This is a genomic window from Myxococcus sp. CA040A (assembly GCF_013336725.1).
Lineage (GTDB): Bacteria > Myxococcota > Myxococcia > Myxococcales > Myxococcaceae > Myxococcus > Myxococcus llanfairpwllgwyngyllgogerychwyrndrobwllllantysiliogogogochensis.
Genome location: NZ_JABUMR010000003.1, coordinates 689,574 through 746,099, shown reverse-complemented (window position 1 = coordinate 746,099; position 56,526 = coordinate 689,574). Strand labels below are relative to the sequence as shown.

Genomic DNA, 56,526 nt, shown 5'->3' with positions numbered 1-56,526 from the left:
TCGACCTGGACTCGCGTTCGCTCACCGTGAGCGAATTGCGCGACGGACACTGGGTCGAGCTGGAGACGTATGTCGAGAATGATGTCATTCGCGCCGCCCCGTTCGACGACATCGAACTGAAGCTCGGTGAACTGTGGCCGCTCGTGGAGACACCCGACACCGAGTAGCCACATCCACGCGGCTTGCCAGCGGTGGTCCACCCTTCGAGGACCTGGAGCTGCGCTGGGGCTGGCTCTGGCGCGCCCTTCAGCGCACCGACTGAACCAGCCTCCAGCGCGCATCCGAACTTCAGCGCACCGCCGGACGGAACCACGTCGGCTCGGCGCGCACGGACGTGCCACCGGTGAACATGCCGCTGGTGAAGAAGGCGTTCTCGAAGAAGATGTACGGGTGGACGAGCTCCGGGCGACCAGCCGCGTCCAGCTTCGCCGACTGCGCCTCCGGAATCTCCACGTCCAGCGCACGCAGGTTCGCCTCGAGCTGCTCCAGCTTCGTCGCCCCGATGATGGTGGACGCCACCCCCGGCCGCCGCGTCACCCACGCCAGCGCCACCTGCGCGGGCGGCTTGTCCAGCTCCCGCGCCACCTCCATCAGCGTGTCCACGATGCGCCAGTTCTTCTCCGTGAAGAGCTTCTCCATTCCCGGGTTGCCTCGGCCCTGCACCGCCGGCAGCCGCCCCTCTCCCTTCGCCACCAGGCCCTCTCGCACGTACTTGCCCGACAACAACCCCGACGCCAGCGGGCTCCACGGCGTGATGCTCGCCCCCAGCTCCAGCGCGGCCGGGATGTGCTCCCGCTCGATGTTGCGCTCCACCAGCGAGTACTCCAGTTGCAACGCGACGACGCGCTCCCAGCCCTCGCGCTCCGCCAGCGTCTGCGCCCGCGCGAAGTACCAGGCCGGCACGTCCGACAGGCCGATGTAGCGAATCTTCCCCGCCCTCACGAGGTCCGTCAGCGTGCTCATCACCTCCTCCATCGGAGTGATGCCGTCCCACGCATGCATCCAGTACAGGTCCAGGTAGTCCGTCTTCAGCCGGCGCAGGGACCCCTCCACCGCGCGGTGGATGTTCTTGCGGCCGTTGCCTCCCGCGTTCGGGTCTCCCGGCGATGTGTTCACCGTGAACTTCGTCGCGATGACGGCGCCGTCACGCCCGCCCTGCTTCGCGAAGTAGTCCCCGATGATTTCCTCGCTCGTCCCGTTCGTGTACCCGTCCGCCGTGTCGAGGAAGTTGCCCCCCGCCTCCAGGTAGCGGGCCAGCAGGCGGTGCGCCGTGTCCTTGGGGCTCCCCCAGCCCCACTCCGTGCCGAACGTCATGGTCCCCAGGGCCAACGGGCTCACCCTCAGCCCCGAGCGCCCCAGCAGGTGGTAGCGAGAAAGCGAGTCGATGCGGTTCGTCGTCGTCATGTGTGCCTCCGTGAATGACCTCAAACTGCCGCCCGAGGGCCATTCGGAGAAGAGGCACGGCGCGAAAGCACTGTTTAGAATGGCTTCACAATGGCACTGACCCCACTGAACGAGCTGGCCGTGTTCGTCTCCGTCGCGCGGCACAAGAGCTTCACCCGGGCCGCGAAGGAGCTGGGCGTCTCCACCTCCGCGGTGAGTCAGTCCGTGCGGCTGCTGGAGGAGCGCGTCCAACAGGCGTTGTTCTTTCGCACCACTCGCAACGTGTCGCTCACCGACGCCGGCCAGCGCCTGCTGGAGCGCGCCGCCCCGGGACTGGAGTCCGCCCTCAACGCGCTCGAGCACCTGTCCGCCGACACCACGCAGCTCACCGGCACCCTGCGACTCACGGTGCCCAGCATCGCCCTCGCCAGCATCATCGAGCCGGTGCTGCCCCGCTTCCTCCGGGACAATCCGCATGTCCACGCGGAGGTGCGCTTGTCCGACAGGTTCGTGGACATCGTCGAGGAGGGGCTCGACGCGGGACTGCGGCTGATTGAAGCCGTGGAGAAGGACATGGTGCAGGTGCGTCTCACGCCCGCCTTCCGCTTCATGGTCCTCGCCTCCCCCTCCTACCTGAAGCGCCACGGCACCCCGATGCACCCCGAGGACCTGGCGAAACATGACTGCATCACCTACCGCGCGCCCACGACGAGCCTGCCCTATCACTGGGAGCTGGAGCGGGGTCGCAAGGAGCTGCGCATCCAGGTGAAGGGCCGGCTGGCCACGGACCACTCCGAGGTCATGTACCGCATGGCGGTAGCGGGCGTGGGACTGACCTACCTGGCGGAGCTGCAGGTCGCCCCCGCCCTGCGCGCGGGCACCCTCGTGCCCGTACTGGAGGACTGGGCGCCTTCCGTCCCGGGCATCTTCCTGTACTACCCCCACCGGTCCCGCGCGTCGGCGCCGCTGCGCGCCTTCATCGCCCTGGCGCGCAAGCTGCTCCCCACGAATTGACACGAGGGCATCGCCACGTCACGCCGCCGGCGCGGGCTCCTCCAGGAACGCCAGCGCCGTTCGCGCGAAGTCCTCACGCTGCTCCCCGAAGATGGGGCCATGTCCCCCGCCCGGGACGACCCACAGCCGGGACGCGGGAAGGGCGCGATACAGCTCCACCGACAGCTCCAGCGGATAGAGCGGGTCCTGGTCCCCCTGGACGAGCAGCGTCCGCGCGCGCACCGTGCCGAGCAACGGCGGCGTGAAGTTCATGTCGTCGAAGCTGTCCGCGAAGCCTCGGCCGTGTCGCCAGAGCGCGCGAATCTGCGCGTCTCCGTGGACGTGTTTGGAGCGCATGTCCGCCCACTCGGCCTCGGTGCGCGATTCCTCCGTGAAGGTGGCCATGATGCGGCGCGCCTGCGCGGGGTAGTACGGCGTGCTGGAGACGAGCACCATCCGCTCCACGCGGCCCGGTGCACGCGTCGCGACGTGCAGCAGCGTGTTGCCACCCAGGCTCATGCCGATGGCGCGAAACCGCTCGATGCCCAGCGAGTCCAGCAGTGCGAGCACGTCCACCCCGCACTGGCGCGTGGTGAAGTCCCCTGACGGGTTGTCGGTCCGGCCGTGGCCCCGCAGGTCCGGAATGATGAGCCGGTACTCGCGGGCGAGCATGTCCAGGTCGAACACATGGACCCAGTCCGCGCCCGTCCCCGTGAAGCCGTGGAGCAGGACGAGGGGAGGGCCCTCGCCCATCAGCGTGCAGTGCATTCGCAGGCCATCGAGCGTGACTGTCCGCAGATCTTTCGTCGCGTTCATCCCGTGACTCCCGTGAGGGACTGGAGGTGTTCCAGTCACGCGGGGAAGTACGGGAGACTTTTGCAACTTGATAGCTGCGTTCTTTTCCGCAAAACTGCTTCGCGGCATCACGGCATGGGAGCTCACGCCGGGCCGGACGTCGCAGCGCTAGTCGAGTGCTCCATCGATGATCTTCTTCGCCACGCCGAACGAGAAGCCCGCGCGAGCCAGCGACGCGAGGTCGCGCTTGCGATTCTCCTCACGCGTGGACAGGTCCTTGCGAAAGGGCCCCAGTCGCTTCTTCCGAGCCCAGATGCGCGCGGCGTCCTCGTCGGAGACCTCCGCGGTGGCCAGCACCAGCTTGCGCTGCACCAGGTCCGAGGCCACGCCCTTCATCCGCAGCTTCTGGGCAATCATCCGCGTGCTGCGCCCCGAAGCGCGCAGTGACTGCGCCTTCATCCCCGCATAGGCGTCGTCGTTGACGAGGTTGTTGCGGACGAGCTTCTGCGTGAGCGCGTCAATCCACCCGAGCGCCTCGGCGCGGTCTCCGCCATGCTCCTTCACCGAGCGGTCCACCCGGCGCACCAGCACGCGCTTCAACTGGCTCACCGTGGAGGCGTAGCGCTTGAGATAGTGCAGCGCCACGTTCTCCAGATAGCGGGCGGACACCTTCCGGGGTCGCTTCTGTTTCCTGGGGGGCCTGCTGTCCTGTCCGGTCCGGTCGTCGTCCACGTGGCCCCCTATCTACCAGGGGCGTCTGACCCGGACGCGAAACAAGAGCCGTCAGGTCCCGGAACACCCAAGCGGGCAGTCAAGCGGCGCCACCGCCTCCTCACTCGCCCTCATCGCGCGGCGGCGGCATTCGCGGCGCAGCTCGCGGGCACGGCCGTCCCAGGCGCCAGGGCCTCGCAGAGCAGACTTCCCGAGGCCTCCGGCAGCGTCACGCCCAGCCACGTCGCCAGCGTGGGCGCCAGGTCGAGCGGAGTGACGGGCCGCCCATGCCGCGCGGCGGGGAGGCCCTGGCCGAAGAGGATGAGCGGCACGTGGATGTCGTACTCGTACGGCGTGCCGTGCGTGCTCGCATGGTCTTCCCCTGGGTCCAGCAGCACATGCGGGTCCGCGATGATGACGAGTTCCCCGGACCGCGCCGGCACGTACTCCCCGCGCACCCTTCGAGCGAAGCCCCGCTCACGGCTCGTGCTCACGTCCGAGGCGGAGACGACGTCGGAGATGCCGGGCAGCGCCTGGACCGCGGTGCGGCTCACCTCGACGGCATCTTCCAACCTCACCTTGCGCGCCTTCAGCCGCGACTGACGCAGATACAGGTGCGGCGTGCTGAAGGCCTCCACCCAGTCCTCGGGTCCGAACGCCCGGTCCAGCGCCGCGTCCACCGCGTGCGTCACGAGCGCACCCGACATGCGCTGCTCGGCTCGCGCGGGCGCGGGCGCCATCCCATGGTCCGCGCTCATGGCCACCAGCACCCGCGACAATCCGAGCTCCCGCTCCAGCGTCGCCAGGAACGCGGCCAGCGCCCTGTCCATTCGGAGAATCATGTCCGCCGTCTCGTGACTCTCCGGACCGAAGGCGTGGCTCACCACATCAACACTCGACATGCCGATGGCCAGCAGGTCCCTCGCACCAGGACGCTTCCCCAACGCTTCGGCACGCAGGCCCGCCAGGGCGAACTCGAACAGCTTCTCCGCGCCCAGCGGTGTGTAGAGGAAGGCGTCTTCCGTGGAGAGGGGATGCGGAAACGTCCGCCCCAGGCCCTCGGGTGGCCGCTCTCGCGCATCGTCATCGGGCCCCAGCGCGCCATACGCTCCGGGCTCCGCGCCTCGTGCCCAGACTCCACCCTTCTGGGAGACCTGCGCCTGATTCCAGGTGGAGACCCAGGATGGCAGTTGCTCCGCGTGGTGACGGCTCGTCGTGAAGCCCTTCGTGCCCCACCAGTACGCCTGTCCCCGGTGGCCTCCGAGCATGATGGCGGCGCGGTCCTTCAACGAGACGGACAGCACGCGCGACGAGGCCCCATGCGTCGCGAGCAACCGGTCTCCCAACGTCGGCACCAGCAGTCGCCGGGGTGACACGCCCTTTCCCTTCGGGTCATCCAGCGGTGGGCTCGCGGCGTCCTTTACACAGCTCACCTCCGCGCCGGACTCCCGCTCGTACCACTCGTTGGAGATGATTCCGTGCGCGCCGGGCAGGGCCCCCGTCGCGAGCGTGGCGTGTCCTGGACACGTCTTCGTCGTCGCATAGGGATAGCGCGCGGAGTCGAAGACGGTGCCGCCCTCCAGCAGCCTGCGGAAACCTCCCGGCCCCATCCGATGGCGCCACCGCTCCAGGTCGTCGTAGCGCAATCCGTCGAACACCAGGAACACCACCAACGACGGACGCGCCTCTTCCACGGCGGACGCCTGGGCCCGCGAGGAGCCTCGGACTGGAGCCACCGTGCGCGACCCCACCTTGCCCGAGGACACCTCCTGCTCACGTGCCTCGCTCGGGCGCGAGCCCAGCACCACCCATAGACAGCCCAGCGACACGAGCGTCCGACTCCATGAACCCGTCATGACTCCACCTCCGACACCGCGCACCTCGCGATGTGGAGGGCATCCTGCGAGCGCTCCGCGCCATCAATCCAATGGATAGACTGGATGGGGTCGATAGAATGGTTTGATGGACCTGGACCCTCGCTATCTCGAGACCTTCCTGACGGTGAGCCGCGAGCGGGGCTTCAGTCGCGCGGCGACGGTGCTGCACCGGACGCAGCCGGCGGTGAGCTACCAGATTCATCAACTGGAGCAGCAGTTGGGCACCGTGCTCTTCGACCGCACGACGCGGCGACTCACGCTGACCGACGCGGGCACGAAGCTGCATGCGCTCTGTGAACGCTTCTTCGACGAGTTCGGTCGACTCGCGCGCACGTTCAAGGAGGGCGACACCCAGCCAGCACCGCTGCGCATCGCCTCGGTGAGCGGCTTCGGACGCTATGTGCTCTATCCCCTCCTCTCCCGTGAGCGGGCCTCCGCGCCGTACTCCCTGCGCTTCCCCACGGCGGACCAGGTCTTCTCATCCCTGGAGGACGGCGTCTGTGACGTGGGCTTCGTCTACCTGCCCCACGTATCGAGCCGCCTGCTGACCGCGCCCGTGTGGCGCGAAGAGCTGGTGCTCGTCGGTCCGCCCCAGGCACGGGGGCGCGCGTTCCCGTCGCTCGCGGCCTTCGAGGACCTGGCCTTCATCACGTATGACGAGTGTGAGTACGTCTTCGGTAAGTGGTTCGAAGGCCACTACGGACGACAGCCCCGCTCCGTGCGGGGCACGTACCACTTCGAGGAGCTGGAGGAGGTGCTGGGCACGGTGGCCGCCGGCCACGGCTGGTCCATCCTCCCCGACCACTGCGTCGCCCAGGCCGCCCGTCAGGGCACCGTCGTCGTGCCCCAGGCCCCGAGCCGCCAGCAGGTCGTCAACCTCATCTACTCCGTGCAGCGGGCGAGCGCCCCGGAGAACCCCGCGGCGCTCCGCCTCATCGAGTCCCTGCGCACCGCCAGCGAGCAGCGTGGACTCACCGCGCCCAAGACACGCCGGACAAAGGCCCGGCGCAAGGCGCGGTAGGCGCCTCGGAGGAACGGAGCGGGCTCCCGCGAGCGCGCCACAGGGCAATCATCCTTTTGGGCACCCCGTGCTCCCTGGCTACGATTGGGCGCAGGAGCCCTCCATGACCACCGCCACCCCTCTTCACTCCGAGCCAGGGTCCGTCGCTCCAGTGCCAGCGGCGCCCGTCCCCGCCCCTCCGGCGCCCGAGTCGTGGAGCCCCGCGAAGCGCATCGCATTCCGCTTCGTCTGCGCCTTCGTCCTCATCTACTGCTTCGCCTTCCCGCTGGACGCGCTCCCCTTCATCGACAGGCCCCTGTCCACGGCCATCTCGGGCTTCTGGCAGGTCGTCGTGCCCTGGGTCGCCCGGCATGTGGTCGGCTACGAGCAGGAGCTCTCCATCGCCACGTCCGGCAGCGGAGACAAGGCCATCGACTACGCGCAGACGGCTCTCTGCCTGGTGCTCGCCTTCATCGCGGCGAGCGTGTGGTCCGTCATCGACCGGCGTCGCACCCGGTACGTGAAGGCCCACGACTTCCTGCGCGTCTACGTCCGCTACATGCTAGCCCTCGCCATGCTGTCCTATGGCTTCGCCAAGGTCTTCAAGTCCCAGTTCCCCTTCCCCACCGTGGACCGACTCACGCAGCCCCTGGGCGAGTTCTCTCCCATGGGGCTGCTGTGGACCTTCATGGGCTTCTCCCCGGGCTACAACCTCTTCACCGGGGGAGCGGAGGTGCTGGGAGGCCTGCTGCTCCTCTTCCGACGCACCACCACGCTCGGCTCACTGGTGGTCGTCGGCGTCATGTCCAACGTGGTGGCGCTGAACTTCTTCTACGACGTCCCCGTCAAGCTCTACTCCACGCTGCTCCTGCTGTACGCCGTCTTCCTGCTGCTGCCCGACCTCCGACGCCTGGCCGACGTCTTCGTCTTCAACCGCGCCACCCAGCCCGCCGTGCTCGACACGCCCTTCGCATTCTCCTCCCGCGTCACCTGGGCGCTGCGAGGCGTGAAGCTCCTCTTCATCGGCTGGCTGCTCTACTCCAACGCCAGCCGGAACCTGGAGGGCCACGCGAAGTGGGGAGATGGCGCGCCGCTGCCGCCGCTCTACGGCCTCTATGAGGTCGAGTCCTTCACGAGGGATGGACAGGTGCTGCCCCCGCTCCTGGGCGACACCTCGCGCTGGCGCAGCCTGGCCATCGGCCGCTTCCGGATGACCCTCCGGAAGATGGACGACTCCACACAGCGCTACCAAGTGTCGGGCAGCCCGGAGACCCGGACGCTCGTCCTCGCCGAAGGCCGGGGCGAGGACGCGAAGAAGACGACCTTCACCCTGGAGCAGCCAGACCCGGAGCACCTGGTCATCCAGGGCACCTTCGAGGGCGCTGCCCTCCACGTCCGCGTGCGCAAGGTGGACACCTCCCAGCTCCAGCTCCTCAACCGAGGCTTCAACTGGGTCCAGGAAGTTCCGTTCAATCGCTGAAGCGGCTACTCGGAAACCACCGTATCCGGGTGGCAGACACCCGCGAGGGCCGCGGCGGTCGTCGGCAGCGGCTCCACGTAGCGTCCCTCGCCGAACCCCAGCGCCCAGAAGCGCGGTCGCACCTCTTCGCGCGCCAGCAACCGCAGCAGCAGGAACTTCGCCTCGTCCTGCCCGTCGAAGGCCATCGGGAAGGTGTTGTGGTGCATGGCCACGGACGTGGAGGAGTTCAGCACCTTGTGCGCATCCAGGGCCTCGCGCGGCCCCATGTGCACCTTGTGGATGATGCGCGGACGGAACGCGCCAATCGGCAGCACCGACAGCCGCATGGGCCCGAAGCGCGCGGCCATCATCGAGAAGTGCGGACCAAAGCCCGTGTCCCCCGCGAAGAGCACCGGCCCTCCCGTGGTGGAGACGACGTAGCCCGCCCACAGCGTCTCGGACAGGTCCGTGAGGCCCCGGTTGGAGCGGTGCTGCGCGGGCACCGCCGTCACCTTCACCTCCGGCGTCACGTCCGTGGACTGCCACCAGTCCAGCTCCTCCACGTTCCGGAAGCCCTCGCCCTTCAGCAGCACCTTGTTGCCCAGGCCGACGATGAAGCGCGGATGGTGCGCCTCCTCCAGCCGGCGCAGCGTGGGCAAATCCATGTGGTCATAGTGGTTGTGACTCACCACCACCACGTGGATGGGCGGCAGGTCCTCGAAGCGGATGCCCGGCGGATGCACGCGCTTGGGCCCCACCCAGGGCACCGGGCTGGGCCGGTCCGAGTAGATGGGGTCCGTCAGCACATTCACCCCGTCCGCCTGGAGGAGCACGGTGGCGTGGTTGATGAGCGTCACCCGCAGCCGGCCCGGCCCCACCCGCGCCGGAGGAGGCCTGCCCGGGGTCAGCTCCTCGTACTCCCGCCACTCTCCGCGAGGCTCCTTCAGCGCCGCCTCCACCAGCTCCGTCGTCTTCAGCTCCGGCGCGTCCCCGAGGTTGTGGAACTTCTCGCCATCGAAGTGCGCGAGCGGCGGCCCCTGGTGACTCGGGCCCGCGAAGAGACAGCCACCGAGGAGCGGCGCGCACAGCAACAGGAACAGAACCGTCGAGGTGGGGGACTGGCGGTCCAGGGGCATGGGCACGACACTCCATCGAAGCGACCGAGCCCTCCGGCCAGGGCGCGCTGGGGACCCATCGTAACGGCCGGCGTGACGACGCGCAGGCCTCTTCAAGGGGAAGTGGCGACCTGGGGCTTCTCCAGCACGGGCGCGGTCTTGAGCGTGTGCTCGCGCAGCCACGTCACCGTGTCGTGCAGCGTCTCGTCCAGGGGACGGAACGACGCGCCCAGCTCCCGCCGCGCCTTCGTCGAATCCACGCTCAGCTTCGCGTGCATGACGCGCACACCCTCCACCGTCAGCGACGTCTGGCCCCCCGTCAGGCGGGCCCACGTCTGCCCCAACGCGCCCAGCACCACCGCCAGCCCATGCGGCAGCGTCCGGCGCGGCCCCTTCACCCCCGTCACCCGCTCGAGCGCCTGGGAGAGCGTCGCCAGGTCCACGAACTCACCGCCCACCAGATACCGCTCGCCCGCACGGCCCTTCTGCGCCGCCACCACCGTGGCCTCGGCCACGTCGCGCGCGTCCACCAGCGACGAGCCGCCGTCGAGCAGCGCCGGCATCTTCCCCGCGAGGAAATCCAGCACGAACTGGCCCGCGCCCGTGGGGCCCGCGTCCCACGGCCCGAACATCCACCCCGGCAGGATGTAGACCACCTCCAGGCCCGAGCGCGCGCTGAAGGCATTCAGCTCCCGCTCCGACTCCACCTTGCTCTTGAAGTACAGGTTCGAGGAGGCAACGGGTGCGGGCGGCGTCTGCTCGTCTCCGGCCGAGCCGTCCGGCTTCGTCCCCACCGTCCCCGAGGAGCTGATGTCCAGGAAGCGCTTCACCCCGCGCCGGTGGGCCTCCTCGGCAAGCTCCACCGTGGCCTTCACGTTGATGGCATACAGCTTCGGCCAGTGGTCGCCGGGCGCGTAGTATTCACGGAAGTAGGCCGCCGTGTGGATGACCACGTCACAGCCCTCCAACGCGGCCGCGAAGCCCTTCACGTCCAGCATGTCCCCTTCCACCACCTCCACGCCCGCAAGGCCCCCCAGCACCTTGCGCGCCTTCGACGGCGAGCGGGCCAGCGCCCGCACCGTGTGTCCTCCCGCCACCAACGCCCGCACCACGTTGTTACCCAACAGGCCCGTGCTACCCGTCACGAATGCGCGCATCCCGCGTCTCCCAGTCTATATGAGCACTGTTCAGATAAGAGGCAATCTCAGCAGTGTCAAGATGAACGACATCCCAGGAAGAGGGCAGGGGCGATGACGACTCGGGTCGGGAAGAAACCGGCGGCGCCGCGAAAGCGCGCCTACCACCACGGAGATTTGCGCCAGGCCCTGGTGGACGCGACGCTGAAGCTCATCGCGACGGAGGACGTGGGTGCGGTGTCCCTGCGTGAGGTCGCCCGGCGGGCCGGCGTCACGGCGGCGGCGCCCTATCACCACTTCCGGGACAAGGATGCGCTCCTGGCGGCGGTGGCGGAAGAGGGCTACCGGGCGCTCAACCAGCGGATGGACGAGGCGCTGTCCAGCATCCGAGCCCCCCGGACGGACAACCAGCTGCGGGCGCTCGCCCGGTGCTACGTGCGCTTCGCCGTGGAGCACCCCGCGCACTACCGCGTCATGTTCCGGCAGGAGTGGGGGGACGAGGAGAAGTACGCGAGCCTCCACGCGGAGGGCATGCGCGCCTACGGGCGGCTCCAGGAGCTGGCGAAGGAGGCCACGGGCGGCGAGGTGGACATGGACACACTCGCGTTCACCGTCTGGGCCTGGGTGCACGGCCTCGCCTCGCTGTGGAACGAGGGGCCCCTGCGCAAGAAGACCCGGAGCGACTCCATTGAACCCCTGCTGGAGCGCTCCGTGGAGCTGTTCGTCGGGTGGGTGGTCGCGAAGTAGGGCCCGTCACGCCACGACGGCGTGGAGGATTCTCTCGAACATCCATGGGCTTCGCCCCAGCAGCCGGACGATGGGGCGTCGCAACCCGGGCCTTCGCGCCAGCATGAGCAGCGCGCGCGTGGCCCAGGCGTACTTGCGAAACACCTGCTGGAAGCGCTGCTCGTAGGGACGCAGCACCTGGCGCGTCGCCCCCTTCGTCAGCGCGTCCGGCAGCAGCGTCCCCAGCGACTCCGCGCACGCGAAGGCCAGGGACAGGCCCTCGCCCGTCAGCGCGTCCACGTAGCCCGCCGCGTCGCCCACCAGCGCGAAGCGGTCCGCCACGCGCACCCGCGCCACCCTCGCCAGCGGCCCCGCGCCGCGCACCTGCGAGTCAGGCGCCGCGACGAGCAGTCGCTCCTGGAGTCGAGGGAAGCGCGCGAGCAACGTGTCGAAGCCCACGCGCCCCTCCACGCCACCGTCTTCCCACAGGAAGGCCAGCCCCACGCGTCGCGCTCCGGCGGGCGTCACATACGCCTCCACGCCGTCCGCGAAGTGAACCTCCACGTAGGGCGTCCACGGCGCCAGTTGGAAGTGCCTGCGCAACCCGAAGCGCCGAGGCCCCTCCGTGGCCACCTCCAGCCCCTCCGCGCGCCGCAGCGGCGAGCCCAGCCCGTCCGCCGCCACCAGCATCCGCGCCTCCACGGGTCCGTCCGCCGTCTCCAGCGTCACCCCGTCCGCGACGCGCCGATGCGACAGCACCTGCGTGCGCTCGCGCAGCTCCACGCCCACGTCCCGGGCCCGCGCCACCAGCGCCGACGCGAGCGCCACCCGCCGCACCCCCAACCCGCCCGGCCCCGGCAGGAGCCCCTCCGCCATGCTGCCATCCTCCTGCACGTAGCGGATGCCCACGAAGGGCGAGCACTCCGCGCGGTCCAGGTGCGCCAGCGCCCCCAGGCGCTCCAGCGCCGCGAGCCCCGAGGGCATCAGCCCCTCGCCGCACGCCTTGTCCGCGGGCAGCGTCGCGCGCTCCAGGACGACGGTGTTCAGCCCACGCGCCGTGGTGTGGATGGCCACCGCCAGTCCCGCCGGCCCTCCTCCCACCACGGCCACGTCATACCGTCTCACGTCTCGTGCTCCGCCCGCGCCATGGCCAGCGCGCTGCGCGCCATCTCCACCGCCATGCCCACCATGCCCACCTTCTTCGGCGGTGACAGCTCTCCGGACAGATAGCGGCGCAGCGCCTCGCCCCGGCGCAGCTTCCCGCTCGACGTCCGGGGCAGCGTCCCCGCCTCCAAGAGCTTCACCGTGTGCGGCCGCACCCCCGTCGCCTCCACCACCGCCGCGCGGATGCGCTCCTCCACGTCTGCTTCCGCCGCGTCGCCACCGCGTTCCGCGAGGATGAGCAGCGCCTCGTCCTGGCCTCCCTCGGGCGTGAAGCCCAGGGCCACCGCGCACCCCGTGCGCACGCCCTCCACGGACTGGAGCGGCTCCTCGAACGCCTGCGGCGCGTGGTTGGCGCCCCGGATGATGACCACGTCCTTCGCGCGGCCCGTCAGGTACAGCTCGCCGTCCGCGATGAAGCCCAGGTCCCCGGTGTCCAGCCAGCCATCCAGCGTCAGCGCGCGCCGCGTGGCGAGCGCGTCACCGAAGTAGCTCGTCATCAGCGACGGGCCTCGCGTGAAGACCCGGCCCACGCGCCGGTCCGGCTGCACCGCGCCCTGCTCGTCGCGCACCTCCACCTCGAAGCCCGCCACCGGCGCGCCCACGCTCACCAGCAGCCGCGCGCCCGCCTCCGCCCGCCCCTCGCTCGCCAGCACCGTCGGGTCCACGCCCAGCGAGCGAGGCCCCCGGCCCTCCGGAGGGAAGGTCACCGCGAGCGACGCCTCCGACAGCCCATACACCGGACGCAGCGCCCGCGCGGAGAAGCCCCAGCGCTCGAAGCGCTCGACGAACCGCTGCAGCGTCTCCGCCGACACCGGCTCCGCGCCGTTGAGCGCGTGCTTCCATGACGACAGGTCCACGCCCTCCATCTCCGCGTCCTTCACCCGCTTCAAGCACAGGCCATAGGCGAAGTTCGGCGCGGGCGAGATGAAGCCCCGGTGCCGCGACAGCGCGCGCAGCCACAGCGCGGGCCTCGCCAGGAAGACCTCCGGAGGAATCAGCACCAGGTGCCCGGGATAGTGCAGCGCGGACAGCAGACAGCCGATGAGTCCCATGTCGTGGTACAGCGGCAGCCAACTGACGCCCACGCGCGGCGTCTCGGGTGACGACAGGGGCATCGCCACCTCCAGCGCCATCACCTGCGACAGCAGCGCCCCGTGCGTCAGCGCCACCGGCTTCGGGTCCACCGTGGAGCCGGAGGAGAACTGGATGAGGCCCAGCGCCTCGGAGGCCACCGCCACCTCGCGCACCTCGTCCCCTCGCGACACGTCGTCCACCGTGTGACAGCCCAGGCGCGGGCGGGACTTCTCCACGCTCGGCCCCAGGAGCAGCCGCACGCGAGAGTCCGTCAGGACGAGGCTCGCCTCCGTCACCTGGAGCATCCGCGCCGTGGCCCGGTGGTACTCATCCAGACGCCCCAGCCGGACGGGCGGATACAGCGGCACCGGCACCGCGCCCGCGAGCAGCGTGCCGAAGAAGGCATCCATGAAGCCCGGCGAGGTGGGCAGGAGCAACGCCACCCGCTCCCCCTCGCGCACCCCCAGCCGCGCCAGGCCCGCCGCCGTGCGCCGCGCGCGGCGGTACACCTCCGCCCAGGACAGCGACTCCTCGCGCTCGGCCGCGTCGACGAACGTCAACTGGAAGGGCGTCCGGCTGGCCGCCGAGAGCATCGCGTTCACCGTGGGGAACCGCACCTTCGGCAACGTCGGACCTCTCACGAGCGGACCTCCGTCGGCGTGCGCGCCGTCGTGGCGACGCGGCGCTCCACCAGCTTCGCCAGGTCCGCCACCGTGCGCACCCCCTGCGCGTCCTCCTCCGACAAGCGGATGCGGAAGCGGTTCTCCAAGCCCACCGCCAGCACCGTCAGCCCCAGGCTGTCGAGTTGCAAGTCCCGAACGAGGTCGTGCTGGGGCTCCACCACGCCCTTCCACTCCAGCTCATCGGCGGCGATGCGACGAATCTCCGCCAGGACTTCCAGTTCGAGCTCAGCCACGGGGCACCTCGGGAAGGAAACGGGGGCGGTGGGAGAAGGCGCGCGCGTACGCGTCCCCCAGCGCCGCTTCCTCCGCGCGGATGCGCACGGAGAGCAGCACCAGGTTTCCCACCGAAAAGAACACGGCCGTCCACCACGCGCCGTGGATGAGCGGCACACATGCCAGCTCCAGCACCACCGCGACGTAGTTGGGGTGACGCAGGAAGCGATACGGCCCGCCCACCACCGGCGGCAGGTCCGGCACGACGATGATGCGAGAGTTCCAGCGCGGGCCCAGCGTGGAGATGGCCCAGTAGCGCAGCCCCTGCGCCACCACCGCGCCGCCCAGCGCCGCCCCGCTCCAGCCCCCCAGGAAGGGCCGGTGCAGAAGGAACACCTCCGCCACGCACGCCGCGAGGAAGAGCGAGTGGAACACCACCATGAAGCGGTAGTGGCGCTGTCCCGTCTCCACCCCACCCCGCGCGAAGGCCCACGCGGCGTTGCGCTTGGAGAGCACCAGCTCCACCAGCCGCTCCACCCCGAGCAGGCCCATGTACCCCAGGAAGACGGCCTGTGTGGCGGTCACCATCGCAAGAGCACCATCTCCGCGCAGAAGCCCGGGCCCATGGCCATCATCAGTCCGTACTCTCCGGGCTTCGCCGTCACCTTCTCCAGCGTCTCCCCCAGCACGAACAACACCGACGCCGAGGACAGATTCCCCACTTCGCGCAAAGACGCCCACGAGCGCGCCAGCGCGTCCTTGTCCAGCTCCAGCGCCTCCTCGAAGGACTCCAGCACCTTGGGCCCGCCGGTGTGCGCCACCCAGTGACGGATGTCACCGCGCTTCAAACCCTGGGACGCGAGGAAGCCGTCCACGTTGCCCTGGATGTGGTCCTTCACCAGTTGGGGCACCTTCGCGGACAGGACCACCTTGAAGCCGGAGTCGACGACGTCCCAGCCCATGATGCGCTCGGAGTCCGGATAGAACACCGAGCGCGACGCCACCACCCGGGGTCCCTTCGCGCCTGGCGCCTGGGCGCCCCTCAGCACCGCGCAGGCCGCGCCGTCACCGAAGAGGCCGGAGGCGATGATGTTGGGGATGGACAGGTCCTCGCGCTGCAGCGTCAGCGAGCACAGCTCCGCGGAGACGACGAGCGCGGTGTGCGTGGGGAAGGCGCGCAGGTAGTCCGCCGCCCGCGCCATGCCCGCCGCGCCCGCGACACAGCCGAGCCCGAAGATGGGCGTGCGCTTGAAGTCCTCGCGGAAGCGCAGCCGGTTGGCCAGCCGGGCCTCGATGCTGGGCGTGGCGATGCCCGTCACCGTGACGAAGAAGACGTGGTCCACGTCGGCCGGCGTCAACCCCGCGTCGTCCAGCGCCTGTCGCACCACGACTTCGCTGAGCGCCGTGGCCTCGCGAATCCAGGCGTCATTGCGCTGCTGGAACGTCACGAGCGCCGGATACGCGTCGATGGGCAACGCCAGGTAGCGGCCTCCCACCTGCACGGCGCGGTGCAGGTCCTCCAGCCGCTCCAGGTTGAAGTGCCGTTTGGCCCACAGCTCCCGGAAGGCCGCGATGAGCTGCTCCTGCGAGGCGTAATGAGGCGGGAGTGCGCGCCCCACCGAGCGGATGAAGGGCGCGCTGCTGTCCTGGCCGGATGCGCTGTACATGAAGGTCTCGGGTCCGTGCGGCGGTCAGGAGGACACGCTTAGCTGGAACTCGGGACAGACGCGATATGCCTCGCACCCACTTGAACGAGTCCTGACGCCCCGCCCGCCTCGTAATGTCGCGCGGTCGACGGCGAATTCCTCCCCGGGGAAGGGGAGGCTGGACTCCCTGTCACACCCCGGACAGCGCCTCCCCGCCCGCAACCTTGGACATGCCTTGGGCAAGGGCTAGCGTGGGCGAGGATGCGTCCACTGCATGTCGTTCTCTGTTCGCTGCTGCTCGGAGCCACCGCGTGTGGCCACTCCGCCCGCATTCCCTCGCTGCCCGCGAGCCATGGGCACCTGTCGCGCGCCATGGCGCACTATCTGGACCCGCGGACCGAGGACTCCAGGCTCTTCGGCCTCGTGAGCAACCCGTTCGACAGCTCCGCGCCGACCACCGAGGTGGAGCCCGGGCAGGCGCGGAGCGTCTTCGCGGAGGCCGTCCGGGCGCTGTCGGGCACCCTCACGGAGGAACAGCTCCTCCAGGCCTCCGCGGACATCAGCGCGGCGTGCAACGCGGGCCTGACGGAAGCGTGCGATTACCTCCACGAGCAGTTCCAGCATCCCTGGCGCTACGCGGGCAAGGAGCCAGAGATTCCCCGGGACGACTCCCTCAAGGGGGCCGTGGCCATCGTCGTCATCGAGGGCCGCCTGGGCACGGACGGTCGGGTCCGACAGCTCCGGGTGCTGGAGTCCGCGCCCCATGGGCTCACGGAGGCCCTGCTCCGCTCGATTCAGACGATGCGGTTCGAGCCGGCGAAGCTGGCGGGCCACCCTTTCGAGATTCCGTACACCTTCCAACTCAACACCGTGGGCCGCGACATGGACCTCACCCCACGTCAGGAGCTGGACTGGGCGCGGGCCCGGGCGCGCGATTTTCCGGCCAGCCCGTCAGCGTGGGCACACCTGGCGCGAGTGCTCGCCAGGGACATGCCCGAAGACCCCTGGTATGCGAATTCGCTGCGCTATCTGAACGTCACCGCACCCAAGTACTGGTGGGGCGCGGCGGAGCTGGCATGGCTGCACGCCCAGGCCGGCCACTACGCGGAGGCCGAACCGCTGGCACGAGTGGCACGGAAGACCGGGTCCAAGAATCCCTATGTGCTGGAGACAGCGGCCCTGGTGGCGTTCCACCAAGGCCGCTGCGAGGACGCGCTGCGCGAGCAGCAGCAGGCCATCGCGAAGCTCCCGGCCGAATGGCCCAAGGAGGAGCAGGAGCGCTTCCAGCGTGCGCTGACCGAGTACCAGGGCCCGTGCCCAGCAGGTGCGCCCGCGCCGACACCTCCGCGGGCACCTGCTCCCCAGGATTCAGCGCCCCAGCAGCACACCTCCGCCCAGGGCTCCTGACTCGGTTCGGGGCCGCGCGGCCTCAGCCTCACGGGGCGAGGCTCACGCCCCTGCGATGACGTTTCGTCCAAAGGCTCCAGCTCGATGCGATGCCGCGACGCGCGCGCTCCCGGCGACGCGGCCTTCGTCCGGGGGCCCGGCTCGACGAGAGGTCGCGACGCGCACGACCCCAGCGGTAACGTCTCCGGCCGAATCGGGTTCAGCGCAGGCCAGGAGCCGCCACGCCGCGCTCACCGCACGGAGTCACGGCGCACCACGACTGCCCGCCGAAGCGCCTGCCCCGGACGTGCACTGAGCGCAAGCAACGCCAGCACCAGCGCCATCCAGCCAGGTCCGCTCGGCGCCGCGCTACAGCCCCCTTCGTCCTCGGGGTCCTCGGGCTCAGGCGTCACGTCGACACACGGCGCACCCGCGGGGTCCGCCGTGAGGCAGAGCGTCCCGTAGCGGCCCACGCCCTCGTGGCGACCATCCACCACCGCGATGATGACCTCGCTCGCATCCGACGCGTCCACCTTCGCGGACAGCGCGCCAGTCCCCTCCGCGCGTGACACGCGGAGCACCGCTGTATCCGTCACTGCCGCCACCAACAGATGCAGCTTCGCGGGGTCCTCGCCGGCCTTGAGCACATACGTGGCCAGCACCTCCGCGGAGCCACCTGGCACCGTGAAGTAGCGCGTCGACGCGGTCGTCACCCGGACATCCGCCTCCTCGGTGGGCAGCGTCCTGGCCGACGGCGCGAGCCCGTCATACCCGCCCCCTCGCGCATAGCCCTGCTCGACGCGCGCCCGCGCGCCGGTGGAGAGGTTCCACTGCGAGAACTCGGCGAAGGCCGTGTCAAAGTCCGCGCCCCACTCGCGACGCAGCACCGTGTCCAACAAGATGGCCCAGGGCGCCGTCGGCGCGACGAGGCTCTCCTGCCACATCGCCAGGATGACCCTGTCACCGAAGCGCTCACCCAGGTACTGAAAGAACACCCCCGCGCCATAGCTGAACGACGCGGCCGGCCCCGTCGGGTCCAACACGAGGCTGCGGTCCGTCCGGGACAGATACGACGACGTGAACTGCTCCAGGTCATCGAGCGTCGCGTCGAAGCGCTCGCTGGCCCACACCGCCGTGCCCTCCGACGCCACGCTGCCCAGCCCCGGCCGATAGGCCGCCTGCACCGCGTGGAAGAACTCGTGGCTGGCCAGGATGCTCACCGCCTCCTCGAAGGAGGGGTAGTCGTACCCCGCGAAGTCGTTCTCCTGGAGCATGTGCCCCGCGCACTTCTGGTCCACGCTCTCGCAGCCATCCAGCCGGAACGCGCCATCCGCCCGGCCCGCGAAGTCCACGAGGTACACGTCGAACAGCCCATCACCGCCGTTGTCCGCCCCCACCGACGCATCGTCGCGCGGCAGGAGGAACCCCAGCCCGACATAGAAATCCGCGACGCGCGCATAGGCCCGCCCGACGACGTCCACCGCGTCGGGCACGCCATTGCCATCCGCGTCCCCCGGCGGCACCGCGTTGAGCCCGACGCGCGAGAAGTGGACCCGGAAGCGCCCCCCCGGGGACACCGCCGACTCCACCTGCTCGTCCACGCCGAAGCTCGGCGGCACCGCCTGGGGTGAGGTGGGGCGCGCTCCAGCCTGCTGCCCCGCTCGCGACCCGGCGAACGTCTCCGGAAGCTCATGCGGCTCCCGCGATGCCTGCACGGGGCCACAACCCAGGGGAAGAAGCAGGAGCCACGCCCCGAGCCTCATGGCAGGAACGCCCACTTGATGCGGATGGAGCCAGAGCCGCTCGGCTGCGGCACCGAGTGCGTCTCGTTGCAGACCTGCTGCGCCGCAGGCTCGTAGTACCCCGTCACCTCCAGCTTCACGTGACGGCCGTCCGCCAGCCGGACGATGAAGATGCGACCCGTCATCTCCACGCAGCTCTGGTACGTCCAGAAGCCACCCAGGAGCGTCGCGGGCCCGCCCAGACCGGAGTCGTCGGGGATGAGCGTGCAGGTGGAATCAAACCACGCCTCCGTCTTGAACTCCCCGGCCGCGCTCTTCGACGTCACCGAGGCGAACGTCGTGCCCTCGGGCGTGTTCGCCACCGAGACGCAGGACGGCCCGGACGTGCCGCTGTTGACGCGCATCGTGTAGCGACGCACCGCCAGGTCCCACTCCGTCGACGCGAGCGCCGCCTGGTCACTCACCTGCACCTGCGTCAGCCCCGTCGGCGTGAAGCGCAGGTACGTATAGGACATCGTCGGCGTCAGGCCACCCGCGCGCGAGTCCACGAAGGTGTGGAACTCACCAGCCGTCGTCCCCTCCTCGCGAACCTCACCCGTGGAGACCGCCGTCAGCAGCGTCAGCCGGTCGATGGTCTGCTCGGTGCAGGTCACCTGGCTCGCTTCACAGACCTCCGGCTCGGGCTCCACCTTCGGGTCGTCCTCACCGCAGCCCGCCAGCAACGCCAGCGACATCCCCACGGCCACGAGGACCCACAACCCCTGCTGTCCGGCGCGCCTCGGCAGCGCCTGCTCGTTATCGCTCATCATTCCCTGATTCCTCTCCCTGTGCGGACTGCGTGACGTGACTCCCAGAGCACGCGACTCCAGGTTTTCTTGTCGAGGGCCCCGCCGCGCTCTCCGACGCTCAGGCACCACTTCCACGCTTCCGCGAAGCACTGCCCACTCGACAGGACGACAGCCTATTTGATAACGATTCTCATTTTCAATATTAAAGATTGAACACCGAAACCCCGACGGAGAGAGCCATGCCGGAGATGCCCGCGGTCCTCGCGAACACGTTGATGCCCTGGTTCGCGAAGCCCTCGCACATCGCCCGGGTGGAGACGCTGGCGCCCCGGTTGCGTCGGGTGCGCTTCGAGGGAGAGTCCCTGCGCGGCGTCGTCCATGAGCCCGGGCAGGAGGTGGAGTTCCGCGTCAGCGAGACGGCGTTCCGCCACTACACGCCGTCGATGATGGACCCGGTGGCGGGGGCGATGGAGGTCGTCTTCTTCCTGCATGGGCAGGGGCCCGGCAGCGCGTGGGCCTCAGCGCTCCAGCCGGGAGACACGGCGGACATCCTCGGGCCTGGAGGCCGGCTCGGCGTGGACGAGGAGGCCCCCGCGCACGTGTTCCTGGGCGACGAAACGTGTCTGGGGTTGTTCCAGGCGATGATTCGCGCCCTGCCCTCACCGCTGCGGCTGCTGGGCGCCATCGAGGTGGAGCCGGGAGCGGAGGACTGGCTGGAGCGGGTGGGCGTGCCCCTGACGGCCGTCGCGCGCGAGCACGGACAGCCGCGAGGCGAGGCGCTGCGAGCGTGGCTTGGGCGCAACGTGCTGCCGGGCGCGACGTGTTACCTGGCCGGGCACGCGGGCTCCATCGTCACGCTGCGCCAGGAGCTGCTGGAGCGGCACGGCGTCTCGCGCCGCTCGGTGCGCAGCAAGGCCTACTGGGCGGACGGCAAGCGCGGGCTGTGAGGCACGCGGCTCACTCGAAGCGGTAGCCCTTGGGCACCACGACGATGCCGCTCTCGGTGACGGTGAAGCCGCGCGCCCTGTCGGCCTCCAGGTCGTAGCCCACCTTCGCGTTGGGAGGCACGCGCACGCCCTTGTCGATGATGGCGTTCTTCACCTGCGCGTGCCGGCCGATGTCCACCTCGTCGAAGATGACCGAGCGCTGCACGCTCGCGTAGCTGTTCACCCGCGCGCGGCGGAAGAGGATGCTCTCGCGCACCACGCCGCCGGAGATGATGCAGCCACCGGCCACCATGGAGTTGAGCGCGCGCCCCACCCTGTCCCCGGCCTCGTGGACGAACTTGGCGGGCGGGCTGTACTCGCTGGCGGAGCGCAGCGGCCACTCGGCGTTGAAGATGTCGAACTCCGGGTTCACCGACACCAGGTCCATGGACGCCTCGTGGTACGCGTCCAGCGTTCCCACGTCGCGCCAGTAGGTGTTGGGCGCCGTCTGGCCGGGGATGGGGTTCTTGGCGAAGTCGTAGGCCTGGATGTGATAGCCGTCACGCAGCGCGCGCGGCAGCACGTCCTTGCCGAAGTCGTGCTGTGAGCCCTCCGTCTTCGCGTCCACTTCCAGCAGCTCCGCGAGCACCTTGCTGCGGAAGATGTAGTTGCCCATGCTGGCCAGCGCGGTGTCCGGCCGGCCGGGGATGGCCTTGGGGTCCTTGGGCTTCTCCTGGAACTCCGTCACCCGGCCCCGCTCGTCCACCTGCATGACGCCGAAGCGGTGCGCGTCCGCCAGGGGCGTGGGGTACGCGGCGATGGTGATGTCCGCGCGCTGGGACTCGTGCTGCTCCAGCATGTGCGCCACGTTCATCTTGTAGATGTGGTCGCCGGAGAAGATGGCCATGTGCTCGGGGCGGTGGTTCTCCACCAGATGCATGTTCTGGTAGATGGCGTCCGCGGTGCCCCGGTACCAGACGGGCCCCAGTTCCTCGTACAGGTACATCTGCGCGGGCACGAGGGTGATGAAGTAGTCCGACAGCAGCACCGAGCCGAAGCGCCAGCCGCGCTGGATGTGCTCCGTCAGCGACTGCGCCTTGAACTGCGTCAGGACGTAGATGGAGTAGATGCCGGAGTTGATGAAGTTGTTGAGCGCGAAATCGATGATGCGGTACTTCGAACCGAAGGGCACCGCTGGCTTCGAGCGCCTCAGCGTGAGCGGCGACAACCGAGTTCCCTGGCCTCCGGCCAGCACCATGCCGAGGATGCGCGTACCCATGCTGAGATGTCTCCCTGAGTGGCCCCCAGTATAGGGCTCCACGAAGGGTTGTCCGTTTTCACGGCGCGCGCCCCACCAGAAGTCCTCGTGCGTCAACGCGCGGGGCCACGAGGGCAGGTCCGACTCAGGTGGCGTCCTTCCAGGGACGGACGGAGAAGCCGTTCAGCAGCGAGCCGCCGGCCATCAGCGCGATGCCGAGGAACGACAGCCAGGGTCGCACCGGGAGTTGTTGCCGCGCACCCAGGATGACGGCGAGGCCCACGAGGCTGAGCACGAAGGGGACATAGCCCTTGCGCGGCGCCCGCCGCAGCAGGAGCCCCAGGTGGACGCCCGAGAGCCCCAGCAGCACGGGGAAGAGCCACTCCACGGCGGGCGCGCTCGCCAGCCCGACGCTTCCGAACAGGCTGAGGTACGCGGCCCAGCACATGGCGCACTTGGGGAAGAACGCCATCAGGACACTCAAGAACACGGTGAGGACCGAGCGCGCCGTCGCACCGGACAGCGGGTGCTCCGCCTCCTCCCGCGGCCTGGACATGCGTCACCTCCAGCCCGTGAAGCGTTGCGGGAAAGACTGTCGAAGCAAGCGCTGGAGCACCTGCGTTCGACAGGGGTTGTCCTCCCTGCCTAGCCTGCGCCCCTGGCGGCGCGTGCCGAGGCACGGCGGACACATTCGCACTCACGGAGCATGACCATGCGGGGACAGTGGCTCAAGCAGCGGTGCGGAGGGCTGACCGTGATTGTCGGACTGGCGACGCAATCCCTTGCGGCAACTCCTTCCCAGACAACACCCGCGCGCGTGGGGCCCGTGCTGGTCAACGTGGAGGCTCGCGCCGGGCAGGACTTGTCGGGTGCCTGGCACTGGTCCGTGGACCCATACCGAGACGGCCTCGCGGGCTTCCATGGCGCGGAGGCCGGCCCCGGGCACCGTCGCCATGACGACGTCGATGTCGATGCCGTCACGCGCGCGAATCCCCAGGCGCTCTACGAATACGACCTGCGCCGCTCGCCCGTGGTCCATCTGCCCGCCTCGTGGATCTCCCACGACGAGACGATGCGCTACTACGACGGCCTCGTCTGGTACCAGCGGACCTTCACCGCGACCAAGGCCCCGGGCCAGCGAGCGTTCCTGCGCTTCGGCGCCGCGGACTACGTGGCGCGTGTGTATTTGAATGGCAAGCCCGTGGGGATTCACGAGGGCGGCTTCACGCCCTTCGCGTTCGAGGTGACCTCCTTGCTGCGCACGGGGGAGAACCAGGTGACGGTCGGCGTCGACTCCGTGCGCTCCGCCGACACCGTGCCGCCCACCGTCACCGACTGGGAGACCTATGGCGGCCTCACCCGGCCCGTGCGCCTGGTGCTGACGCCGGCCACGTACATCGACGATGCGTGGGTGCGCCTGGGCGACGACGGCCGCCTCCGCGCGACGGTGCGGCTCCAGGGCACGCGGCCCGGGGACACCGAGGTGCAGGTGCGCATCCCCGCGCTGTCCCTGACGTTGAAGGGACGCACCGGCGCGGATGGGAGCTGGACGGGCGATGCGGCGGAGCCCTCCGCCCTGAAGCGCTGGAGCCCAGAACAGCCTGCGCTCTACGAGGTGACGGTGGAGGCCGGCGAGGACCGGTTGGTGGACCGCATCGGCTTCCGGACGCTGGCAGTGAAGGGCCACGACATCCTGCTCAACGGCAAGCCTGTCTTCCTGCGCGGCATCAGCCTGCATGAAGAGGAGCTGGGCAAGAACCCCACCCGCGCCATGACTCCCGGGGCGGCGCGCGCGCTGCTCGGAGAGGTGAAGCACGGCCTCCACGGCAACTTCGTGCGGCTGGCCCACTATCCGCACTCGGAGGTCATGACACGCATGGCGGACGAACTGGGGCTGCTCGTCTGGAGCGAGATTCCCGTCTACTGGCGCGTCAACTTCGCCCGGGGCGAGACGCTGGAGACCGCGCGGCGGATGCTCGCGGAGAACATCCTGAGGGACCGCAACCGCGCCTCCATCGCGTTCTGGAGCGTGGCCAACGAGACGCCCGTGAGCGATGCGCGCAACGCCTTCCTCGCGCGACTGGCGGCAGATGCGCGAGCGCTCGACGACACGCGGCTGGTGACGGCGGCGCTGCTCATCGACCGTGTCCAGGAGAAGGGCCAGTCGGTGATGGTGGTGAAGGACCCGCTGGTGAGCCACCTCGACGTGGCGGCGGTGAACACCTACAACGGCTGGTATTCCGACGACGCGCTGGCGGACCTGCCAGGCATCGGCTGGCGCAACGACACGGGCAAGCCGCTCGTCTTCTCCGAGTTCGGCGCCGACGCCCAGGCGGGATTCCACGAGCCCGGGCTGAAGCGGAAGTTCTCCGAGGAGTTCCAGGCCGAGTACCACCGGCAGACGCTCGCGATGAGCGAGAAGGTGCCCTCGCTGCGCGGCCTGTCGCCCTGGGTGCTGAAGGATTTCCGCTCGCCCCGGCGCCAGCATCCCGTCTACCAGCAGGGGTGGAATCGCAAGGGACTGCTCTCGGAGACGGGGCAGCGCAAGCAGGCCTTCGACGTCCTCGCCGAGCACTACCGCAAGCTGGAGGCACGACAGGCCCACACCGAACAGGCGCGCGCGCCCTGACGGCGTGCACATGGATCGCATCGTCGTCCCTGCCCAGGGCCTCGCGCCCACGCTGAACGTCACCCAGGACAGGGCCTCCTTCAGACTCGGAGGCCACTGCTGGCGCGAGGAGGCACCGCGCTACTGGGGCCGCAGTCGTTGGATGAGCTGCTTCGCGCTGAACGGCGTCGTCGAGGTATCGACGTCCGCGTCCCCCGTGAGGGAGACCTCGCCCGTGGGGTGGTACGTCAGCTCCCACGCGGCGCCGTGGAAGGGCCCGATTCCCGCGCCCCAGAGTCGACTTCCTGCCGGAGAGTAGAGCCCGAGCACTCCATCCGTGCCGCCGAACTGGACCTCGGGCGGCGGACACGTGGCGTCGCACGCACCCAGCACCGCGATGCCGAGCGGGCCTGTAGAGACATCCTTCAGCCAGGCCCCCACCAGTGACATCCAGCGCTCCTCTCCGGTGAGCGAGTAAGCCGCGATGTTGCCGCGTCCCCAGATGCCTCCCGGATAGTCCTGTCCCTTGAAGCGCATGGTCCCCGAGAAGCTGCCCACCGCGACGATGTCGTCACCGAGCGCCGCGACGGCATAGAAGCCACCGGTGGCCTCCGGGTACTCGCGGAACCAGCGGTGCGGACCGTTCCGGGCGAACTTGGACACGAAGGCCACCCGCTCCGGCGAACGGTTGAAGACATAGCGCCACCCCACGACGACGACGCCATCGTCCGAGGAGGTCTTCAGGTCCATGACCTCCACGCGGTCACCCCTTCCACCAATGGCGCGGTCGAAGACGTAATCGCCATTCGCGTCGAACTTCGCGATGTAGCCCTGCCACCCCGGGTTCTCCAGCAGCCACCGGACGCCACCGCCCACGTTGCAGTTCAGGCCCACCTGACCTCCGAGCCACACCGCGCCGTGCGAGTCGACCGCCACCGCGCGGATGCCCAGCTCGTCACACAAGGCGTGCCGCCACAGCAGCGTCCCCGCTGGAGAGAACTTCGCCACGAACGAGCGCTTGCCCAGCGCGCCATCTCCCAGGTCCATCGTCTCCGGCGCATGGCCCGCCAGCAGGATGTTGTCGGAGGCATCCACCACCAGGTCCGGGAACGAATAGAAGTCCGACTCGGCGGGCTGGAGCTGCGCCACGGGCCACGCGAAGACCTTGCGCCAGACCTCCTGTCCGAGTGGATTCAGCTTGAGCAACTCCAGCGTGCGCTGGGAGCCGTTTCGCCAGTAGCTCGCCAGGGTGAGCACGTTGCCCGCGCTGTCCCGCGCGATGCGCGAGGAGCGCGTGTTGCCGCGATAGATCATGCCCGTGTCCAGCACCTGCCACGCCCGCACGCTCGGCGGTCCCACGGCCTCCTGGGATGCCATGGGGCGCCCCACGTCGTCTCCCCAGGTGTCCGGCGTCATGCCCTCCTCGGGTTGCCCGCAGCCCGAGAGCACCACCCAGCCCAGCAGCACCACGCCGAGCGTGACTGTCTTCGTTCGCAAACTCCGCATCACCTGACTCCTTTTCCATGCACGGGGGCACGCCCCAGGCGCTCGCTCAGCGAAGGGGGCTTCACGGAGTTGTGAGGCACACGCTGGGAAACAACCCCCGGGCCCGGGGCGCACACGACGGGTTGTTCAATCCAAGGCGTGGCGCGGGCCGGGAGCACCTCCAGGCACGCCGGCCAGGGAGCCACATCCCGCGGGCCTCGCCCGTGCAGGCAACTCCGTCGGCCTCGCCCCGAGGATGAGGTTCAGAGCGCGAGCACCGCGGGTTCGGGGCGCCGCGCATCGCCATCGCGGGCGGCGGCGGTCCTGAATCCGACAGGTGCCGGGGTGGCTCAGGCTTGAAGCGAAGCGCCACGCCGGGCGACGAGCACGCGCAGGTGGGCCCGCCCCAACCGGAGTCGACTCCTCACCGTCTCGAAGGGAATCTCCAGCGCATCCGCCAGCTCGGGCACGCTCATCCCCTGAAGATGGTGAAGCATGAGCAGGCCGCCGACCAGGTGCCCCTCCTGGTCCAGAGGGTGGAGGCCATCGGCGCCGACGTGAAGGACATCAAGACGGAGCTGCGCGTGGTCCGCGAGCACGACGCGGAGCTGCACCTGGTGGACCAGCGCCTGCGGGCGATGGAGTCCTGGCAGGGCGAGGCCCGGCCCCAGCTCACCAACAACATCCACGTGCTGATGGGCGAGCGCGGTGCACGACAACACCGCAACCTCTCGCCGGCAGCTGCCGCTGAGGTGCATGAGTCGTGAGCCCATGTTCGGAGGCACTGAATGAGGAACAGTTGACCATCTATGGAAGAGACGACATCGCAAGCCATTGAGTCACCTCGTCAGTGCCACGAATTGTCGAATTCTGTAACCGCCCGAAAGCTGCTTAGAGCCCTGCTGCAGCATCAGCGGCGGAATCACTTTGTCTTTCGTAGCGTCTATCGACCTGAGAGAGTGGAGCGCCGCTTGGTGACGTACCTCGGCATCAAGTCTGCCGCCAAGGTGACTCCGCCTCCGGTCAAGCTCGGGCCATACCTGGGGGAGATTGCGCGGTTCTGCGAGGCCAACAAAATCCCGCCGTTGAACTCGCTCGTTGTGAATGCAACGACAAGAGTGCCCGGCGCCGCTTATGAGGGGACCGATAAGGGGGCGTGCTGGGAGCGCGATGTCTTTGCCGCGCTAATCTGTCGCTATCCTGCCGCTCCGAAGTTGCTGGCCTACGCCAAGTAGGCCGCATGCGCCAAGGGCGCGGGTTCGGCGCACCTTCACCTCAATCCATCGCCACGTCTCCTGGAGGGTAACCCTCACCTCCAGGAGTGTTGTCCATGCTTCGACCCACGCAGCGCACCGCCTTCATCTCCAACGTCCTCGTTCAGATGCACGCATCCTACAGGTGGGGCGCGAAGGGCGAGCGCGATGTCGTCACCCACCACCGAATCCATGACTGCTCCGGCCTCGTGACGTGGGCGCTGCGTGACGTGTGCGGCCCGGACTGGCGGGGCTCGCATACCACCACCGACTGTGGGCTGACTGCGTGCGTGTGAGCCTCGGCGAGGAGCCGATGCCGGGCGACCTGGTGCTCTACCACTCCAAGACCGACCCGTCCGATGCAGAGCACGTCATGGTGTACCTGGGTGGTGGGCGCGGCGGGCGGTGGCCGAAAGACGCTCACGCGGGAGGACGCACGGCTCGCCGATGCCCGCGTGAAGGTGTTCCAGGGGCCTCACACCTCCCCCCTGGGCCTCGCCCCCACGCGGGTCATCGTCCAGCGGAGAGACCCGGACCGGACGCGCGCTCCGTTCAGCGGGCGTGGTTCTGCTTCAGGCCATACGTCCTCCCGCCAAAGGCCAACGTGTAGTTGGAAGGACTGGCGATGGGGAGCTGGTACGTGAGCTTCACGGTGGCGGTGCTGCCGTTGGGGATGCCCTGCCAGGTGGGGACGGTGAGCTGCACCCGGTGGAAGTCTCCCTTCAGCCCGCCCAGGTTGGAGCCCGAGTGGTCACTGCGAACCAGGCTGAGCGTCCAGCCGGACTGCTGGGCCAGCGTCGCGGGCGTCGAGGTGCCGTAGTCGAACTGGAGCAGCGCGCCACCGGGGATGGCCTGACCGGAGTTGTTGGTGAGCCGCAGCGTGGGAGAGATGGGGTAGTTCGAATCCCCCAGCGCGTAGTCCACGAGCTCCACGGTGACATCCAGCGTGTCGGTGGGCATGCCCTGATTCGCGCGGACGTTGCGGTACGGCGTCGCCGTCTTGAACTTCTCGTACAGCAGCCGCGTCAGCGTGTGGCCCATGAAGTACTCGCCCTGCCCGTTGGCGCGACTGGGGTCGAAGGCGTAGTCACCCGCCAGCTCCCAGAACATGAGTCCGCCGATGCCCCGGTCCACCACATACTGGGCCTTCACCCCGAGCGACTCCTCGTCCTCGGTGGACAGGAACACCTTCTTCGTCGCGTTCCACAGCCAGGGCGACGCGAGCGCCGCGCTGTAGTTGCGTGCATACGTTCCCGTGATTCGGTCCGTGGGGTCATTCACCGGGTCCAGGCCGTACGCCATCAGGTACGAGCCCTGGCGCCCCTCCTGGAGATTCCTGGCGTGCCACAGCGGGTTGCTGCCAGAGGCGACCTCCGCGCCCAGGGAGTTCTTGTCGTGCCAGAGGTTGTCGATGCCCAACGCGCCGTTGCCGCAAGGCACCGTGGAGCCGACGCTGGAGCCGGTGCCCGGCGGGCACTTCGTCTGGTCCGGCAGCGGCGCCTTGCCCCACAGACCGTTGGTGCCACCGGTGACGTTCTGCCAGCCGCGCGTGTAGTAGGGCACGCCCAGGTTGATGCGGCCCGCCTGCAGGGCGCCCCGGAAGTAGTGATAGGCCCAGTCGGTGTTCAGGTAGCCGATGCCGCCGTACGTGCCGTACACGTTCCAGTGCAGCAGCTCTCCGTCCTTGCCGTCGTCGTACAGCGCGGCGTTCGGTCCGACGAACTCGTTCCAAGCCCCGTGCAGGTCGTAGGTCATCAAGTTGGCGAAATCCAGGTACGGCGTCACCTGGTAGGTGTCCGTACCGCGCAGAATCCAGCCCGAGGCCGTGGTGGCCGCCGTCAGCAGGTAGTACTTCCCGTCCGCCGCGCTGGCCGCGTCCAGCTTCTCGCGCAGCGTCTTCATCAGCGCGACATAGCCACGCACCAGCCCGGCGCGCCGAGGCGTGGCGATGGCGAAGTCATCCGGGTTGCCCGCGTTGGGCATCGACGTGGCGTACTCGAAGTCGATGTCCGCGCCGTCGAAGCCATACGTGCGAAGGAAGGTGACCACCGAGTCCGCGAAGGTGTTGATGGCCACGGTGTTCACCGTGTTGTTGGCCGTCGTCGTCAGCGTGTAGAAGCCACCGCTTGCCACCCGGTTGCCGTTGTCATCCAGATAGCCCCCCGACTCCGCCCAGCCGCCGATGGACACCAGCGTCTTCACGTTCGGGTACTGCTTCTTGTACTTGTTGAGCAGGTTGAAGTGGCCCTTGTAGGAGTACGCGGGGTCCATCTCCGCTCCGGGCACGCCAGGCCACTGCATCCCCGTGGAGGGATTGTTCGCGGTGTTCGCGCCCACGGACACGCGGTTCTGCGCGTCGACGTGCGCGAAGGCGTAGTTGATGTGCGTGAGGTTGCCCCACGGAATCTGGGGGACCAGGTACGCGGGCTGGCCATTCTTTCCGTGTCGCCAGCCGGTGAAGTAGCCGATGAGTCGGCGCGGATGGTCCGCGCCCATCTTCTCGCGGCCGGCCGAGTCGTAGACCTGGCAATACGGCACGCTCACACCGGGCGTCGGATACAGGCCGTCCGGTCGGCAACCTCCGGGCTCACCCCCTCCGTTGGAGGTCGTCACCGGGAGGGCCGCGCTCGCCCCGGAGAGATTCCCGGCGGCGTCTTTCGCCTTCACGGTGAAGGTGTACGCGGTGCTGGCGCTCAACCCCCCCACCACCACCGAGGTCTCCGTCGCGGCGACAGTCGCCCCTCCCGCGACGAACACGTCGTAGCCGGTGACCCCTACGTTGTCCGTGGAGGCGTCCCAGGCCAGTGACACCGTGGAAGCGCTGACGGCCGTGGAGCGAAGGCCCGAGGGGATGGACGGAGGCTGCGTGTCCACCTCGCCCGTACCGCACACGCCCACCAGCTTGTACCAACCGCTGGCTGTGCCGAAGACAGGGTCCGCCGTCCAGATGCTGACCAGCGCCTCATAAAGGCTGTTCTGGTACACGACGCGGTCGCCGGCCTTGTAGATGGTGCTCGCGTTCCAGGCGGGATACCCGGCGCAGTCCACCGCCAGCTCTGCTTTGGCGGCACCCTCGGGTGGCTCGGCGGGTGGCTCCGCGGACAGGCAGGCCATGGATGTGGCGACCAGGAGCATCCCGTGAAGGAATCTCATTCCGTTCTCCTTGCTTGATTGTGCACGACGGCGCGCCAGGACAGCGCGCCGGACATCGGGGCGGTCCGCCCCGGACTTGAGAGCGCGAGCACGGCGGGTTCGGGTCACCGCTCTTCGCGCTTCGCGGGCGGCGTCGGTCCTGAATCCGACAGGTGCCGGGGTGACTCAGGCTTGAAGCGAAGCGCCACGCCGGGCCACGAGCACGCGCAGGTGGGCCCGCCCCAACCGGAGTCGACTTCTCACCGTCTCGAAGGGAATCGCCAGCGCGTCCGCCAGCTCGGGCACGCTCATTCCCTGAAGGTGGTGAAGGACGAAGGCGCGGCGCTGCTCGTCGGGGAGCTGCGCGAGGAGCCCCTCCACCTGTCGACGCAGCAGGCAGTCCTCCCTCGCCAGCTCGTCGCAGGACTCGAAGTCCCGGGCACTCGCTTCATCGCGCTGACGTCGTTCGATGCGGGCCCTGCGTGAGGCCGCGAAGCTCACCCGTCGCACCACCTGGTCCGCCCAGGACGCGAAGGCGCCGTCGCCCCGGTAGCCGCGCAGGCCGCGCAGGATGGCGACGAGCGCCTCCTGCGTCACGTCGTCCACCTCCGTGTCGCGGCGGACCAGGTACCGCACCCGCGTCCGGACCCGGGGCAACAGCTCCGTCAGGAGCGCGCCGACCGCGTCACGATTCCCCCGACTCGCTTCCCGGACGCGAGGTTCATCCACACCGAGCTTGGCAGTCGCCATGGCCTCTCCCAGCCTCATCCGCGCAGGGGCGTCGGGCCCGGCGCTGCCCGGCCCACCGGGCGCTCCCGGTGGGCGGTGTCACCTGTCGGAGACGCGGCACCCTCACCCCGCGAAGCGGAGAAGCAGGAGGGTGCCGCCCCCGTCAGTTCAGCTCGACCTCGCGACTGCTCCGGCCATCACTCGCCCGAGCGCGCAGCAGCACCCGGCCCGGGGCACTCACGGGCTCCGAATAGACGGCCCAGCTCCGGCCGCCATCCACCGAGTACTCGATGACGAGGCCCGGGAAGCGCACGTTGGCGTGCACCTTCCCGCCCGTGCGCTGTGCCCCGGGCAAGGGGATGCGGTAGTTCACCCCCACGCTGTCGGGCAGCTCACCACGCACGTCCACCGGGCGATAGGCGCCCAGCCGAGGCAGCACGGACTGTCCCAGACTGTTGGCGAAGCGAGCCCACAGCGCGGGCATCTGGTCAGGCGCGGGCAGCTCCGGGTTCCAGGCGCGCTCCGCCACGCCCAGTATCTTGGGGAACGCCAGATACTCCATCACCTGCGGCGTCTTGACGTTCTCCCCAAAGAGCAGCCCGTGCATGCCGAGGATGTTCTTGCGCCCCGCCTCGGTGAGCCGCTCCTTCGTCGCCCATGCACTCGGGTCGATGGGGTTGCCCATCCGGTCCGCCGTGCCATTCACATACACATCGAACGGTCGGTACTCGAAGGTCTTCTTCTCGTCGACGAAGTTGGCCCAGTAATAGCCGGGCTCGTCCGGGTCCTTGTTGTACGCCAGGTCCATGTAGAGGTTCGTCGCGTGCGACAGAATCACGCGGTAGCCCTGGTTCGCATACCGGTACGCGTCGTCCTCGCGCCCCCAGCCCCACACGTTGCTCCATGGCATGGGGATGAAGCCCGGCAGGTCCAACCCGTGGTGGATGATGTCGTCCCAACCCGTGGCCGCCGCGCCCGTCGCGGTGATGAGCCCGCCCCAGCGCGTGAAGAACCGGTTGAAGAGCTGCACGTCCGTGAGGCCACGCGTCTCCGGGTTCTGCTGGCACACCGGCGAGCCCTGCCACCACACGTTCGCCGCGAGCGACGGCAGCTCGTCGCCCCCCGCGTGGATGGCCAAGAGCCGCGCCCCGGGCACCGCGTCGTGGCGAGCCTTCAGCTCCTGGGCCACCTTGGCCAGGAAGGCATAGGTCGACTCCAGGCAGGGATTGACGAAGTTGTCCGTGTAGCCCTGCACGCTGGTGTGCACCGAGGTGTCGGCCGGGTCCACCAGGCGGTACTCCGCCGCGCGCACCGGGTCCGTGCCCTGGTACTTCCGGAAGCGGTACTCCATCGCCTTCACCGCCGCCCGCGCGTGCCCCGGCATGTCGATTTCCGGAATCACGTCGATGTGCCGCTCGGCCGCGTACGCCAGCAGCTCCTCGTAGTCCTTCACGGTGTAGTAACCATGGCCCGCGCCCACGAAGTTGAGCGTCGCCTGCTCGAAGCCCTGGTAGCGCGGCGCGACTCCACCGTTGGCCTCGGTGGGCGACTCCGGCTTGAAGGCCACACCGTCTCCCTGCGCCAGGTCGCTGCCACTGCCCAGACCGATTTGCAGCATCTGGCCTTCCTGGAGGTCATAGCCGCGCCGCGCGCCGTAGGCGGTCAGCTCGGGGATGCCGGGCACCTCGATGCGCCAGCCCTCGTCATCAGCGAGGCGCAGGTGAAGCGCGTTCACCTTGTAGTGCGCCAGCACGTCGAGCAGCTTCTTCACCGTCTCCTTCGTCTGGAAGTGTCGTGCTACGTCCAGGCTCATGCCCCGGTAGGCGAAGCCCGGCACGTCGGTGATGCGCACGCGAGGCAGCGACAGCACGGCGGGCCTGCTCGTGGGATTCACCGAAGCCGCGTAGGCCTCCACCGGCACCAACTGACGCAGCGTCTGGATGCCGTAGAACACCCCCGCCGCATCCGAGCCCACCACCGACACGCCCTCTGCCTCGACCTCCAGCACGTACCCTTCCGCGTCCTTGTCGCCATCGCCGTCGACATCGAGCGCCGAATCGATGCTCAAGCGGATGCGCTCCGAACCCGCGCCTCCCTGGGCCTCGCGCGTGGTGATGGACGCCGAGAGCACGTCTCCGAGCGCCGCGGCGAGATAGGCCGCCTCGCCTCCGAGCCCCGGCGCGTGGAGGATGCCCACCGCGCCACCCAGCACCACCTCGCCCTCCCGGACGTCCACCTGACGCGGGGTCGGCAGCAGTCGCGCCTTCATGTCCAACGACTGGAAGGAGGGGTTCTCCGCGTAGCGCAGCGCCGGCGTCTGAACGGGCAGCACGTCTCCCTCGAAGCGCGTCGTCTGCTTCGGGTCCGCCGCATCCAGGCGCACCGTGGCGGGCACCGCGAGCGAGAGGTCCGCCCCGAACGGGCCGCCATCGAAGACGATGTGGAACCCGGCGGGCGCGTCGGACTTCAGGACGGCCCAGTCGGAGGCCAGCACCGACAGCTTCCGCTTCTCGCCAGGGCGAAGGGGTACGAAGCCCGGCAACGGCTCCAGCACATAGTAGTCGCCGCTCTTCGCCACTCCGGCCCTGGAGAGTCGGATGCCCTGCGCCGCGAGCGCCTGGATTCCCGTCTCGTCACCCTCCCCTTCGTCGAGGATGCGGCGCACGAAGCTGAAGTAGAGCTTCCAGCCCCGCGAGCCCAGCTCCCGCTCACCCCGGTTCTCCAAGGTGAATTCGGAGCGGAAGAACTTCCAACTGCCCACCGAGTTGTCCACCGGCTGCCACTCGACGGCCAGCTCCGTCGGGCGACGGCACGCGGACAGCAACAACGTCACCATCGTGAGGCACAACACGAGCCGCTTCATCGGGTCTCCCTTCGCCACGTCGAGCGTGGCCCTGAAACGAAACTGTGGATGGGGTGTCGCGCGGGAGGTCAGAGCCACCACTCCACGCGCGCGCCCAGGTAGTGGCCCACGGTGGAGCCGCCCACCGTCTGGAGGTACGGCGAGATGAGCCGGTCGACCGACGCCTGGTTGTAGACAGCCAGCGTGTAGAACAGCCGCAGGTGCGGCCGGGCCCAGACATCGCGCTTGCCGGTGGGAACCAGCGTGGGCACCAGCGACAGCTTCAGCGCCGTCCCGTACCGCTGATGTCCCTCGCGGAAGCCCTGGAAGCTCGCCTCGTTGACCAGGTGGAACTGGTCATGGAGGTACAGCGTGCTCTGCGCGCCCAGCGCGTACTCGACATAGCGGTCCGTCACCGCGCCGCTCGCGCCCCGGCCCGCGTGCAGGGTGCCGTAGGCGTTGACGCTCAAGAGCGGGTTCACGTTGTAGAGCAGGTGGTTCACCACCTCCACGCCATACGCGCCCGAGTACCGGCCATTCGCCGCGGGCAGCCCATACGTGTTCCACGTCGGAAGCCCCGCGAGGCTGCCATTGGCGATGCGGCTGCCGATGCGCACCGAGGTGTCATTGAAGCTGCCGTTGCCAAGCTCCACGTGCCCCTTGACGCCTCCCACCACGCCCACGTCCGGCGGCAGGATTCGCGCGTCGGCGGGAGCGAGCGAGGCCGCCTCGGGCAGCGCGTGAATCTCCGTCAGCAGATGGATGGCGTGCTTGCTCTGGAAGGTGTGCGTGTACTGGCCCACGATGACGGTGCGCTGACGGCGGCGGTCCGGCTCGCCATCGCCATCCGTGTCCACCGCGTACTCCGCGAGCGTGGCGGAGGTCTGGAGCAGCACCGCCACGTCGATGGGCCCGTACTGAACTCCCAGCCCCTGCGCGGACAGGTTGTTGAAGTACCAGTAGTCCGCCAGATACACGTTCGTGCCGCGATAGAAGCGCACGCCGCCCCAGAACTTCAGGCCGGGGACCAGGATGTTTCCCGCCGCGACGTAGGCCTCTCCCAACTCCAGCGCCAGCGTGGAACTGAAGCGATTGCTCGTCAGGCCGATGAACAGGCCGTTGTTGGCCCACATCGCGGGCGTCAGCACCGCGTAGGCGTAGGGCGCATCCACGCTGCCCTCGGCCGGCTTGAGCAGGTGCAGCTTGAGGGAAGGCTCCAGATAGTCGCCCTCCTCCAGCCGTCCTCCCACGGAGCGGCCCGTGAGGTTGAACGTCTTGCCCTGGATGAACTCGCCGCTGGTGGGCGCCCAGCCCACGCCGACGCGGCCGTACATGGAGAAGTCGAGCCGGTCCGCCAGGGATTGCGCGCTCGAGGGAAGTGCGAACAGCAGGCAGAGCGCGGCCAACAGCGGACGCGAGGAACGACCGAGGAACAACGGGACTGAGGGGCCACCGGGAATCATGTGTGAACCTCCGGGCAAGGCACGGCCAGCACCCCTCCCGAGAGAGGGGTTCATTCGGTTGGAAGAGAGAATGGGGAGTCGGGTGCTAGAGCATCGCGCGCAGCTCGTCCGCGACACGCTCCGCGGTGGGACCGAGGATGACCTGCACGCTGCCGCTGACGGGCTTCACCACGCCTCGCGTCCCCAGCCCCTGAAGCTTCGCGTCATTCACCAGCAACGCGTCCGCGACACTCAGCCGCAACCGCGTGGTGCAGCTGTCCACGACGCGCACGTTGGCGGCGCCACCCAGGGCGTCGAGCATGGCCCTCGCCAGGGTGCGGTGCTCGGCCCCGGGCGCCGCGGCGCCCTGGAGCGCCTGCTTCACCTCGGCGGCGAGCTGGTCCGCCTCGGGACCGATGATGACCTGCACACTTCCTCGCGCGGGACGCAGCACACCGCGCGCCCCGAGCTGCTTGAGCGTGGCCTCGTCCACACGCTCCGAGTCCACCACCTGGAGCCTCAGGCGCGTGGTGCAGGCGTCCACTTCCTTCAGGTTGGCCACGCCTCCGAGCGCCTTCAGGTACGCCTCGCCTCGGGCCAGGGCCGGAGCGGGAAGGCTCCGGCCCTCACTCGGGGCACTCACGGCGGCGAGCTCATCCTCGCGACCGAGTGTCTTGAGATTGAAGCGGACGATGATGAAGCGGAACACGCCGTAGTAGACGCCGAAGTAGGCGAGTCCCACGGGCAGCAACATGAGCGGCTGGGTGGACTTGCCGTAGTTCAACACGTAGTCGAACAGCCCCGCGGAGAAGCCGAACCCGAGCTTCACGCCGAGCACGTTCATGATGACGTGCGACATGCCCGTCAGCACCGCGTGGAGCAGGTACAGCGGCGGGGCCAGGAACATGAAGGCGAACTCCACCGGCTCGGTGACGCCCGTCAGCGCGGAGGTGAGCGCCATGGACAGCAGCACGCCGCCGACCCTGGCGCGATTGCGCTGGGGTGCCGCGTGATACATGGCAAGGCACGCCGCCGGCAGACCGAACATCATCACCGGGAAGAAGCCCGCCATCATCGCGCCGGCCGACGGGTCCCCGGCGAAGAAGCGCTTCAGGTCTCCCGTCACGCCGTTGAAGTCGCCGAGCACGAACCAGGCGAGGTTGTTGATGATGTGGTGCAGCCCGGTGACGATGAGCAGTCGATTGAAGAAGCCATAGAGGAACAGCCCCAGTCCTCCGGCGGAGACCACCGAGCGGCTGGCCCCATCCAGCCCCAGCTCCACCACCGGCCAGGCGAAGCCGAACGCCAGGGCAAACAGCAGACAGGCGAAGCCGGTGACGATGGGAACGAACCTGCGCCCTCCGAAGAACGCCAGGTACTCCGGCAGCTTCGTGTCCTTGAAGCGGTTGTAGAGCAGGCCCGCGCTCAGGCCCGCGAGGATGCCGGCCGGCGTGCTGATTTTCGCCGCCAGCCGCGTCTTGAAGGTGGACAGCGCCAGGTCTCTCGCCGCGCCCTCCAGGCCCGCCGTCACCTCGGGCGGAATGGTCACCAGCGCCTGCGTGCCCTGGATGATGATGAAGTAGCCCACCGCGCCCGCAAGCCCCGCCGCGCCATGGTTCTCCTTGGCGAAGCCGACGGCCACGCCCACGGCGAACAGCAGGCCGAGGTTCGAGAAGATGGCGTCTCCGGCCGCCGCGACGAAGGCGATGTCCAGCAGGTCCGGCTGCCCCAACCGCAGCAGCAGGCCCGCGATGGGCAGCACGGCAATGGGCAACATCAACGCACGCCCGAGTTGCTGCACTCCAGCAAACGAGTTGCTCACCACGACGTACCTCCAGGGTTGGGAGCCGGGCTACAGCCCGGGCCAGGTGCTCGACACCAGAGCGCGCACCGCCTCCGCGCTCTCCAGTTCCAGGGCCTCGCGCGCGACCTGCTCGCAGCGCGCGAGGGACAGCGTGCGGATGAATGCCTTCAAGTCGGGAATCACCGAGGGCGTGGCGGACAGCTCCGTGACGCCCAACCCCAACAGCAGCGGCGCGGCCCGAGGCTCCGACGCCACGCCACCACACACCGCCACCGGGCGCCCATGGACGCGCGCGCCCTCCACCGTCTTCGCCACCAGTCGCAGCACTCCCGGATGCAGGCCATCCAGCCGCGCCGCGAGGTGCGGGTTGCCTCGGTCCACGGCCAGCACGTACTGCGTGAGGTCATTGGTCCCGATGGACAGGAAGTCCGCCTCCGCGGCGAGTTGGTCCGCGAGCACCGCGGCGGCGGGGACCTCCACCATGGCGCCCAGGAGAATCGGCGCGGTGAGGCCGAGCGCGCGCTGCTCTGATTCGAGAAGGGCGCGCACGGCGCGCAGCTCCGCCCGCGAGGAAATCATCGGAACGAGGATGCGGCAGACCCCCACGGGACGGACCCGGAGGATGGCGCGCAGTTGGGTGCGCAGCAGCTCGGGCTCTCGCAGCGACACCCGCACGCCCCTCAGGCCCAGCACCGGATTGTCCTCGTGTGGCAGTGGCAGGTAGGCCAGCGGCTTGTCACCGCCGACGTCGAGCGTGCGGATGACCACGGGCCGCCCGCCCAGCGCGTCCGCGATTTCCTGGTAGCGCGCCAACTGCTCGTCCTCACCGGGCGCGCGGACCCGCTCCAGGAACAGGAACTCGGTGCGCAAGAGGCCACAGCCCTCCGCGCCCTTGTCACGAGCCGTCACGGCCTCACCCGGGCGACCGAGGTTCGCGAGCACCTCGATGCGGACTCCATCCGCGGTGCGGCAGTCCTCGTGCGCGGTCAACAGGTGGACACGGCGGTGGGCCGCGCGCGACGTCATCGCTCGACGGGTGGCCTCACGCGTCTCCTCGGAGGGGAAGACCCGCACCTCGCCCCGGTCTCCGTCGAGGACGAGCGGCGCGCCCTCCGGAATGCCCAGGGCCTGATTCCCCAGGGCCACGACGGCGGGCAGGCCCATGCCGGACGCGAGGATGGCGACATGCGAGGTGGGCCCACCCCGCGCGGTGCAGATGCCGGCGATGCGATGGGGCTCGAGCGCGGCCAGCTCCGAAGGCAGCAGCTCATCCGCGACGAGAATGGCCTCCGGCGGCAACGTCGAGGGAATCCGCGAGCTGGCCTCCCCCGTCAACGCGGCGACGACGCGGCGCGCGAGGTCATGCAGGTCCCCCGCGCGCTCCGCCAGTCGCGCGTCCTCCAGGCCGAGCAGCACGGCGGCCTGTCGCTCGACCACCGCGCGCCACGCCCAGGCCGCGCCACGTCCGGCGGCGAGCTCGCGATTCGCGGCCTCGATGAGCTCCGGGTCATCCAGCAGCGCCAGGTGCGCCCGGAAGATATCCGCGCGGGCGCCTCCATTCCCGGGCGTCGCGGACATCGCCTCTTCGAGTTCTCTCCGGACGCGGGCGAGGGCCTCCGACAGGCGCTGTTCTTCCAGCGTCACGCCGAGTCCCTGCTCGGGCAGGTCGACGGGGAGGTCGATGACCCGGACGGCCCGCCCCACGGCGGAGCCCGGCGACGCGACGATGCCCTCGAGCAGCAGCTCCTTTCCGGGCAGGAAGCTCGGAGCCGCGACGGGCACGGGCGTGATACCGCGCGCGGTCATCACCGGCTCCGCGACGGGCGTCGTCGGGTCACCCAGTCCACTGGCCACCCACTCCGCCAGCTCCTGCGCCACGCGTTCGGCCGCCTCTCCCTCCACGTGAAGCGTCAGCAGGTCTCCGTGCGTGGCCCCCAGGCCCATGAGCGCGGACACGCTCTTGCCGTTGACCACGCGCCCATGACAGGCGACGCGCACCGTGCCCGCGTGCTGCCGCGCCCGCTGGGCGAGCGCCGCCGCGGGACGGGCGTGCAACCCATGCGCGATGAGCAGCCGGACCTGCCTCGTCGCACCCCCTTCACCCGCTCCCTCCGGCGCCACCGGCGCGCTCCCCGTGACGGCGAGCAACGGCTCCCCGACGGACACCGAGCGACCCTCCACCCGCTCCGTCACGGTGTAGCCCTCGGCGTTGACCACCAGCATGAGCGTCTGGAGGCTGCGCGCCTTGCGTGCGAGCAGATCCAGGTCGAAGCCAATCAGCACGTCGCCGGTGCGCACCTTCTGGCCCGTCTGGACATGGACGGTGAAGCCCTCGCCGCGCAGCTCCACCGTGTCGATGCCGATGTGGAGGAGAATCTCCGCCCCCGTCTCGGCGCGCAGGGTGCACGCGTGGCGCGAGGCGTGGATGGAGATGACGACACCGTCACAGGGCGCGCGCAGCTCGGCGGAGGTCGGGTCCACCACGATGCCGTCACCCGCCAGGCGCTGGGCGAAGGCCGGGTCGGGCACCTCCTCCAGCCGCGCCGCCCAGCCCGACAGCGGCGAGGAGAGCAGCAGCGTGGCCGAGGAAGGACGAGCGGTGACGAGCTTCAGCGGGAGTCCGGTCATGAGGGGTCTACCTCCTCCGAGGAGAGCGCCGACAGCGCGAGCCGCAGGTTGCCCCCGGCGCGCTCCAGGGCCGCGTCCGCTCGCGCGACATCCAGCCCCGCGAGTCCCAGCACCGCGCGCTTGACGGTGCCGTGTGCCGTGAGCGCTTCGGCGGCGCGGGGCTCATCCACCTGGGCCAGCCGCGCCACCATGGCCACGCAGCGCTGACGCAGCTTCGCGTTCTCCGGCCGCACATCGACCATCAGGTTGTCGAAGACGCGCCCCAGCCCCGCCATGACGGAGGTGGAGAAGAGGTTCAACATCACCTTCTGCGCCGTCCCCGCGCCCAACCGCGTGGAGCCCGCGATGACCTCCGCGCCCGAGGCGACGACCACCTCGTGTGCCGCGACACGCGCCAGCGGCGACTTCGCGCGACACGCCAGCGCCACCGTGAGCGCGTCGCGACCGCGCGCCACGTCCAACACGCCCACCGTGAAGGCGCTGTGCCCGCTGGCGGAGACCCCCAGCACCACGTCCTCGGGTCCCAGCCGCGCCCGCAGCGCACGCTCCCGACCCGCGCCCTCGTCATCCTCCGCGACAGCGTCGAGCCCGTGAGAGAGGTCCAACCCTCCCGCCATCACCACCGCCACCCGCGACGCCGGCCAGTCGAACGTCGGCCCCAACTCCACCGCGTCCAGCGCCGCCAGCACGCCCGACGAACCCGCCCCCGCGTACACCAGCCGCCCGTCGCCCCTCGCCAGCCGGTCGACCGTGGCCTCCACCGCCGCGCCCAACGCCGGCAACGCGGACAGGCAGGCCGCCACCGCCCGGGACTGACCGCCCCAGAGCGCCTCCAGCGTCTCGGCCGTCCCCCAGGTGTCCAACCCCTGGAAACGACGAGCCATGTGCTCCGTCTCCTCCGCCATGACTGTGCCCCCCGGCAACAACTGGTATCAAACTGGACTCAATGACAATACCAGCAAAAATCCGGATTTCAAGGAGTAGTCGGCTTTTTCCAGAGACGCAGTGCGACATGCGACTTCGTCCATGCCGATATTCCCCAGGACATTCAGCCACTTGGGATAGCTGACTGACCGAGCTTTCTGGTTGGTCGGGAATACTGGCTGGTGCTATAGTGGTATCCGACTGGTTCGACACCTGAGAGGAGCGATGTCGGTGGACCCACGTAGAGCCGACCCTTTCGACAAGGGCGCGATTTCAAACGCGCTGCCGATGCCGCTCTATCTCCAGCTCGCGCGGCACCTGCGAGGACTCATCGTCGGTGGGCAGCTCGGACACCTGGATGCGCTCCCCGGGGAGCGGGAGTTGGTGGAGCGGTTCGGCGTCTCGCGCGTCACGGTGCGCAAGGCGCTGCGCGAGCTCCAGACGGAAGGACTGCTCCAGCAGCGCCAAGGCGCGGGCACATTCGTCAATCGCGTGCCGTACGTGGAGCAGCGGCTGTCCTCGTTGACGAGCTTCTCCGACGACATGGCCTCGCGCGGACTGTCAGCGGGCTCGGTGTGGCTCCAGCGCGTGGTGACGGTGGCGACGCCGGAAGAGACGATGTCGCTCGGGCTGAGTCCGGGAGCGACGGTGAGCCGGCTGCACCGGCTGCGCACGGCCAATGAGACGCCCATGGCCCTGGAGCTCGCCGTCATCCCCACGCGTTTCCTGCCGGACCCGCGCACGGTGGAGGGCTCGCTGTACGGAGTGCTGCGGAGCCGGGGCTTCACGCCGTTTCGCGCGCTCCAGCGGTTGACCGCGGTGCGGCTCACCGCGGAGCAGGCGGAACACCTGCGCGTGCCGGAAGGCGCGGCGGCGCTCTACATCGAACGCCGCACGCTGATGGAAGACGGCACGCCGCTGGAGCTGGTGCGCTCGCAGTACCGGGGCGACGCCTATGACTTCGTCGTGGAGCTGAACATGAGCGGGGGCGCCGGGCCCCAGGAGCCGAACCGATGACCCCGTCAGCGCACCTTCCCATCATGGCGCGCGAGGCCGCGCAGGCCGCGGACGTCGCTCGGCTCCAGTTGTCCCACGGAGAAGATGCCTTCGCGGAGCTGGGTGAGCGCCTGCGCCGCCATCCTCCGCGCTTCGTCGTCACCTGCGCACGGGGCAGCTCGGACCACGCGGCCGTCTACGGCAAGTATCTCATCGAGACGACGCTCGGACGCGCTGTCGCCTCGGTGGGCCCCAGCGTGGCGTCCATCTACGGCGCGCACGCGCTGGACTTGCGCGACGCGCTCTTCATCGCCGTCTCCCAGTCCGGGCGCAGTCCCGACCTGCTGCGGATGACGGAGGCGGCGCGCGCGGGAGGTGCGCTCGTCGTCGGCTTCGTCAACGAGCCCGCCGCACCCTTGAGCGCGCTGTGCGACGTGAGCCTCCCGCTGGGCGCGGGCCCTGAGCGGAGCGTCGCCGCCACCAAGTCCTATCTGCTCTCCGGCCTCGCCTTCCTGCGACTGGTGGCGCACTGGTCCTCGGATGGGAGGCTGCGCGAAGCGGTGGCCGCCTTCCCGGAGGCACTGGACGCGGCGCGCGCGCACGACTGGTGGCCCGGGCTGGAGACCCTGGCCCCGGCCCAGAGTCTCTACGTCGTCGGTCGGGGCAGCGGGCTCGGCGCCGCGCTCGAGCTGGCGTTGAAGCTCAAGGAGACGTGCCGACTGCACGCCGAGGCGTTCAGCGCGGCGGAGGTGCTTCACGGACCGCTCGGCCTCGTGCGGCCGGGCTTCCCCGTGCTCGCGCTGGGACAGGAGGACGGTTCGGCGGAGGGGACACGCGGCTTGGTGCGCCGCATGGTGGAGCTGGGCGCCGACGTGCGCTCCGTGCTCGCCGTCCCCGGCGCCGTGACACTTCCCACCGTGCCCGGAGTGCCGGTGGCGCTGGCCCCGCTGTGCCAGGTGCAGAGCTTCTACCTGGCGGTCCACCGGCTGGCCACCGCGCGCGGGTTGGACCCCGATGCCCCCGCCCATCTGCGCAAGGTGACGGAGACCGTGTGATGAGACAGGTCCTGCTGGGTGCCCGCGTGTTCACCGGGGAGCACATTCTCGACGGGCACGCGGTGGTGCTCGAAGCCGAGCGCATCGTCGCCGTGGTTCCACGACATGAAGCCCCCGTGGGCGTCACCGCGCGCACCCTGCCCTCCGAGTCCCTGCTCGTCCCGGGCTTCATCGACCTCCAGGTCAACGGCGCGGGCGGCGTGCTGTTCAACGAGTCGCCCACCGTCGACGCGGCGCTCGCCATCGCCACGACGATGCGTCGCACGGGGACCACGGGCCTGCTCCCCACGTTCATCACCGACGCGCCCGACCTCACCGCGCGCGCCTGCGAGGCGGCCTCCGAGGCGATGGCCCGTCCCGGCGGTGGGGTGCTCGGAATCCACCTGGAAGGCCCCTTCATCAGCCCCGGGCGCGCTGGCGTCCACGCGCCGCGCTACATCCGTCAGCCCGAGGCGAGCGACCTCGAGTCCCTCACCGCGCTCGCCGAGCGCCTGTCCCGCGCGGGCGGACGGCTCCTGATGACCCTGGCACCAGAGCGCGTGGAGGACACCTTCCTCCGACGCCTCAGCGACGCCGGAGCCGTGTTGTTCGCGGGCCACACGGCGGCGAGCTTCGAGCGGACCCTGGAGTCCATCGCGGCCGGCGTGCGCGGCTTCACGCACCTGTTCAACGCGATGCCCCCAGTGCTCAATCGCCAGCCCGGCCCGGTGATGGCGGGATTCAGCGCCGACGAGGCGTGGTGCGGCGTCATCGTCGACGGCCACCACGTCCACCCCGCGAACCTGCGCCAGCTCTTGAAGGCCAAGCCCCGCGGCAAGGTCCTGCTCGTCACGGACGCGATGCCTCCCGTGGGAACCCACGAGACCACCTTCACGCTGTACGGCCACACCATCCTGCGCCGGGACGGGCGGCTCGTGACGGAGGATGGGACGCTGGCGGGCGCGGACATCGACATGTCAGCGGCGGTACGCAACTGCATCCACCTGCTCGGTGTCCCGCTGGAGGAAGCGCTGCGCATGGCGTCTCTCTATCCCGCGCAGGTGCTCGGGTTGGAGGGGCGACTGGGAATGCTCGCCGCCGGACATCGCGCGGACCTCACCTTGCTGCGCGAGGACCTCTCCGTGCAGGCCACGTGGGTGGGTGGAATCGAACAGTGGCATTGAGGCCGCTTCCGGCGGGCGCGTGTTCTTCCATCCACACCGTCCACCGCAAAGCCTCACATTCCTTTCGCATCCTGATGCTGCAAGGCATTAACCCGGAAAAATAGGTCCAAGCCTCCCTCCTGGAAACGAGTTCCCGAGTCGACCCCGCGTGAACGACGCGCGGTGCGCGTGGGGCTCGCACCGAGGAGAGCACGCATGCGTCGCAGCAAGTGGTTCATTGGACTGATGGTGACAGCCCTGTCCGCGAGCGGTTGTGGACAGGACGTTTCCTCCTCACAGGGTGAGGGCCCGGGCAGCGTGATGAAGGCCCCGCTCCTCGCGGAGTGGGCGGTGGGCGTCGCCTATGCGGTGGGTGCGCAGGTCACCTACGGCGGCCGGCTCTACCAGTGCCGTCAGCCGCACACGTCACAGGCGGACTGGACGCCTCCGGCCGTCGCGGCCCTGTGGCTGGACCTGGGGCCCTCGGGAGGCGGTGACACCACCGCGCCCACCGTCTCGTTGAATGCCAGCGCGACGAACATCACCGCGCCGGGCTCGCTCACGCTGACGGCCACCGCCACGGACAACGTGGGTGTGTCGCGGGTGGAGCTGCTGGAGAACGGCACCGTCGTCTCCACGGGCAACAGCTACACGCGCAGCTTCTCCGGCTCCGCGCAGAACGGCACCTATACGTACGTCTTCAGGGCCTTCGACGCGGCCGGCAACGTGGGCACGCAGCAGGTCAGCGTCACGGTGGCCATCACCATTCCCGGTGACACCACCGCGCCCACCGTCACGCTGAATGCCAGCACCACGAACATCACCGCCCCGGGCTCCGTCACGCTGACGGCCACGGCCACGGACAACGTGGGCGTGACGCGGGTGGAGCTGCTGGAGAACGGCACCGTGGTGGCCACGGGCAACAGCTTCACGCGCAGCTTCTCCAGCTCCGGGCAGAACGGCTCCTACAACTACGTCTTCAGGGCCTTCGACGCGGCCGGCAACGTGGGGACCCGCGAGGTCCCCGTCACGGTGGCGATTCCCGGCGGCAACCCGAGCAAGCGCATCGTGGGGTACTTCACCCAGTGGGGCATCTACGGCCGCAACTACCAGGTCGCCCACATCCCCGCGGCCAAGCTGACGCACATCAACTACGCGTTCTCCAACATCTCCGCGGATGGCAGGTGCGTGCTCGGTGATGTGTTCGCGGACATCGACAAGGGCGGCGGTTGGGCGGGCGAGTGGGACCCGGGGCAGCTGCGCGGCAACTTCCGCGCCTTCAAGGAGCTGAAGCGGACGCAGACGCACCTCAAGGTGCTCATCTCCGTCGGTGGCTGGACGTGGTCGAAGTACTTCTCACAGGTGGCGGCCTCGGCGGCGTCCCGCACGGCGTTCGTGAAGTCCTGCGTCGACCTGTTCATCAAGGGCCAGTACCCCGGCGTGGACCCGGTGAATGGCGCGGGCGTCTTCGACGGCATCGACATCGACTGGGAGTACCCGGTGGGCGGCGGCCTGCCCGGCAACACCAACAACCCGGCGGACAAGCAGAACTACACGCTGTTGATGGCGGAGTTCCGCAGCCAGCTCAACGCTGTGACGACGCAGACGGGCAAGCCGTACCTGCTCACCATCGCCACGGGTGCGTCGCCGGACCTGCTCGCGAACAAGCAGGAGACGAAGAACCTGTCCAACATCCTCGATTGGATCAACGTGATGAGCTACGACTATCACGGCGCCTTCGAGAGCACGGTGAACTTCCACTCGGCGCTCAACCGGGTGACGGGGGACCCGATGGCGAACACGGGTTTCTACACGGACGGCTCGGTGGCGAAGATGCTCGAGCTGGGCGTCGCGCCGAACAAGATTGTCGTCGGTGTTCCGTTCTACGGCCGTGGCTGGGGCGGCGTGCCGAACGTGAACAACGGCCTGTTCCAGAGCGGAGTGCCGACGCGCGGCACCTGGGATGATGGTCAGTCCGGCCTGACGGGCGTGTTCGACTACAAGGACGTGAAGGCCAACTACGAGCGCGCCGGCTCCGGGTACACCAAGTTCACCCACCCCGAGGCGAAGCAGGCCTACGTCTACAGCCCGTCCACCGGAGTGTGGATTGCGTATGACGACCCGCAGACGCTCCACGCGAAGTCCGACTACATCCTGAGCAAGAACCTGGGCGGCGCGATGTTCTGGGAGCTGAGCGGCGACGACGGCACCCTCGTCGACGTCCTCTACCAGCGCCTGCACTGAGGACGTCCGACGGATGTGACAGCCCGCTTTCAGGGGACGGGACACCCGGTCCGGTGTCTCGTCTCCCTGGGGTGAGCAGGCCGTGGATTGCGAGGCGGGCCGGAATCCGGCGAACGCACCTCGGCATGTCTCCCGCGAGCAGCCGAGCGCCAGCGCTCACCGCAACCGGCGACACGCGGCGGTCTTCACCGCCAGATGCACACGGACTCCCGAGGCCACGCCCAGCTCACGCACCGAGGCCTCGGTGAGTCGTGCCACCCATCGCGTGCCCGCGATGTCCACCGTGGCCGCGGCCTCCCCTGCCCCCGCGCCCTCCACTCCCACCACGGTGCCCGCCAGCACGTTGCGCGCGGACACGCCCGACAGCGGTCCCATGGACAACAGGATGTCCTCGGCCGGCACCGCGTAGGCCGCGCGTGTGCCTGGCGGTAACTCCGGGGCATCGGGAACCCAGAGCGACAGGCCCTCCGTCACCCGCAACCGGGTGCCCCCCTCGGACGGTCGCTCCAGCACGCCTTCGAGGATGTTCTCCTCACCCTCGGACTCCGCAGCCAGCAGTCCGCGCGCGGACGCACCGAGCACCTCGGACGCGGGCCCCGCCGCTCGCACGCGCCCGTCCTCCAGCAGCAGGGCCTCCTTCGCCAGCACCCGCGCCTCGCCAAGCTGATGCGTCACGTACAGCATCGGCACGCGCGCCTCGTCCCGCACGCGCAAGAGGTACGGCAGCACGCGCTCCTTCAGCGTCACGTCCAGCGCGGCCAGCGGCTCGTCGAGCAACAGCAGCGCCGGGTCCGTGGCCAGCGCTCGCGCCAGCGCCACGCGCTGCTTCTCGCCTCCCGACAACGTGGCCGGATAGCGGTGCAGCAGCGGCCCCAGTTCCAGCAGCGCCACGGCTTCCTCGACACGCGACGGCCGGCCCGCGCGCGCGCCATAGCGCACGTTCTGCTCCGCCGTGAGGTGCGGGAACAGCAGCGCGTCCTGCGGCACGTACCCCATGCGCCGTGCCTCCGGCGCCATGTCCACGCCCGCCTCGCTGTCCAGGAGCACGCGTCCTCCCACGACGACTCGCCCGCGCGCACCGCGTCGAAGCCCCGCGAGAATCTCCAGCAGCGACGTCTTCCCGGAGCCCGAGCGGCCCAGCACCGCCACCGACGCGCCCTCCAACCGCACGTCCACCTCCAGCGCGAAGCGCGCCAGCGGCAAGCGCACGGACAGCTCCAGGCTCACGCGCTCACCCGCCGTCCCCGCCATCGCGTCAGCCCCTCCGTGGCATACACCGCCACGAAGGCCAGGAGCGCCGCCACACCCGCCAACCGGAGCGCCTGCGCGTCCTGCCCCAATTGCGTGTACTGGAAGATGGCGAGCGACAACGTCTGCGTGCGCCCGGGGATGTTCCCCGCCACCAGCACCGTCGCGCCGAACTCCCCCAGCGCGCGAGAGAAGGCCAGGAGCGCACCCACCGCCACCCCGCGCCACGCCAGGGGCAGCGTCACGCGGAAGAACGCCCGTGCTCGTGAATCCCCCAACGTGCGCGCCACCGCCACCAGTCTCGGGTCCACCTCCTCGAAGCCCGAGCGCGCCGAGCGCACCAGCAACGGGAACGCCATCACCGCGCTGGCCAGCACCACCGCCCCAGGCGTGAAGACCACCTCCACGCCCACCGCATCCAGCAAACGTCCCAACGGACCATTGCGGCCCAGGAGCTCCAGCAACACCAGGCCCACCGCCGTCGGCGGAAGCACCAGCGGCAGCGCAAGCACCGTGTCCACCACGCCCCGCCCCGGGCCTCGCCAGCGCGCGAGCGCGTAGGCCGCCGCCACTCCGGGCGGAAGGATGATGAGCGTGGCCACCGCCGCCACCGTCACCGTGAAGAGCACCAGTCCCGTCGTGTCGTCCGTCACTTCGCGGACTCTCCACCATCTGGAGCGAGCACGACGAAGCCATGTCGCCGGAAGGCCGCTTTCGCGGGCTCGGACTGGAGGAAGCGCACGAAGGCCAATCCCACCTCGGGTGACTTGCCCTTCATCAGCGCCGCCACCGGATAGACGATGCGGGGCGCGTCCGACGCGGGGACCTCGAAGGCCACGCGCACCTTCTTCGACTGCGCCGCGTCTGTCGCATACACCACACCCGCATCCACGCGTCCCGCCTCCACCACCGCCAGCGCGGCCCGTACGTCCAGTGCCGGCACGACCTGGGGCGCCAGGTCCTTCCACAGCCCCGCCTTCTCCAGCCACGCCTTCGCGTACACCCCCGCGGGGACGATGGCGGGGTCCGCCAACACCAACCGCTTCAGCCCCTTCAGTGACTCCGGCCCGACGAGCTTCCGCTTCGAGTCGAGCGGGATGACGACCACCAGCCGGTTGGACAACAGGTCGACTCGCGTCCCGGGTTGCACCAGACCCGCTTTCTGGACGGCCTCCATCCTCGCCACGTCCGCCGAGAGGAAGGCATCCGCCGGAGCTCCCGCCATCGCCTGACGTGCCAGGTCTCCAGACGAGCCCAGCGCCAACACCACTGAATGCCCCGTGGCCTTCGTGAAGGCGGGCCGCAGCTCCTGGAGCACGTCCGTGGTGCTGGCCGCGGCGAAGACGAGCCCTTCTTCGGCGTTCGCGGCTCCTCCCAGGAGCATCAGGGTCAGCACGCACAGCCTGGACATGGTACGCACTCCTGGACGCTCCTCTTGCTCCCCCCAACGGGGAGCGCATTGTCCGCACGGCTGCCCACGCCGTGACAACGGGTTGACCCGTGGGGCCCTGCCCGCTAAGCCATACTCCGTGTCACGGAATATCCACCCTAAAGAGGATGAGGACATCTCGGCGGACGTGCTGAAGCTTCAGCAGCTCCTGCTCGCGCTGGGCCGGCGCCGTTCGCTCCGTGACCCCATCGCCAGCACCTGCGAGCAGCTCCAGTTCACGCCCCCGCAGGTGCATGCGCTGCTCTGGCTCGGCCAGGACGGCTCGCTCACGATGGGCGAGCTTGCTCGCCGACTGGGCGTCACCGAGAAGACCGTCACCGGGCTCGTCGACCGGCTGGAGCGCGAGGGCCACCTGATGCGCGAGCGCAGCGCGGCCGACCGCCGCGTGGTCCGCTGTCGGCTCACGCCCGACGGCTTGCAGACCTACCAGCGGCTCGAGCGCTTCATGACGCAGGGCATGGGGCAGCTGCTCTCCATCCTCGACGGCGTCGACCGCAAGGCGCTCTTCCGCATCCTGGAGAAGCTGCTGCGCCGGATGGACACGCTGGGGCCTCCGAGCGCCGCGACGACAGCGCGCGAGCGCTCGGCCTGAAGCCCGTGGAGCGGGCGAGCAAGGCCCGCTTCCTCGTGCCTTCTCCCGCCAGGGGCCCCACCTCAAGTGACACGCGGCGTCTTTCGCGCCGGCAGGGCCCGGTGCTTCTTCCGACGGACGACTTCCGCACCATGGCAGCGCGGCGTTGATGCGAGGGGAGGAACGCGATGAAGGGAAGCAGACGCGTCGTGGCCGTGGGCCTGGTCCTGACACTCGCGGGCTGCCGCCGGGAGCAGGAAGAAGCGCCGCCCGCCCCGCCGCCCTCCGCGCAGCAGGAGCCCGCGGCGCCGTCACCCGAGGCGGCTCCGGAGGGCACGGCTCCCGCGAAGCAGCCGATGCCGCCGGACATGCGCGGGGCGCTCGCGTCCATCGCGCCGCTGGTGGAGTCGGTGAAGTCGGCCGTCGTCAACGTGGAGGTGCGAGAGGCCTCACCCGCGCGCGGCCCTCGTCGGGGCTCTCCCTGGAATGGAGGGGGGCCGGGCTCTCCGTTCGGCGGCGGCATGCCCTTTGGTTCTCCGTTCGAGGACCCGCGTGAGGAAGGGCCGCGCCAGGGCCTGGGCTCCGGCTTCGTCATCGACGCTCGGGGGTTGGTGCTCACCAACAACCACGTGGTGGCGGATGCCACGGAGATACGCGTTCAGTTTCCCGACGGACGCGAGCTGGACGCGAAGGTGCTGGGGACAGACCCGCTCACGGACGTGGCGGTGCTCCAGCTCAAGGGAGAGGTGAAGGGGCTCCCGGTGGTGAAGCTGGGCGACTCGGACGCGCTGCGCGTGGGCGATTGGGTGGTGGCCATCGGCAACCCCTTTGGACTCGCCTCCAGCGTCAGCCTGGGCATCGTCTCCGCCAAGGCCCGCGACATCCAGGTGGGGCCCTTCGACGACTTCCTCCAGACGGACGCCGCCATCAACCCGGGCAACTCCGGCGGGCCGCTGTTCAACCTCCACGGTGAGGTGGTGGGCATCAACACGGCCATCGTCGGCCAGGGCTCCGGCATCGGCTTCGCCGTGCCCAGCACGCTCGTGAAGGAGCTCTTGCCCCAGTTGGAGAAGGATGGCGCCGTCACGCGGGGCTGGCTGGGCGTCGCCGTGCAGGATTTGACGGCGGACCTGGGCAGCGCGCTGGGGGTGTCCAAGGGCGAGGGCGCCATCGTCACCGAGGTGAACGAAGGCACGCCCGCCGCCGAGGCCGGGCTGAAGCCGGATGACATCATCGTCGCGGCGGGGGGACGCCCCGTCACCTCTGGCCGCGCCCTCACGCGCACGGTGGCGCTCAAGGCGCCGGGCTCCGAGCTGCCGCTCACCGTGTACCGAGGTGGGAAGAAGACGGAGCTGAAGGCGAAGCTGGGCACGCGGCCGGACCTGGAGGGCGTGGCCTCGCGCAAGCCGCCGGAGGAGCACGCGGAGCCGCCGCACCAGCGCGTGGGACTGAGCCTGTCGGACATGGACCCCAGGCTCTCGCGAGCGCAGGAGCTGCCGCGCGCGGGCGCGTTGGTGACGGACGTGGTGCCGGGTTCCAGCGCCGAGCGCTCCGGGTTGTTGCCGGGCATGGTGGTGGTGGAGGCGCGAGGCCAGCCGGTGCGACGGGCGACGGACCTGGCGCGCGTGCTGAAAGAGGCCGAGCCGGGCGAGTCCGTGCTGCTGCGCGTGGCGGTGCCCGGAGGCCGGCGCGAGCTGCGCGCGCTCACCGCGCCGGAGTCGTGACGTCCGGCCCCGCGTTCCCAGGCGCGCGGGCCCACAACACGCGAGGGTGCAGCACCAGCGCGACGGCCTCGCGCACCGTCCAGTAGAAGCGGTCCACCCAGTGCAGGTTGCGCTCGGTCTCCAACGCGGGGCTCGTGCTCACCTCGAAGCCATTGAGCCGGAAGTACTGCCGCGCGCGCAGCAGGTGGTACGGGTCGGAGACGACCACCACGCGCCGAGCGCCCAGGTCGCGCAGCAGCTTCGCCGTCAGGCGCGCGTTGTCCTCCGTGGAGTGGCTCGACTCCTCCAGCACGCACGCCTCCTCGGGGACGCCCAGTTGCGTCGCGAGCGTCAACATCACCCGCGCCTCCGAGGGCGGATGCACACCCACGCCACCGGAGAAGACGAGCCGGGGCGCCACGCCACGCCGGTACAGCTCCACCGCCTTCTCCGTGCGGGCCCGCAGCGCGCCGGACGGCACCCCGCCCGCCAGCACGCGCGCGCCCAGCACCACCACGGCGTCGGAGGGCTCCGCGCGCTCGCGCTGCCCGAAGCGGTCCACCACCCACGCCAGGCCGAACACGCCGCACGACGCCACACCCACGGACACCACGAGCAGTCGACGCACGCGTCCGGGCCGCGCGCTCAGCGAAGTTGGAGGCACGCGCCGCACGTTAGCCGCGAGCAGCCCGCCTCGACGACTTTCCTCAAGGCTCGAAGCCTCCGAGGAACAACTCCCGTCCACCGCCTCCGGGCTCGTCCAGCGCCCCCGTCCCGAACTCCATCGCGGAGAGCCGCGGCCCCAGCAAGGCGCTCGCCCCCTTCTTCGACGACGAGACGAAGAAGCGCTCCTCGGAGACCTCTCCGACGCCCGACGGCGCCATGGCGAAGCCCCGCGCCCAGCGCACCCCACCGTCCACGCGGTCCAGCTTCACCATGAAGAGATTGAGCGTGCTGCCCGGCGCGCCCACCACGGCCCCCGCGCCCAGGTCGTCACCGTGTGCGTAGCGGCCCACGACGACGGCGCCGTCGTGCTCGTCCATCGCGATGCCCAGCCCCTGGAAGCCGAACGCCCGAGACCAGCGCGGGGTGCCCTCCCGGTCGAAGGCCGCCACGAAGGCCTCGCTCCCGCCCGGCTCCACTCCGTGCGTCTTCCCCTCGAACGTCAGCGGTTCGGAGAACGCGCCCGTCACCAGCACGCGGTCGCCGTGCACCGCCACCCCGGTGGCCCCGCCGGACGCCGTGTCGAGCCGTCGCTCCCACAGCGGGCGCCCGCGAGGGTCCAGCTTGAGCAGGAACGGCTGCGCGTCGAGCGTCACCGGCGAGCGCGGGGGATGCAGCAGCCCCGTGACGTAGAGGGAGCCCTCGCGGTCCGCCGCCACGCCCGTGGCCGCTCCCGGCTCCGGGTGCGCATACGTCCACAGGTAGCCGCCCCTCGCGTCCACCTTCACCAGCGCGGCAACCCCGCCGAGCTTCGCGTCGGGAAGCGTGCCCGCCAGCACCACGTTGCCCAGCAGGTCCACCTCCGCGCGCTGGAGGACGAAGTCGGGCGAGACGCCCAGCGACACCAGACTCCGAGCCCAGACGAAGTCTCCCTCCCGTCCCAGCTTGAGCAGGAAGCGCCCCGCCGGCAGGGGCCCTCCGCCCAGGTCCGCGCCCGCCGGATTGCGGCCCGCGACGAACACGTGTCCGCGAGAGCTCACCGTGACGACCTCCGCGAAGCCCGGCAGGGAGACGGACCACATCCGCTCTCCCCCCGTGCCGTACTTCGCCACGCCGAAGGTCTTTGGCGCGGCGGTTCCGGAAGCGGGTACCAGCAACGGACCGAAGAGGTCCGCCACCGCGTCCTCCGAATCGAGGGCCAGCACCAGGTTGCCGCGCGTGTCGTGCGCGAGCCCCACCGCGGACTCCCGGCCCGCGCCCGTCAAGGCGCGCAGCCAGCGCGTCCTTCCCGTCAGCGGCCCTGCCTGTGGGGCGCGCACGACGGCCGGCGGGCTCTCCACGGAGGGACTCGGGCCCACCGCCTCGGACTGCTGACAGGCCATGACCAGCAACGCCAGCGCCTGGCAGGCTCCGCGGCCCCGTGCCCCATGAAGCATTGCGTCGTGCCCCCACCCGCCCCGTACAGGCCCGTGGAATCTCGAAGAAGTGACGGGCAGGGTGGGGATGCGACCTGGCGGGCGCGAGGTGCCCTCGAGTCCGAGAAGACGGCTCGCCGCTGGACGGAGGGCCCATGCGTGGGCTCCAATCCGACAGGTGATGACCCAGGATGAAGTGACGAAGGTGCTGTCGGACGTGGAGTTGGTGCCGTGCGCGGAGATGGCGCTGGCGGACGCCCGGCGGCTGGTGGAGGCCTGTCTGGAGGCGGACGTCCCCGCGCTGGTACACCGCGAGGCGTGCGCGAAGCCCGGGTGCAGCCCGAAGTTCCAGGTGCTGGTGCGCCCCGAGGACGGCCTGCGCGTGGCGACGCTGCTCCAGCAACGTTGGATGGACAGCATCCAGCGCGAGGGCGTGCTGGCGGACGGCGCCTCGCCCTTCGCATTGCCCGCGACGGAGGACGGTGAGCCGCCGTGTCCGGCCTGCGGCACCGTGGCGCCCCTGGTCGCCGGAGCCTGCGCCGACTGCGGTCTTCAGCTCGAGTAGCAGGCAGGCGTCGCCTGCGCGCGACGTTGTCGCACCCTATCCTTCCCGTGGAAGCCGGGACGGACTCCCCCGAGCGCGGCCCCGCGCGGGGTCAGGCAGTGGAGGCACACGGATGGAAGTCAAAGGCGTGGCGTTCCTGGCGCGACAGCAGATGGCGATGCAGTCCCACGGCGAGAAGGCGTGGAAGGACTTCATCGCGGACATCAAGAAGAAGGAGCCCGTCTTCGCGCAGCCCGTCCTCCCGGTGACGCGCATCCCGGTGGATGCGTTCCTGCGGCTCAACGAGGAGCTGCTCCAGCGCTTCTACGGAGGAGACCCCAACGCGTGGTGGCAGTTCGGCATCAAGTCCGCCGAGTACGCGCTGGGCCAGGGGCAGCTCAAGGCGATGTTCAGCCCGGGTGACTTCCGCCGCTTCCTCTTCTTCACGCCCGGCATCTGGAAGGGCTACTTCACCGAGGGCGAGCTGGAGGTGCTGCCGGGCGCGGGCCACACGGACCTGCACATCATCAAGGTGCCCAAGCCGCACGTGTACTTCGAGCTGTCGGTGATGGGCTTCGCGTGGGGCGGCCTGACGGTGCTCGGCGCGAAGGACCTGAAGCACGAGGTCCTCAAGGGCTACAGCCGGGGAGACCCGGACGTGCTCTACCGCTTCAACGTGAGCTGACCTTCCGCGTCCGTGGGAGGAAGCACGTCCAGCCGCAGGTCCGCGACGACGGGGTAGTGGTCCGACGCGGCGACCCGCAGCACGCGGCTGGCCACGGGCGTGAAGGCCTCACAGGCCAGCACGTAGTCGATGCGCAGCGTGGGCAGGAACAGGGGCATCGGGTAGGTGCCCCTGGCTCCGCCGGTGGCGGCGACGACGTCGCGCAAATCGCGGCGCAGCAGGCGCACCGATTGCGAGTCCGGGTCGTCGTTGAGGTCACCCAGGAGCAGGCGAGGCCGGGAGTCCTGGGCGAGCAGTCGGGCCACGTAGCCACTCTGGCGCAGGCGCGTGGCGTTGTTGAAGGGGCGGCGGATGAGATGCGTGAGGTAGACGCTCACCTCGCGGCCATCGACGGACACGACGGCGTGCGCGAGCGTGCGCGGCTCCGCGCCCGAGGGCACGGGCAGCGGGTACTGCGCGAGCGACTCCAGTGGGAAGCGCGACAGGATGGCGATGCCGTAGGCGCCGCCATGCAGGTCCGTGGTGCGGAAGTGGGCGCGGTGAGGCAGGCCGGTGAGGCGGGAGAGGGCCTCCACCTGGTCGATGCCGCCGGCGCGCCTGGAGCCGACGTCGACCTCCTGGAGCGCGACGAGGTCCGGCACGGAGGCACGGATGACGCGGGCCACGCCATCGAGTCCACGGGCACCGGACTGGATGTTGAAGGTCATCACCCGCAGCGTCCCAGGCTCGCGGTGTACGGCGGCGAGCGGGACTTCCGGGGGGAGGAGACCGGGGCCTGTCGCACACGCGAGCGGCCCCAGCATGAGCAGCAGGGAGAGGAGGCGGAGGTGCATGGAGAGCGAGGGCGGGATGTTAGGCCGCGCCGTCGCTCACTGTCTCCCCGCCCCCCAGGTGCCTGATTGAGGAGCAGCCAGCCGCTTACGCGTCGCGGCGGCGCAGACGCGCGCCGAGCAGCAGCAGGGCTGCGCCCAGGAGGGGCACGCCACCGGCCGCGGCGCAGCCACCGCCGTCGTCCTCACCACCGCCGTCGCCGCCGCCGTCGCCGACCTTCACCTTGAGCGTGGCGGTGTTGGACGCGTCACCGGTGTCCTCGTTGTTGCCGTTGGTCGAGTTGCCCGCGCCGAACAGGGTGAGCGTGGCGCCGGTGGACGGGGCGACGAGGGTGAAGTCGAAGCGCACCGTGCCGCTGGTGAAGGCCTTGGGCTGGGTGTGGGTGAGCTCGCCGGAGACCTTCTTGGAGCCGGAGCCGGCGGTGAGGGTGGCGGAGCCATCCGTGGCCACGTTGAAGCCGCCGCGAACGCCGGGGCCGCCGGTGATGACGAGGGCGTAGGTGCCCGTCTGGCCGGGCTCGAGGGACGCGGGTCCCTCGAGGGTCACGGTGGGCTTGGTACCCGTGGTCGAGTGGCACATCGAGCTCGCGCACGTCAGCGAGCTGTCCTTGCCGCTGTGGCCCGTCTGGCCGGTGGCGTAGGCGAGGGCGGAGCCGGAGACGAGGCACGCCGTCAGCGCGCCAGCCACTCCGAGAGACGGAAGAAACGACCGCATGAAGCCTCCAGGTGGAAAACCATGAAAAATGGAGAGCACTTCATAGCGCGACGCGCCAACGCTTCCCAGCATCCGTCAGGGTGTGACGCTCGCGTTGCATCCACGCGAGAGGACTCCAGATAGCCGGTATCAAAAAGGGTCGGCGGCGACCCGCGCCAAGGCCCTCGCGTTGCCCGTGTATCGCCAACACCGTGTGAGCCCTCAGCCCGCGAGCCGGTGGAACGCCTCGCGCAGTGCCTCGCGCGCGCCCTGCTCCTGCACATCACCGTGGCACACCACCACCTGCTTCACGTCCCACGCGAGCACCCGCTCCAGCGACGCCTTCACCGCCGCCCGGTCCTTC

Annotated in this window: 49 protein-coding genes and 1 pseudogene (2 of these 50 running past the window's edge); 18 read left to right on the top strand and 32 right to left on the bottom strand. The window is 69.8% G+C overall.

The features are described from left to right. Nucleotides 1-167: the final stretch of a Uma2 family endonuclease gene (locus HUA75_RS15315; RefSeq protein WP_174486806.1), read on the top strand. The gene continues 424 nt to the left of window position 1, outside the view; only the last 167 of its 591 coding nucleotides appear in the window; its start codon lies beyond the left edge, outside the window; it ends in the stop codon at nucleotides 165-167. A 121-nt stretch (nucleotides 168-288) separates the two neighbouring features. Here HUA75_RS15315 and HUA75_RS15310 read toward each other — a convergent pair whose 3' ends face one another. Continuing rightward, the gene (locus tag HUA75_RS15310) at nucleotides 289-1,404 is read right to left on the bottom strand and encodes an aldo/keto reductase (RefSeq protein WP_174486805.1); all 1,116 of its coding nucleotides are present in this window, start codon (nucleotides 1,402-1,404) and stop codon (nucleotides 289-291) included. A gap of 90 nt (nucleotides 1,405-1,494) precedes the next feature. Between HUA75_RS15310 and HUA75_RS15305 the strand changes: the two genes are divergently transcribed. Next, the gene (locus tag HUA75_RS15305; RefSeq protein WP_174486804.1) at nucleotides 1,495-2,397 is read left to right on the top strand and encodes a LysR family transcriptional regulator; all 903 of its coding nucleotides are present in this window, start codon (nucleotides 1,495-1,497) and stop codon (nucleotides 2,395-2,397) included. An 18-nt stretch (nucleotides 2,398-2,415) separates the two neighbouring features. On the opposite strand, the gene HUA75_RS15300 is transcribed toward HUA75_RS15305, so the two are convergent. The 3 genes from HUA75_RS15300 to HUA75_RS15290 form a co-directional block, all read right to left on the bottom strand. Beyond that, entirely contained in the window at nucleotides 2,416-3,192 is a 777-nt protein-coding gene (locus tag HUA75_RS15300; RefSeq protein ID WP_174486803.1) for an alpha/beta fold hydrolase, read from the bottom strand. Between the two features lie 147 nt (nucleotides 3,193-3,339). After that, a complete protein-coding gene (locus HUA75_RS15295; protein ID WP_174486802.1) occupies nucleotides 3,340-3,903 on the bottom strand; it encodes a regulatory protein RecX in 564 nt (187 codons plus the stop codon). Between the two features lie 110 nt (nucleotides 3,904-4,013). Continuing rightward, nucleotides 4,014-5,738, bottom strand: coding sequence for an alkaline phosphatase family protein (locus HUA75_RS15290; RefSeq protein WP_174486801.1), 1,725 nt, complete (start codon nucleotides 5,736-5,738; stop codon nucleotides 4,014-4,016). A 106-nt stretch (nucleotides 5,739-5,844) separates the two neighbouring features. On the opposite strand from HUA75_RS15290, the gene HUA75_RS15285 reads away from it, so the two are divergent. Beyond that, a complete protein-coding gene (locus HUA75_RS15285) occupies nucleotides 5,845-6,780 on the top strand; it encodes a LysR family transcriptional regulator (protein WP_141641643.1) in 936 nt (311 codons plus the stop codon). Nucleotides 6,781-6,883: 103 nt separating this feature from the next. Then, nucleotides 6,884-8,239: a hypothetical protein gene (locus HUA75_RS15280; protein WP_174486800.1), complete on the top strand. Its 1,356-nt coding sequence runs from the start codon at nucleotides 6,884-6,886 to the stop codon at nucleotides 8,237-8,239. 5 nt (nucleotides 8,240-8,244) lie between these two features. On the opposite strand, the gene HUA75_RS15275 is transcribed toward HUA75_RS15280, so the two are convergent. After that, entirely contained in the window at nucleotides 8,245-9,354 is a 1,110-nt protein-coding gene (locus tag HUA75_RS15275) for an MBL fold metallo-hydrolase (RefSeq protein ID WP_174486799.1), read from the bottom strand. Between the two features lie 92 nt (nucleotides 9,355-9,446). Continuing rightward, nucleotides 9,447-10,490 carry an SDR family oxidoreductase gene (locus tag HUA75_RS15270; RefSeq protein ID WP_174486798.1) on the bottom strand — a complete coding sequence of 348 codons (1,044 nt, stop codon included), beginning with the start codon at nucleotides 10,488-10,490 and terminating at the stop codon, nucleotides 9,447-9,449. Nucleotides 10,491-10,583: 93 nt separating this feature from the next. On the opposite strand from HUA75_RS15270, the gene HUA75_RS15265 reads away from it, so the two are divergent. Continuing rightward, the gene (locus tag HUA75_RS15265; protein WP_174486797.1) at nucleotides 10,584-11,216 is read left to right on the top strand and encodes a TetR/AcrR family transcriptional regulator; all 633 of its coding nucleotides are present in this window, start codon (nucleotides 10,584-10,586) and stop codon (nucleotides 11,214-11,216) included. A gap of 6 nt (nucleotides 11,217-11,222) precedes the next feature. Here HUA75_RS15265 and HUA75_RS15260 read toward each other — a convergent pair whose 3' ends face one another. From HUA75_RS15260 to HUA75_RS15240, 5 genes are read right to left on the bottom strand one after another with little or no spacing between them, the layout of a single operon-like run. Then, entirely contained in the window at nucleotides 11,223-12,320 is a 1,098-nt protein-coding gene (locus HUA75_RS15260) for an NAD(P)/FAD-dependent oxidoreductase (protein WP_174486796.1), read from the bottom strand. Continuing rightward, nucleotides 12,317-14,026 (bottom strand): fatty acyl-AMP ligase, encoded by a 1,710-nt coding sequence (locus HUA75_RS15255; RefSeq protein WP_141644606.1) that lies wholly within the window; start codon nucleotides 14,024-14,026, stop codon nucleotides 12,317-12,319. The genes HUA75_RS15260 and HUA75_RS15255 overlap by 4 nt, the downstream gene beginning before the upstream one ends. Nucleotides 14,027-14,070: 44 nt before the next feature. After that, a complete protein-coding gene (locus tag HUA75_RS15250; RefSeq protein ID WP_141644603.1) occupies nucleotides 14,071-14,349 on the bottom strand; it encodes an acyl carrier protein in 279 nt (92 codons plus the stop codon). Further along, complete coding sequence (locus tag HUA75_RS15245) at nucleotides 14,342-14,917, bottom strand: isoprenylcysteine carboxyl methyltransferase family protein (protein ID WP_174454185.1); 576 nt, start codon at nucleotides 14,915-14,917, stop codon at nucleotides 14,342-14,344. Before HUA75_RS15245 ends, HUA75_RS15250 begins: the two co-directional genes overlap by 8 nt. Further along, on the bottom strand, nucleotides 14,911-15,996 hold the full coding sequence (locus HUA75_RS15240; protein ID WP_141644601.1) for a type III polyketide synthase: 1,086 nt from the start codon (nucleotides 15,994-15,996) through the stop codon (nucleotides 14,911-14,913). Before HUA75_RS15240 ends, HUA75_RS15245 begins: the two co-directional genes overlap by 7 nt. A gap of 240 nt (nucleotides 15,997-16,236) precedes the next feature. Between HUA75_RS15240 and HUA75_RS15235 the strand changes: the two genes are divergently transcribed. Beyond that, complete coding sequence (locus HUA75_RS15235; RefSeq protein ID WP_174486795.1) at nucleotides 16,237-17,382, top strand: energy transducer TonB; 1,146 nt, start codon at nucleotides 16,237-16,239, stop codon at nucleotides 17,380-17,382. A gap of 230 nt (nucleotides 17,383-17,612) precedes the next feature. On the opposite strand, the gene HUA75_RS15230 is transcribed toward HUA75_RS15235, so the two are convergent. Together HUA75_RS15230 and HUA75_RS15225 are read right to left on the bottom strand one after the other, a co-directional pair. Then, a complete protein-coding gene (locus HUA75_RS15230; RefSeq protein WP_174486794.1) occupies nucleotides 17,613-19,124 on the bottom strand; it encodes an MXAN_6640 family putative metalloprotease in 1,512 nt (503 codons plus the stop codon). Next, nucleotides 19,121-19,912, bottom strand: coding sequence for an HmuY family protein (locus tag HUA75_RS15225; RefSeq protein WP_141644599.1), 792 nt, complete (start codon nucleotides 19,910-19,912; stop codon nucleotides 19,121-19,123). Before HUA75_RS15225 ends, HUA75_RS15230 begins: the two co-directional genes overlap by 4 nt. A gap of 218 nt (nucleotides 19,913-20,130) precedes the next feature. On the opposite strand from HUA75_RS15225, the gene HUA75_RS15220 reads away from it, so the two are divergent. Then, nucleotides 20,131-20,838, top strand: a complete 708-nt coding sequence (locus HUA75_RS15220; RefSeq protein WP_174486793.1) for a siderophore-interacting protein — start codon at nucleotides 20,131-20,133, stop codon at nucleotides 20,836-20,838. Between the two features lie 10 nt (nucleotides 20,839-20,848). On the opposite strand, the gene glgC is transcribed toward HUA75_RS15220, so the two are convergent. Next, entirely contained in the window at nucleotides 20,849-22,096 is a 1,248-nt protein-coding gene (glgC, locus tag HUA75_RS15215; RefSeq protein ID WP_141644597.1) for a glucose-1-phosphate adenylyltransferase, read from the bottom strand. A 124-nt stretch (nucleotides 22,097-22,220) separates the two neighbouring features. Continuing rightward, nucleotides 22,221-22,631, bottom strand: a complete 411-nt coding sequence (locus HUA75_RS15210; protein WP_174486792.1) for a hypothetical protein — start codon at nucleotides 22,629-22,631, stop codon at nucleotides 22,221-22,223. 156 nt (nucleotides 22,632-22,787) lie between these two features. Here HUA75_RS15210 and HUA75_RS15205 point away from each other — a divergent pair, with 156 nt between their 5' ends. Continuing rightward, entirely contained in the window at nucleotides 22,788-24,704 is a 1,917-nt protein-coding gene (locus HUA75_RS15205) for a glycoside hydrolase family 2 protein (RefSeq protein ID WP_217446080.1), read from the top strand. Nucleotides 24,705-24,824: 120 nt separating this feature from the next. Here HUA75_RS15205 and HUA75_RS15200 read toward each other — a convergent pair whose 3' ends face one another. Beyond that, nucleotides 24,825-26,189: a hypothetical protein gene (locus HUA75_RS15200; protein ID WP_174486790.1), complete on the bottom strand. Its 1,365-nt coding sequence runs from the start codon at nucleotides 26,187-26,189 to the stop codon at nucleotides 24,825-24,827. A gap of 329 nt (nucleotides 26,190-26,518) precedes the next feature. Next, nucleotides 26,519-26,668, bottom strand: a pseudogene (locus HUA75_RS15195) (sigma factor-like helix-turn-helix DNA-binding protein); the annotation flags it as partial. Here HUA75_RS15195 and HUA75_RS47925 point away from each other — a divergent pair. Both HUA75_RS47925 and HUA75_RS15185 read left to right on the top strand, forming a co-directional pair. Next, the gene (locus tag HUA75_RS47925) at nucleotides 26,621-26,935 is read left to right on the top strand and encodes a hypothetical protein (RefSeq protein WP_371746128.1); all 315 of its coding nucleotides are present in this window, start codon (nucleotides 26,621-26,623) and stop codon (nucleotides 26,933-26,935) included. The pseudogene HUA75_RS15195 and the gene HUA75_RS47925 overlap by 48 nt on opposite strands. Nucleotides 26,936-27,498: 563 nt before the next feature. Next, on the top strand, nucleotides 27,499-27,717 hold the full coding sequence (locus tag HUA75_RS15185) for a hypothetical protein (protein WP_174486789.1): 219 nt from the start codon (nucleotides 27,499-27,501) through the stop codon (nucleotides 27,715-27,717). A gap of 256 nt (nucleotides 27,718-27,973) precedes the next feature. Here HUA75_RS15185 and HUA75_RS15180 read toward each other — a convergent pair whose 3' ends face one another. The 7 genes from HUA75_RS15180 to HUA75_RS15150 all read right to left on the bottom strand — a co-directional run bounded on the left by HUA75_RS15180 (nucleotide 27,974) and on the right by HUA75_RS15150 (nucleotide 40,882). Beyond that, nucleotides 27,974-30,574 carry a chitinase C-terminal domain-containing protein gene (locus HUA75_RS15180; protein WP_174486788.1) on the bottom strand — a complete coding sequence of 867 codons (2,601 nt, stop codon included), beginning with the start codon at nucleotides 30,572-30,574 and terminating at the stop codon, nucleotides 27,974-27,976. A gap of 165 nt (nucleotides 30,575-30,739) precedes the next feature. After that, nucleotides 30,740-31,303, bottom strand: coding sequence for an RNA polymerase sigma factor (locus tag HUA75_RS15175; protein ID WP_174486787.1), 564 nt, complete (start codon nucleotides 31,301-31,303; stop codon nucleotides 30,740-30,742). Nucleotides 31,304-31,445: 142 nt separating this feature from the next. Beyond that, complete coding sequence (locus tag HUA75_RS15170) at nucleotides 31,446-34,145, bottom strand: family 20 glycosylhydrolase (protein ID WP_174486786.1); 2,700 nt, start codon at nucleotides 34,143-34,145, stop codon at nucleotides 31,446-31,448. Between the two features lie 68 nt (nucleotides 34,146-34,213). After that, nucleotides 34,214-35,587: a carbohydrate porin gene (locus tag HUA75_RS15165; protein ID WP_174454176.1), complete on the bottom strand. Its 1,374-nt coding sequence runs from the start codon at nucleotides 35,585-35,587 to the stop codon at nucleotides 34,214-34,216. An 85-nt stretch (nucleotides 35,588-35,672) separates the two neighbouring features. Further along, complete coding sequence (gene nagE, locus HUA75_RS15160) at nucleotides 35,673-37,388, bottom strand: N-acetylglucosamine-specific PTS transporter subunit IIBC (protein WP_246137352.1); 1,716 nt, start codon at nucleotides 37,386-37,388, stop codon at nucleotides 35,673-35,675. 30 nt (nucleotides 37,389-37,418) lie between these two features. After that, nucleotides 37,419-39,998 (bottom strand): phosphoenolpyruvate--protein phosphotransferase, encoded by a 2,580-nt coding sequence (ptsP, locus tag HUA75_RS15155; RefSeq protein WP_174486785.1) that lies wholly within the window; start codon nucleotides 39,996-39,998, stop codon nucleotides 37,419-37,421. Next, nucleotides 39,995-40,882, bottom strand: coding sequence for an N-acetylmuramic acid 6-phosphate etherase (locus HUA75_RS15150; RefSeq protein WP_246137351.1), 888 nt, complete (start codon nucleotides 40,880-40,882; stop codon nucleotides 39,995-39,997). Before HUA75_RS15150 ends, ptsP begins: the two co-directional genes overlap by 4 nt. 271 nt (nucleotides 40,883-41,153) lie before the next feature. On the opposite strand from HUA75_RS15150, the gene HUA75_RS15145 reads away from it, so the two are divergent. From HUA75_RS15145 to HUA75_RS15130, 4 genes are all read left to right on the top strand, one after another. Further along, the gene (locus tag HUA75_RS15145; RefSeq protein ID WP_246137350.1) at nucleotides 41,154-41,939 is read left to right on the top strand and encodes a GntR family transcriptional regulator; all 786 of its coding nucleotides are present in this window, start codon (nucleotides 41,154-41,156) and stop codon (nucleotides 41,937-41,939) included. Next, complete coding sequence (locus HUA75_RS15140) at nucleotides 41,936-42,973, top strand: SIS domain-containing protein (protein ID WP_141644586.1); 1,038 nt, start codon at nucleotides 41,936-41,938, stop codon at nucleotides 42,971-42,973. Before HUA75_RS15145 ends, HUA75_RS15140 begins: the two co-directional genes overlap by 4 nt. After that, entirely contained in the window at nucleotides 42,973-44,136 is a 1,164-nt protein-coding gene (gene nagA / locus HUA75_RS15135) for an N-acetylglucosamine-6-phosphate deacetylase (RefSeq protein WP_141644585.1), read from the top strand. The genes HUA75_RS15140 and nagA overlap by 1 nt, the downstream gene beginning before the upstream one ends. Before the next feature lie 195 nt (nucleotides 44,137-44,331). Further along, on the top strand, nucleotides 44,332-46,359 hold the full coding sequence (locus HUA75_RS15130) for a glycosyl hydrolase family 18 protein (RefSeq protein ID WP_174486784.1): 2,028 nt from the start codon (nucleotides 44,332-44,334) through the stop codon (nucleotides 46,357-46,359). Nucleotides 46,360-46,515: 156 nt separating this feature from the next. Here HUA75_RS15130 and modC read toward each other — a convergent pair whose 3' ends face one another. From modC to modA, 3 genes are read right to left on the bottom strand one after another with little or no spacing between them, the layout of a single operon-like run. Beyond that, a complete protein-coding gene (modC, locus tag HUA75_RS15125) occupies nucleotides 46,516-47,610 on the bottom strand; it encodes a molybdenum ABC transporter ATP-binding protein (protein WP_217446078.1) in 1,095 nt (364 codons plus the stop codon). Then, nucleotides 47,583-48,260: a molybdate ABC transporter permease subunit gene (gene modB / locus HUA75_RS15120; RefSeq protein WP_174454169.1), complete on the bottom strand. Its 678-nt coding sequence runs from the start codon at nucleotides 48,258-48,260 to the stop codon at nucleotides 47,583-47,585. Before modB ends, modC begins: the two co-directional genes overlap by 28 nt. Next, nucleotides 48,257-49,018 carry a molybdate ABC transporter substrate-binding protein gene (gene modA, locus HUA75_RS15115; protein WP_217446077.1) on the bottom strand — a complete coding sequence of 254 codons (762 nt, stop codon included), beginning with the start codon at nucleotides 49,016-49,018 and terminating at the stop codon, nucleotides 48,257-48,259. Before modA ends, modB begins: the two co-directional genes overlap by 4 nt. A 118-nt stretch (nucleotides 49,019-49,136) precedes the next feature. Between modA and HUA75_RS15110 the strand changes: the two genes are divergently transcribed. Further along, the gene (locus HUA75_RS15110; RefSeq protein WP_174454167.1) at nucleotides 49,137-49,649 is read left to right on the top strand and encodes a MarR family transcriptional regulator; all 513 of its coding nucleotides are present in this window, start codon (nucleotides 49,137-49,139) and stop codon (nucleotides 49,647-49,649) included. A gap of 167 nt (nucleotides 49,650-49,816) precedes the next feature. Next, on the top strand, nucleotides 49,817-51,352 hold the full coding sequence (locus HUA75_RS15105; RefSeq protein ID WP_141644580.1) for a trypsin-like peptidase domain-containing protein: 1,536 nt from the start codon (nucleotides 49,817-49,819) through the stop codon (nucleotides 51,350-51,352). On the opposite strand, the gene HUA75_RS15100 is transcribed toward HUA75_RS15105, so the two are convergent. Then, on the bottom strand, nucleotides 51,333-51,995 hold the full coding sequence (locus tag HUA75_RS15100) for a YdcF family protein (protein WP_174486782.1): 663 nt from the start codon (nucleotides 51,993-51,995) through the stop codon (nucleotides 51,333-51,335). The two genes, HUA75_RS15105 and HUA75_RS15100, sit on opposite strands and share 20 nt — an antisense overlap. A gap of 43 nt (nucleotides 51,996-52,038) precedes the next feature. Beyond that, a complete protein-coding gene (locus tag HUA75_RS15095; RefSeq protein WP_174486781.1) occupies nucleotides 52,039-53,430 on the bottom strand; it encodes a hypothetical protein in 1,392 nt (463 codons plus the stop codon). A gap of 160 nt (nucleotides 53,431-53,590) precedes the next feature. On the opposite strand from HUA75_RS15095, the gene HUA75_RS15090 reads away from it, so the two are divergent. Further along, complete coding sequence (locus tag HUA75_RS15090; RefSeq protein WP_174454163.1) at nucleotides 53,591-53,974, top strand: hypothetical protein; 384 nt, start codon at nucleotides 53,591-53,593, stop codon at nucleotides 53,972-53,974. Between the two features lie 112 nt (nucleotides 53,975-54,086). Continuing rightward, a complete protein-coding gene (locus HUA75_RS15085; protein ID WP_174454162.1) occupies nucleotides 54,087-54,638 on the top strand; it encodes a hypothetical protein in 552 nt (183 codons plus the stop codon). Here the strand turns inward: HUA75_RS15085 and HUA75_RS15080 are convergent. The 3 genes from HUA75_RS15080 to HUA75_RS47720 form a co-directional block, all read right to left on the bottom strand. Further along, the gene (locus tag HUA75_RS15080) at nucleotides 54,617-55,471 is read right to left on the bottom strand and encodes an endonuclease/exonuclease/phosphatase family protein (protein ID WP_174486780.1); all 855 of its coding nucleotides are present in this window, start codon (nucleotides 55,469-55,471) and stop codon (nucleotides 54,617-54,619) included. The genes HUA75_RS15085 and HUA75_RS15080 overlap by 22 nt on opposite strands. An 85-nt stretch (nucleotides 55,472-55,556) precedes the next feature. Further along, complete coding sequence (locus HUA75_RS15075) at nucleotides 55,557-56,183, bottom strand: MXAN_6652 family MXYO-CTERM-anchored protein (protein ID WP_141649054.1); 627 nt, start codon at nucleotides 56,181-56,183, stop codon at nucleotides 55,557-55,559. A gap of 201 nt (nucleotides 56,184-56,384) precedes the next feature. Next, a protein-coding gene (locus HUA75_RS47720; RefSeq protein ID WP_141649055.1) for a DUF4336 domain-containing protein crosses the window boundary here: on the bottom strand, nucleotides 56,385-56,526 show its 3' end. Its footprint extends 539 nt past the window's final position; the window shows 142 of its 681 coding nt (coding positions 540-681); its start codon lies beyond the right edge, outside the window; it ends in the stop codon at nucleotides 56,385-56,387.

Bases quoted from the DNA above. Each gene is read 5' to 3' on its own strand.
- HUA75_RS15180 (WP_174486788.1), bottom strand. From the start codon at position 30,574: ATGAGATTCCTTCACGGGATGCTCCTGGTCGCCACATCCATGGCCTGC.
- modA (WP_217446077.1), bottom strand. From the start codon at position 49,018: ATGTCCAGGCTGTGCGTGCTGACCCTGATGCTCCTGGGAGGAGCCGCG.
- HUA75_RS15275 (WP_174486799.1), bottom strand. From the start codon at position 9,354: ATGCCCCTGGACCGCCAGTCCCCCACCTCGACGGTTCTGTTCCTGTTG.
- HUA75_RS15290 (WP_174486801.1), bottom strand. From the start codon at position 5,738: ATGACGGGTTCATGGAGTCGGACGCTCGTGTCGCTGGGCTGTCTATGG.
- HUA75_RS15235 (WP_174486795.1), top strand. From the start codon at position 16,237: ATGCGTCCACTGCATGTCGTTCTCTGTTCGCTGCTGCTCGGAGCCACC.
- HUA75_RS15175 (WP_174486787.1), bottom strand. From the start codon at position 31,303: ATGGCGACTGCCAAGCTCGGTGTGGATGAACCTCGCGTCCGGGAAGCG.
- HUA75_RS15185 (WP_174486789.1), top strand. From the start codon at position 27,499: ATGCTTCGACCCACGCAGCGCACCGCCTTCATCTCCAACGTCCTCGTT.
- HUA75_RS15220 (WP_174486793.1), top strand. From the start codon at position 20,131: ATGCCGGAGATGCCCGCGGTCCTCGCGAACACGTTGATGCCCTGGTTC.
- HUA75_RS15095 (WP_174486781.1), bottom strand. From the start codon at position 53,430: ATGCTTCATGGGGCACGGGGCCGCGGAGCCTGCCAGGCGCTGGCGTTG.
- HUA75_RS15075 (WP_141649054.1), bottom strand. From the start codon at position 56,183: ATGCGGTCGTTTCTTCCGTCTCTCGGAGTGGCTGGCGCGCTGACGGCG.
- ptsP (WP_174486785.1), bottom strand. From the start codon at position 39,998: ATGACCGGACTCCCGCTGAAGCTCGTCACCGCTCGTCCTTCCTCGGCC.
- HUA75_RS15080 (WP_174486780.1), bottom strand. From the start codon at position 55,471: ATGCACCTCCGCCTCCTCTCCCTGCTGCTCATGCTGGGGCCGCTCGCG.
- HUA75_RS15310 (WP_174486805.1), bottom strand. From the start codon at position 1,404: ATGACGACGACGAACCGCATCGACTCGCTTTCTCGCTACCACCTGCTG.
- HUA75_RS15105 (WP_141644580.1), top strand. From the start codon at position 49,817: ATGAAGGGAAGCAGACGCGTCGTGGCCGTGGGCCTGGTCCTGACACTC.
- HUA75_RS15130 (WP_174486784.1), top strand. From the start codon at position 44,332: ATGCGTCGCAGCAAGTGGTTCATTGGACTGATGGTGACAGCCCTGTCC.
- HUA75_RS15140 (WP_141644586.1), top strand. From the start codon at position 41,936: ATGACCCCGTCAGCGCACCTTCCCATCATGGCGCGCGAGGCCGCGCAG.
- HUA75_RS15165 (WP_174454176.1), bottom strand. From the start codon at position 35,587: ATGATTCCCGGTGGCCCCTCAGTCCCGTTGTTCCTCGGTCGTTCCTCG.
- HUA75_RS15200 (WP_174486790.1), bottom strand. From the start codon at position 26,189: ATGCGGAGTTTGCGAACGAAGACAGTCACGCTCGGCGTGGTGCTGCTG.
- HUA75_RS15300 (WP_174486803.1), bottom strand. From the start codon at position 3,192: ATGAACGCGACGAAAGATCTGCGGACAGTCACGCTCGATGGCCTGCGA.
- HUA75_RS15280 (WP_174486800.1), top strand. From the start codon at position 6,884: ATGACCACCGCCACCCCTCTTCACTCCGAGCCAGGGTCCGTCGCTCCA.
- HUA75_RS15245 (WP_174454185.1), bottom strand. From the start codon at position 14,917: ATGGTGACCGCCACACAGGCCGTCTTCCTGGGGTACATGGGCCTGCTC.
- modC (WP_217446078.1), bottom strand. From the start codon at position 47,610: ATGGCGGGGACGGCGGGTGAGCGCGTGAGCCTGGAGCTGTCCGTGCGC.
- HUA75_RS15085 (WP_174454162.1), top strand. From the start codon at position 54,087: ATGGAAGTCAAAGGCGTGGCGTTCCTGGCGCGACAGCAGATGGCGATG.
- HUA75_RS15270 (WP_174486798.1), bottom strand. From the start codon at position 10,490: ATGCGCGCATTCGTGACGGGTAGCACGGGCCTGTTGGGTAACAACGTG.
- HUA75_RS15305 (WP_174486804.1), top strand. From the start codon at position 1,495: ATGGCACTGACCCCACTGAACGAGCTGGCCGTGTTCGTCTCCGTCGCG.
- glgC (WP_141644597.1), bottom strand. From the start codon at position 22,096: ATGGGTACGCGCATCCTCGGCATGGTGCTGGCCGGAGGCCAGGGAACT.
- HUA75_RS15150 (WP_246137351.1), bottom strand. From the start codon at position 40,882: ATGGCTCGTCGTTTCCAGGGGTTGGACACCTGGGGGACGGCCGAGACG.
- HUA75_RS15240 (WP_141644601.1), bottom strand. From the start codon at position 15,996: ATGTACAGCGCATCCGGCCAGGACAGCAGCGCGCCCTTCATCCGCTCG.
- HUA75_RS15170 (WP_174486786.1), bottom strand. From the start codon at position 34,145: ATGAAGCGGCTCGTGTTGTGCCTCACGATGGTGACGTTGTTGCTGTCC.
- HUA75_RS15255 (WP_141644606.1), bottom strand. From the start codon at position 14,026: ATGCTCTCGGCGGCCAGCCGGACGCCCTTCCAGTTGACGTTCGTCGAC.
- HUA75_RS15230 (WP_174486794.1), bottom strand. From the start codon at position 19,124: ATGAGGCTCGGGGCGTGGCTCCTGCTTCTTCCCCTGGGTTGTGGCCCC.
- HUA75_RS15265 (WP_174486797.1), top strand. From the start codon at position 10,584: ATGACGACTCGGGTCGGGAAGAAACCGGCGGCGCCGCGAAAGCGCGCC.
- HUA75_RS15210 (WP_174486792.1), bottom strand. From the start codon at position 22,631: ATGTCCAGGCCGCGGGAGGAGGCGGAGCACCCGCTGTCCGGTGCGACG.
- HUA75_RS15225 (WP_141644599.1), bottom strand. From the start codon at position 19,912: ATGATGAGCGATAACGAGCAGGCGCTGCCGAGGCGCGCCGGACAGCAG.
- HUA75_RS15285 (WP_141641643.1), top strand. From the start codon at position 5,845: ATGGACCTGGACCCTCGCTATCTCGAGACCTTCCTGACGGTGAGCCGC.
- nagA (WP_141644585.1), top strand. From the start codon at position 42,973: ATGAGACAGGTCCTGCTGGGTGCCCGCGTGTTCACCGGGGAGCACATT.
- HUA75_RS15090 (WP_174454163.1), top strand. From the start codon at position 53,591: ATGACCCAGGATGAAGTGACGAAGGTGCTGTCGGACGTGGAGTTGGTG.
- HUA75_RS15205 (WP_217446080.1), top strand. From the start codon at position 22,788: ATGCGGGGACAGTGGCTCAAGCAGCGGTGCGGAGGGCTGACCGTGATT.